Annotated in this window: 41 protein-coding genes, 2 tRNA genes and 1 pseudogene; 18 read left to right on the plus strand and 26 right to left on the minus strand. The window is 54.9% G+C overall.

The genetic code is table 11. From position 1 onward, the window contains the following. A pseudogene (locus ABJK56_RS13545) lies at positions 1-635 on the plus strand (hypothetical protein); the annotation flags it as partial. A gap of 28 nt (positions 636-663) precedes the next feature. Beyond that, a complete protein-coding gene (locus tag ABJK56_RS13550; RefSeq protein ID WP_347245201.1) occupies positions 664-4,434 on the plus strand; it encodes a carbohydrate-binding family 9-like protein in 3,771 nt (1,256 codons plus the stop codon). A 92-nt stretch (positions 4,435-4,526) separates the two neighbouring features. Here the strand turns inward: ABJK56_RS13550 and ABJK56_RS13555 are convergent, their stop codons facing one another. Further along, positions 4,527-5,918: a helix-turn-helix domain-containing protein gene (locus ABJK56_RS13555; protein ID WP_347245202.1), complete on the minus strand. Its 1,392-nt coding sequence runs from the start codon at positions 5,916-5,918 to the stop codon at positions 4,527-4,529. A 258-nt stretch (positions 5,919-6,176) separates the two neighbouring features. On the opposite strand from ABJK56_RS13555, the gene ABJK56_RS13560 reads away from it, so the two are divergent. Beyond that, positions 6,177-6,662: a dTDP-4-dehydrorhamnose 3,5-epimerase family protein gene (locus tag ABJK56_RS13560; protein ID WP_347245203.1), complete on the plus strand. Its 486-nt coding sequence runs from the start codon at positions 6,177-6,179 to the stop codon at positions 6,660-6,662. A gap of 15 nt (positions 6,663-6,677) precedes the next feature. Here the strand turns inward: ABJK56_RS13560 and ABJK56_RS13565 are convergent, their stop codons facing one another. From ABJK56_RS13565 to ABJK56_RS13590, 6 genes are all read right to left on the minus strand, one after another. Beyond that, positions 6,678-7,310, minus strand: coding sequence for a hypothetical protein (locus ABJK56_RS13565; RefSeq protein WP_347245204.1), 633 nt, complete (start codon positions 7,308-7,310; stop codon positions 6,678-6,680). Positions 7,311-7,461: 151 nt separating this feature from the next. After that, positions 7,462-8,733 carry a PQQ-binding-like beta-propeller repeat protein gene (locus ABJK56_RS13570; RefSeq protein ID WP_347245205.1) on the minus strand — a complete coding sequence of 424 codons (1,272 nt, stop codon included), beginning with the start codon at positions 8,731-8,733 and terminating at the stop codon, positions 7,462-7,464. A 129-nt stretch (positions 8,734-8,862) separates the two neighbouring features. Next, on the minus strand, positions 8,863-10,215 hold the full coding sequence (locus tag ABJK56_RS13575) for a hypothetical protein (protein WP_347245206.1): 1,353 nt from the start codon (positions 10,213-10,215) through the stop codon (positions 8,863-8,865). Between the two features lie 570 nt (positions 10,216-10,785). Then, positions 10,786-10,868 (minus strand) — tRNA-Ser (locus ABJK56_RS13580). 84 nt (positions 10,869-10,952) lie between these two features. Next, a tRNA-Gln gene (locus tag ABJK56_RS13585) sits at positions 10,953-11,023 on the minus strand. A 263-nt stretch (positions 11,024-11,286) separates the two neighbouring features. Then, positions 11,287-13,293, minus strand: a complete 2,007-nt coding sequence (locus tag ABJK56_RS13590) for a hypothetical protein (RefSeq protein ID WP_347245207.1) — start codon at positions 13,291-13,293, stop codon at positions 11,287-11,289. Between the two features lie 858 nt (positions 13,294-14,151). Between ABJK56_RS13590 and ABJK56_RS13595 the strand changes: the two genes are divergently transcribed. From ABJK56_RS13595 to ABJK56_RS13605, 3 genes are all read left to right on the plus strand, one after another. Continuing rightward, positions 14,152-14,604, plus strand: coding sequence for a TraR/DksA family transcriptional regulator (locus ABJK56_RS13595; RefSeq protein WP_347245208.1), 453 nt, complete (start codon positions 14,152-14,154; stop codon positions 14,602-14,604). A 357-nt stretch (positions 14,605-14,961) separates the two neighbouring features. After that, positions 14,962-15,174, plus strand: a complete 213-nt coding sequence (locus tag ABJK56_RS13600) for a hypothetical protein (protein ID WP_347245209.1) — start codon at positions 14,962-14,964, stop codon at positions 15,172-15,174. Between the two features lie 60 nt (positions 15,175-15,234). Continuing rightward, a complete protein-coding gene (locus ABJK56_RS13605) occupies positions 15,235-16,020 on the plus strand; it encodes a mannonate dehydratase (RefSeq protein ID WP_347245210.1) in 786 nt (261 codons plus the stop codon). 140 nt (positions 16,021-16,160) lie between these two features. On the opposite strand, the gene ABJK56_RS13610 is transcribed toward ABJK56_RS13605, so the two are convergent. Continuing rightward, a complete protein-coding gene (locus ABJK56_RS13610) occupies positions 16,161-17,630 on the minus strand; it encodes a hypothetical protein (protein ID WP_347245211.1) in 1,470 nt (489 codons plus the stop codon). 454 nt (positions 17,631-18,084) lie between these two features. Between ABJK56_RS13610 and ABJK56_RS13615 the strand changes: the two genes are divergently transcribed. Next, on the plus strand, positions 18,085-19,206 hold the full coding sequence (locus ABJK56_RS13615; RefSeq protein ID WP_347245212.1) for a hypothetical protein: 1,122 nt from the start codon (positions 18,085-18,087) through the stop codon (positions 19,204-19,206). 71 nt (positions 19,207-19,277) lie between these two features. Here the strand turns inward: ABJK56_RS13615 and ABJK56_RS13620 are convergent, their stop codons facing one another. The 4 genes from ABJK56_RS13620 to ABJK56_RS13635 form a co-directional block, all read right to left on the minus strand. Continuing rightward, positions 19,278-22,658, minus strand: a complete 3,381-nt coding sequence (locus ABJK56_RS13620; RefSeq protein ID WP_347245213.1) for a polysaccharide lyase family protein — start codon at positions 22,656-22,658, stop codon at positions 19,278-19,280. Between the two features lie 296 nt (positions 22,659-22,954). Beyond that, positions 22,955-24,160: an 8-amino-7-oxononanoate synthase gene (gene bioF, locus ABJK56_RS13625; protein WP_347245214.1), complete on the minus strand. Its 1,206-nt coding sequence runs from the start codon at positions 24,158-24,160 to the stop codon at positions 22,955-22,957. Positions 24,161-24,224: 64 nt separating this feature from the next. Then, the gene (locus ABJK56_RS13630) at positions 24,225-24,569 is read right to left on the minus strand and encodes a histidine triad nucleotide-binding protein (protein ID WP_347245215.1); all 345 of its coding nucleotides are present in this window, start codon (positions 24,567-24,569) and stop codon (positions 24,225-24,227) included. Positions 24,570-24,656: 87 nt separating this feature from the next. After that, positions 24,657-24,944, minus strand: coding sequence for a hypothetical protein (locus tag ABJK56_RS13635; RefSeq protein ID WP_347245216.1), 288 nt, complete (start codon positions 24,942-24,944; stop codon positions 24,657-24,659). 840 nt (positions 24,945-25,784) lie between these two features. On the opposite strand from ABJK56_RS13635, the gene ABJK56_RS13640 reads away from it, so the two are divergent. The 4 genes from ABJK56_RS13640 to ABJK56_RS13655 all read left to right on the plus strand — a co-directional run bounded on the left by ABJK56_RS13640 (position 25,785) and on the right by ABJK56_RS13655 (position 30,625). Next, positions 25,785-27,122 carry a Gfo/Idh/MocA family oxidoreductase gene (locus tag ABJK56_RS13640; RefSeq protein WP_347245217.1) on the plus strand — a complete coding sequence of 446 codons (1,338 nt, stop codon included), beginning with the start codon at positions 25,785-25,787 and terminating at the stop codon, positions 27,120-27,122. Between the two features lie 530 nt (positions 27,123-27,652). Then, positions 27,653-27,919: a hypothetical protein gene (locus tag ABJK56_RS13645; RefSeq protein ID WP_347245218.1), complete on the plus strand. Its 267-nt coding sequence runs from the start codon at positions 27,653-27,655 to the stop codon at positions 27,917-27,919. After that, the gene (aroB, locus tag ABJK56_RS13650; protein WP_347245219.1) at positions 27,882-29,045 is read left to right on the plus strand and encodes a 3-dehydroquinate synthase; all 1,164 of its coding nucleotides are present in this window, start codon (positions 27,882-27,884) and stop codon (positions 29,043-29,045) included. Before ABJK56_RS13645 ends, aroB begins: the two co-directional genes overlap by 38 nt. 29 nt (positions 29,046-29,074) lie before the next feature. Beyond that, positions 29,075-30,625 (plus strand): TrkH family potassium uptake protein, encoded by a 1,551-nt coding sequence (locus ABJK56_RS13655; protein ID WP_347245220.1) that lies wholly within the window; start codon positions 29,075-29,077, stop codon positions 30,623-30,625. 97 nt (positions 30,626-30,722) lie between these two features. Here ABJK56_RS13655 and hslU read toward each other — a convergent pair whose 3' ends face one another. Then, on the minus strand, positions 30,723-32,063 hold the full coding sequence (hslU, locus tag ABJK56_RS13660; protein ID WP_347245221.1) for an ATP-dependent protease ATPase subunit HslU: 1,341 nt from the start codon (positions 32,061-32,063) through the stop codon (positions 30,723-30,725). Beyond that, on the minus strand, positions 32,051-32,593 hold the full coding sequence (gene hslV, locus ABJK56_RS13665; protein WP_347245222.1) for an ATP-dependent protease subunit HslV: 543 nt from the start codon (positions 32,591-32,593) through the stop codon (positions 32,051-32,053). The genes hslU and hslV overlap by 13 nt, the downstream gene beginning before the upstream one ends. Positions 32,594-32,858: 265 nt before the next feature. On the opposite strand from hslV, the gene floA reads away from it, so the two are divergent. Further along, entirely contained in the window at positions 32,859-33,848 is a 990-nt protein-coding gene (gene floA, locus ABJK56_RS13670; protein ID WP_347245223.1) for a flotillin-like protein FloA, read from the plus strand. A 164-nt stretch (positions 33,849-34,012) separates the two neighbouring features. Here the strand turns inward: floA and ABJK56_RS13675 are convergent, their stop codons facing one another. The 3 genes from ABJK56_RS13675 to ABJK56_RS13685 all read right to left on the minus strand — a co-directional run bounded on the left by ABJK56_RS13675 (position 34,013) and on the right by ABJK56_RS13685 (position 37,867). Then, positions 34,013-35,179, minus strand: coding sequence for a Gfo/Idh/MocA family oxidoreductase (locus ABJK56_RS13675; RefSeq protein ID WP_347245224.1), 1,167 nt, complete (start codon positions 35,177-35,179; stop codon positions 34,013-34,015). A gap of 92 nt (positions 35,180-35,271) precedes the next feature. After that, positions 35,272-36,342: a TIM barrel protein gene (locus ABJK56_RS13680; protein WP_347245225.1), complete on the minus strand. Its 1,071-nt coding sequence runs from the start codon at positions 36,340-36,342 to the stop codon at positions 35,272-35,274. Between the two features lie 169 nt (positions 36,343-36,511). Then, complete coding sequence (locus ABJK56_RS13685) at positions 36,512-37,867, minus strand: Gfo/Idh/MocA family oxidoreductase (RefSeq protein WP_347245226.1); 1,356 nt, start codon at positions 37,865-37,867, stop codon at positions 36,512-36,514. Positions 37,868-38,287: 420 nt separating this feature from the next. Here ABJK56_RS13685 and ABJK56_RS13690 point away from each other — a divergent pair, with 420 nt between their 5' ends. Next, the gene (locus ABJK56_RS13690) at positions 38,288-39,088 is read left to right on the plus strand and encodes a hypothetical protein (RefSeq protein ID WP_347245227.1); all 801 of its coding nucleotides are present in this window, start codon (positions 38,288-38,290) and stop codon (positions 39,086-39,088) included. Between the two features lie 16 nt (positions 39,089-39,104). Here ABJK56_RS13690 and ABJK56_RS13695 read toward each other — a convergent pair whose 3' ends face one another. Continuing rightward, positions 39,105-41,249, minus strand: coding sequence for a thioredoxin family protein (locus tag ABJK56_RS13695; RefSeq protein ID WP_347245228.1), 2,145 nt, complete (start codon positions 41,247-41,249; stop codon positions 39,105-39,107). A gap of 505 nt (positions 41,250-41,754) precedes the next feature. Here ABJK56_RS13695 and ABJK56_RS13700 point away from each other — a divergent pair. The 5 genes from ABJK56_RS13700 to ABJK56_RS13720 all read left to right on the plus strand — a co-directional run bounded on the left by ABJK56_RS13700 (position 41,755) and on the right by ABJK56_RS13720 (position 47,691). After that, positions 41,755-42,102 carry a P-II family nitrogen regulator gene (locus tag ABJK56_RS13700; RefSeq protein ID WP_347245229.1) on the plus strand — a complete coding sequence of 116 codons (348 nt, stop codon included), beginning with the start codon at positions 41,755-41,757 and terminating at the stop codon, positions 42,100-42,102. Positions 42,103-43,013: 911 nt separating this feature from the next. Then, entirely contained in the window at positions 43,014-44,309 is a 1,296-nt protein-coding gene (locus ABJK56_RS13705; RefSeq protein WP_347245230.1) for a diphosphate--fructose-6-phosphate 1-phosphotransferase, read from the plus strand. Positions 44,310-44,374: 65 nt separating this feature from the next. After that, positions 44,375-45,247, plus strand: a complete 873-nt coding sequence (locus ABJK56_RS13710; RefSeq protein ID WP_347245231.1) for an HAD family hydrolase — start codon at positions 44,375-44,377, stop codon at positions 45,245-45,247. Between the two features lie 146 nt (positions 45,248-45,393). Continuing rightward, entirely contained in the window at positions 45,394-46,854 is a 1,461-nt protein-coding gene (gene gnd / locus ABJK56_RS13715; RefSeq protein ID WP_347245232.1) for a decarboxylating NADP(+)-dependent phosphogluconate dehydrogenase, read from the plus strand. 51 nt (positions 46,855-46,905) lie between these two features. Next, positions 46,906-47,691, plus strand: a complete 786-nt coding sequence (locus tag ABJK56_RS13720; RefSeq protein WP_347245233.1) for an SDR family oxidoreductase — start codon at positions 46,906-46,908, stop codon at positions 47,689-47,691. Between the two features lie 157 nt (positions 47,692-47,848). Here ABJK56_RS13720 and ABJK56_RS13725 read toward each other — a convergent pair whose 3' ends face one another. The 8 genes from ABJK56_RS13725 to ABJK56_RS13760 all read right to left on the minus strand — a co-directional run bounded on the left by ABJK56_RS13725 (position 47,849) and on the right by ABJK56_RS13760 (position 57,631). Further along, complete coding sequence (locus ABJK56_RS13725; protein WP_347245234.1) at positions 47,849-49,048, minus strand: type II secretion system F family protein; 1,200 nt, start codon at positions 49,046-49,048, stop codon at positions 47,849-47,851. A 147-nt stretch (positions 49,049-49,195) separates the two neighbouring features. Further along, entirely contained in the window at positions 49,196-50,941 is a 1,746-nt protein-coding gene (locus ABJK56_RS13730) for an ATPase, T2SS/T4P/T4SS family (protein WP_347245235.1), read from the minus strand. Between the two features lie 104 nt (positions 50,942-51,045). Beyond that, positions 51,046-51,393, minus strand: a complete 348-nt coding sequence (locus ABJK56_RS13735) for an STAS domain-containing protein (protein ID WP_347245236.1) — start codon at positions 51,391-51,393, stop codon at positions 51,046-51,048. An 80-nt stretch (positions 51,394-51,473) separates the two neighbouring features. After that, entirely contained in the window at positions 51,474-51,893 is a 420-nt protein-coding gene (locus ABJK56_RS13740; RefSeq protein ID WP_347245237.1) for a response regulator, read from the minus strand. A gap of 19 nt (positions 51,894-51,912) precedes the next feature. After that, positions 51,913-53,406 (minus strand): ATP-binding protein, encoded by a 1,494-nt coding sequence (locus ABJK56_RS13745; protein ID WP_347245238.1) that lies wholly within the window; start codon positions 53,404-53,406, stop codon positions 51,913-51,915. Between the two features lie 654 nt (positions 53,407-54,060). Further along, complete coding sequence (locus ABJK56_RS13750) at positions 54,061-55,986, minus strand: secretin N-terminal domain-containing protein (protein ID WP_347245239.1); 1,926 nt, start codon at positions 55,984-55,986, stop codon at positions 54,061-54,063. Between the two features lie 388 nt (positions 55,987-56,374). Continuing rightward, a complete protein-coding gene (locus ABJK56_RS13755; protein ID WP_347245240.1) occupies positions 56,375-57,013 on the minus strand; it encodes a hypothetical protein in 639 nt (212 codons plus the stop codon). Positions 57,014-57,094: 81 nt separating this feature from the next. After that, a complete protein-coding gene (locus ABJK56_RS13760; RefSeq protein ID WP_347245241.1) occupies positions 57,095-57,631 on the minus strand; it encodes a hypothetical protein in 537 nt (178 codons plus the stop codon). Positions 57,632-57,671: the final 40 nt, after the last annotated feature.

Here is a 57,671-nt window from a genome sequence, read left to right on the forward strand (position 1 = left end):
CGCTGGCAGAAGTGGCGAGCCTTCCCTGGCAGTACGGCTCCCTGGAAGGATGTGTCCACTGGTTCAATCATTTGCTGGTCAATCCAACGGGCGACCGTTTCGTCTTTCTTCACCGATGGAAAAAAAGTGGTGGTAAATCGTGGTCCACGCGGATGCTGTCGGCAAATCTCGACGGCACGGAATTGCGCGTGGTGATCGACTCAGGTTATGTTTCCCATTTCATTTGGCGCGACGCACGCCATATCTTGGCATACTGTCGGCGGACCCCCGATAAAAACTGGGGTTTCTTTCTCTGGGAAGACCATCCACAAGGAACTGTCGAACCGGTAGGAGAAGGAATCATGGGGCCGGGCGACGGTCATTGCAACTATGTACCAGGCGGCGAGTGGATTGTGTGCGATACCTATCCCGATGCGCAGCGTTTTCAACACGTCTATCTCTATCACGGGGCTACCAATAGACGTGTGGAACTGGCCGCGCTCCTCTCCCCGCCCCAGTACACAGGAGAATGGCGTTGCGATGCCCATCCTCGGGTGAGTCGAACCGGCCGATACATGACCGTCGATTCTCCCCACGAGGGCGGGCGGCAAATCTATTTAATTGACATTTCGTCGATCATCGAAAAAGTCTCGTAGGCGAACTCCGTCACTGAGGAGGTGAGCTATGAACGATCCCCGATATGGCGTTGTCCAATGCAGCAAACGACCACGGCCCCTTTTGGTGTGGTGGCCCATTGTGTTTTTCTTCAGCCCGTTAGGACTTCCGGCAACAGGGATGGAACCCTCAGAAAGCGTGCACGTTTTCCAAACGGAGCTCACCATTCCGACCTATCCCTGGGAAGAAGATATCAACCCCAAATTTTGGGCTTTGGAAGGCGGCCCGCGGCTTTCGACAACCGTCCACAGTAGCATCGTGTATCCCTACGTCATGCAGGATCACTTACTCCGCACCAAAGTGGAGCGGACCTATCGGGCTGTGGGGCTGGAAAATGAGTATTTGCGGGTTATTTGTCTTCCGGAACTGGGTGGACGGATTCATTCCGTGTTCGATAAAACAACGGGCCAGGAGATGTTCCACTTGAATGGTGTGATAAAACCCGCCATGATTGCCATGCGCGGAGCGTGGATCTCCGGTGGGATTGAATGGAACTCGGGCCCTCACGGACACACCGTGACGTGTCTTTCGCCCGTCAACGTGGCGGCTCATCAGAATCCGGACGGCTCAGCCACACTGGAAATCTCCAACACAGAACAAATTTTCAGGACCCGCTGGATCGTTCGATTGACACTCCGCCCGGGCAAGGCATACCTGGAAGAGAGTATCTCGCTCTACAACCCAACCGACGGCATGCACCCCTATTATTTCTGGAACTGCACGGCCTTTCCGAACAAAACGGGAACTCGCTTCATCTTCCCTATGAGTTTGGGAACAGATCACAACGCGCGAGAGTTCTTCCGCTGGCCGATTCATGAGGGCAAAGATTTATCGTGGCTGAAAAACTATGAAACATACGCCTCTGTGTTTGCCGTACAGTGCACCCATGACTTTTTTGGGGCCTATGACGTTGACGCCGATCGTGGAGTCGTTCAATGGGCAGATCATCGGGAGCTCAGTGGCAAAAAGGCATGGACCTGGGGCGAATGGGAGTTCGGACGGGTCGCCGAGCAAGATCTCACGGACGAAGATGGCCCCTATATCGAGGTGCAAAGTGGTCCCCTTCCGACGCAATCTGACTATGGCCGCTTGCGTCCTCGCCAAACGGTGGCGTGGGACGAGTGGTGGTATCCTGTCCACGGGTTGGGGGATGGATTCGAATTCGCCACCCGCCATATCGCTGTCAATGTGATGCGTCGTCGAAAAGGTGTGGAACTGCGCGCAATAGCGACAGGTGTTTACAACGGGGCGACGTGTATCATCAGCCAGGAAAATCGGGAAATCGCCCGATATTCGGTTGACCTTTCACCCCAAAAACCTGTTCGCCTTGCCGTACCGGTGGCAGCATCGCAAAGCTTTTCTGTGGAATTCCGCACCAAAGACGGCGACTTGCTGGCCGCGTATCGGTCGCCGTTGGAAATTCCCAAAATTGAACCGCCTGGTCCATCGCGATTCCGGGAAAAACCCGACGCAGAAAAATCTGCCGACGACTTCTATGGCGCCGGCGAAAAAGCTGATCTAGCAACTGATCGACGCGCGGCCCGGGAATTGTATTTGAAAGCTTTGGAAAAAGACCCCACACATGTGCGGTCATTGTGTGCACTGGCCGTGCTCGATTACGAAGCCGGACAATATGAGTCGGCACTCGCCTGGCTGACGCGCGCGTTGAAAAAATCTCCCGACGATCCGTGGTCTCTTTTTTACGCGGCGGTCTGCCATTATCAGCTCCAACACTGGGAGGAGGCAGGGAATTTGGCTGCCCGAGCGGAAAGACATGGCGATACGGCCGCAGTGGCGGCGGACCTTTCAGGACGAATCGCCATGCGGCGCGGCGACTTCAAACAAGCAGAAGGGTGTTTCCGTCGAGTATTGCAAGCAAAACCCGACGATCCTGTCGGCGAGGATCATTTGATTCTGGCCCTGTATGCTCAGGGGAAACGGCAAGAAGCCCTCAACCAGGCTGCATCGCGGGTCAGTCGTGAAACAACCGCCGTCGTTCCCGCATGGATTCTCGCAGTTGCCAAGCCCGAGGATGAACAAGCATTTGTCGACCGCATGCTTGACCGATTGGGGGAATTCGAGTTTGAAATCCTGGAGGCCGTTCACTTTCTCAAGGATGTTGGTCAGGATACTTTGGCCACCCGCCTTGCCGAGACTGTCGCGGCAGATCCGCAGGCCGTGCCCAAACTCTCGGCGATGAGCTACTGGACGCTCGCATGGTTACTGGACGGGCAGGGCAAAACAGAAACGGCCAAGCAGATGCTGACCCAGGCGGTGCAACGCAGAGTGCCTAAACGGTTCGCTTCGCGTGTGGAAGAAATTCCCATCCTGAAGTACGTTGTGGCCGCTAATCCTGCGGACGGTCACGCATGGTTCCAGCTTGGCTGCCTGCTGGCTGCGCTGGGTCGTGTGGACGAAGCGGTGCCTTTTTGGAAAGGGGCCGCGGAACGAGAGCCGTCAAACAGTGTGGCCTGGCGCAATCTGGGACTGGAGGCAGCAGCGCGGGGCGATCTCGCGGCCGCGGAGAGGTATTATCTTCAGGCCATCAAATCAAATCCGCAGGACCAGACACTCTATCGCGATCTTGCCGAACTTCTCGTTGCAGCTGGTCGCCGCAGTGAGGCCATCCAACTTGTGGAAACCATGCCGCTCTCCGGCGTGCGGCGAACCGATCTCACAGTGCTCCTGGCTCAGATGTATTTCGACGCCGAGCAATATGACGACTGCCTGCGGGTGCTGGAAAACGCGCCCTATTTTACCAACTGGGAAGGGCAGGATGTCGTGTGGCGGCTCTTTAATCGTGCCCATATTCGTCGCGGCCAGCAACGAATGGATCGCGGTGATGTTCGTTCCGCGCTGGCGGACTTTGAGGCGGCTCTTACCTACCCGAAGAACCTGCACGTAGGACGATCCAATAAACCGATCGAAGCGCCCGCGCGATACTGGCAGGGGATCGCACTCGCCAAGCTCGGTCGCCTTGAAGAAGCCAAAGAGGCATGGCAGGTGGGAGCCAGCTTGCCTTCCGTCGCCGGAGAGCAAGATGAATACCGCGAAAAGTGCCGCAAAGCCCTTCAAGAGTTACCGGACAGTGTGGGGACGCAGCGGATTTTTCTCTTCGAACCTGTTTACCGTTGCTTCAAAATTGAGCGTGACCTGGAATTGACTGGTGGCCTCGACGATCCGCTTTGGCACGCGGCGCCCGTCGCCGAGCTCAGCGACCCAATTGCAGGAAAGTCTGCGCGTTACAAGACGCGGGTGAGACTCCTCTACAATGACCGGTATCTCTATGTGGGGTTTCAATGTGAGGATGATTTCGTCTGGGGGACGCTCAGGGAACGAGACACTCCCGTTTATGACGAGGAGTGTGTGGAGGTTTTCCTGTGTCCGACGGGGAATCCCCGACTCTACTATGAATTGAATGTGAGTCCGCTCAACACGGTGTTCGACGCATTCATCCTCAATGGGCGACCGGTTGGCGGCGAGCGAGTCCGGTTTATCGGGCTGAAAGACTTCACCTGCGATGGACTCGTGACTAGAGTGGCCGTTGACGGAAAAATCGGCGAGCACGGCGCCACGGGCTGGTGCGCCGAATATGCCATTCCATTCAAGGCCATCGTGGGAGCTCCCACAGAAATTCCGCGGCCCGGCGAACAATGGTTTATCAACCTTTTTCGAATCGACGCCCTCAACCCGCAGGAGCGTGATTACTACTCCTGGGTGCCGACCGGCGCTGTGGATTTTCACCGACCGTGGCGATTCGGAATCCTGAAATTCGACTAAGCGGAATAAATCTCTCGCTGGAAAAGTGGGGAAAAACCGACAGGCGCGAGCTCGGACGGGCCATTTTCACCCAGAGTGTCCCTCTGCACCGATCATTCCTCGTCTGGAGGAATCAGTCCATATTGAACCAGCCGCCTATAGAGGCGCGGACGGGATACGCCAAGCATTTTGGCAGCCAGTGACTTGTTGCCTCGTGCCCGCCGTAGTGCCCGCGCTAGAAGCTCTTTTTCCACCTGGGCGAGAAACGCAGGCAGGGAAATCTTTTCGGGCTCTTTCAAACTTCGCAGTCTTCTCTGAAAAGCCCAGCGGAAGTCCTGGGGCAGATCACCAGTTCCGACAAGCGTTCCTTCTGCGCGATTGTGAGCATGCTGCACAACACTGGCCAGCTCGACATAATTATTCGGCCAATCGTGCTGAACCAGAATATCCAGCACTTCCGACGTAAAGCCCATCACCTGCTTGGATTGTTTCGCATTACAATCTTCCAGCATCGTCTGCGCAATTAAGGGAATGTCTTCCCGACGCTCACGAATCGGTGGAACAAAGATCAAAAAAGTGCTTAGCATTTGGCCAAGGTCTTCGATAAGCTTCCCCTGGGACACCAGCGTCATCAGCTCGAACTGAGTTGTGGCAATGACCCGTATTCCCTGCGCACGGCGAAGGAACTCGTAGAGGACCTGCTGCGTTGGCCATGGGAGTTGATGCAAATCCTCCAGTATGAATGTGTGGGTTAAACCTGGCGGAAGCGGGATCGCTGCAAATGCCTGAAGAGTGTTTCGAAGGATATCCGGGTCGAGCTCCTCACAAGGCAGCGGAACCAGGCATTGCTGCGGATCTGGACATGCTGCGTAGAAGATGGCTTTTGCTAGTTCAGTACCGTGGCCCCCGGGAGGTTCAACGATAACCACATGGCTGGTGAGACTTGCGGCTGCCTCCACCTGTTGCCGCATCCTTTTGGCCACAGCACTAGTTCCCACGAGTAGATGCGCATGGAATCGCGTGGCAACAGCCTGGCGGAATTCTCGGATCTGTTCGTGAAGCGCCAATGCCTGTGATTGCTGCCGAGCGGCGTCAGGTGCGACATCGGTCACCTGCGGCGCAGTATCCGTGCCGTCCCTGTCGGCGACGACCACAAGCAGTGCCGGTCGCCCTTCGCCGTCGTGGACGCGTAGAAACCGAGCCTGCCGTCTGCGAAGCTGGCCGTCGGGAGTAAGACACGCTACGGTCCCCAGGGTTTGCTCGCGCTCAAAAGCGCCTGGAGGGGGACACAGCCCGGCAGCCAGAGCGTCCCCCGGTTCCAGGTCGAAACTGCTGTGGAATGCGCATCGGCGGTCGACGATGTCTTCTTCCCGGCAGGCCAGCCATTCCAGACACGCGCGATTGCAAAACCGGATGCGCCATTGTCCGTCGACGAAGTAAACGGGTTCCCGGAGGAGATTGAGCAGACGGGCAATCTGACTGCGTGAACGCTTTTCCGACATCATTCGTTTTCAGCGCCCTACCGTTTTTTCTGAACGTCATCGAGCTGTGATTCTCTATCGTCCGAGCAACGCTACTCACCGATGATCGACTTTCTGACCTTTTGCTAGGCTAATCCCGCTGCTACGTGTCCCACAAGGGGGACAACCGTAGTTCCCTCAAATCGCTCCCCCAGCGAAAAATTTCAGTTTCCAGCCTCGCAACAATGAAAATACAATAGAAATTTAACGCCGGTTTTGATAGGCCGCGAGGAGTTGCCTGCAATGCCAGAAGTGCAATTTCGTGATGGTAAAATCGAGGGAGTTCAGATCCGTCCCTTGCGACGTTTTTCCGACGCGCGAGGCTGGCTTGTGGAGTTGTTCCGTCACGACGAACTCACCCCGGAGCTCTATCCGGTGATGGCTTACGTGAGCGAGACCCTCCCCGGCGTTGTTCGCGGGCCTCACGAGCATCGTGACCAAACAGATTATTTTGCCTTCATTGGCCCGGGTGATTTCAAGCTTTACCTATGGGACTATCGGAGGGATTCTCCCACCTACCTGGTCGCGCAAAAACTGATTGTGGGCGAGTCGAACGCCGTGTGCGTTACCATTCCGCCTGGAGTGGTCCACGCGTACAAGAATGTTTCGGACAAGCCAGGGTTGGTATTCAATGCACCCAATCGACTGTACGCGGGTTGGGGCAAGAGGGAGAAGGTGGACGAGATTCGCTATGAAGACATCCCCGATTCACCGTTTGTGCTCGACTGAGATAACCAAGTAACGTTACTCAATCTTGTCCAGATCACCCCAGGAGCTGCCGTCAAAAACGTGGTGGATTTGCCCACCGCTAACGTCCACGCGCTGGAGCGACCAGTAATATTCCTGGGGACCGATTAAATCGGCCGGGCGCTCAAAATAACGCGAAAGTTGGGCTAGATCCAATTCCCCAATGCCCCGGTTCGGCTGTTCCGTCAGCGATCTCGGGCGGGCCAGGTTTTTCGAAATAACCAATACCCAGTACTCCCCTGCATTGGGTAATACCACACTGAATTGTCCACCTTCATCGACGGTCGTCCACGCCCCACCGTGTTGCATCAGTTTCTCAAGGTTGCGCTGGCGCTGCGCCGAGTCTCTATCCCAGGGCCGAAGTCCTTCGATGGGCACTAAGGAATCGGGGAGCCGTTCCGCAGGCAGCGCAACCACCACGGCGCCGGCATCTGGATGGCCCATTCCTCCCCCATCCACGTATCGAATCTCACCGCTGAGCAGTACTCGCTCGTTGGAGGCCGACTTCACAGCAGCATCTACCGCTTTCGGCTGCTGAAAGGAGGATGCAGCCAACCAACCGATAGCCAGGCCTCCCAGGGTACAACCCACGAGCACGAAATAGTACCACGACAGCGCCGCGCGTCTCACGAGTACATACTCTGATAGCAGTTGGCCTATGTTCTGGGGCGCAGGGCCTCCCTTCCCTGGTGGCTGAGAGTCCCCGAGCTGGGAACTGGGAGAATGGACATCTCTGTTGTCCGGATAATCCATAAGCGCCCAGGCTTCTTTAAATGCCTGCTTACGATGGGTCTATCGCTCTAACAGCAAATAAGTTACGAAACGCGCGAATAACCAGGATGCCGTCAGCGACCGCCGGCGTGCTGTGGGTGCCCTCGCCCAATTCACTCCTGCCAAGCAGGTGAAACCGGTCACCAGTCGCCATAACAACCACCGTTCCTGAGCGGGAAATACAGTAAATCTTTCCACCCAAAATGACAGGAGAGCTGAAATATTCGCCCGGCAATCGCTGCCGCCAAACGAGCTCACCGCTGGTCAATTCAACACAGCTCATGACCCCCTTGTCATACAAAAGGTACAGCTTTCCCTCATAAACCACAGGAGTGGGCACATAAGGAATATTGCTTTTGACCTCGTACATCACTTCTGGCTTTCCTCTCGAAGCGTCGGAACATCGCACCACAAACATCTCGCGTCCGATGCCCCCTTCGCCTGATGAAGCGACGATAATATCATCGACCACGATGGGAGAAGCCACAGTTCGATTATGGAAAAGATTCAATTCCCATAACGGTTCTCCCGACTGGGGATCGAGGCTCGCGATGCCATGCGACCAGCTCGACAGAATGAGTTGTGGGCCCACCCTGTCTGTTTCCAAGAGGCAAGGCGTGGAATAAGCGGTCTTCTGGGTTCGTCGCGGTGTTTTCCACCGAATTTTTCCCGTTGCTGCGTCGAGTGCCACCACGCTGCTTTCCTGATCCTGTTCATTGGGAAGGATCACCAGATCCTTAAACACAATGGGAGAAGCCCCAAATCCGTGCTGAGACGCAAAGGGACCAAGATCGACCTGCCAGACGACAGCTCCGTCGCCCTGGCTTAAGGCCACCATACGCAACGATTCCGGAACTGCCCAGGCGTAGTACAGCCGTTCTCCATCCAGCGCAGGGGTGGAAGAGGCGAAACTATTAAATTCGTGTTTTGGGGAAATATGGCCGGGTAGACACCGCGACCAGAGCTTTGTTCCGGACAGCAAATCCCATGCTTCTAGGACTTGCTCCCCGGTCTCCTGGTTGGCAGACGCTGTGAACACCCGGCCATTCGCAATGACCGGAGAAGAATGGCCAATTCCCGCCAATCCGGCGGTCCACAAGAATGAATTTGCCGAAAAAATTACAGGGAATTCATGGGTTGTATAAACGCCCGAGCCATTGGGTCCCCGGAACCGAGGCCAGCTTTCATGGGCATCTGATACCAGCGGAGCGCTTATCAACAGACAGAAAACCGTTGCGATGCAATTCTGCGAGTGCCGTGAAACTTTCCCCATCGTTGCCATCCCGAAAGCCAAATCAACTTAGCCGGCTTTGATTCGTCCAAATCTTTTTGCCCCAACCCTGCTTCGTGTTCCAGACGCGTTGCACGTACCCTCATTGTCAACCCGAACTTGGTAAAGTGCCCCGGGCTGCTAACGCCTCCTGGTTGGATTCTGCGTTCCACTCGCCCGGCTTTTTCCCCGCTGACGGTCGAGGAGTTCCTGCATCGCTTCCGCTTTGCGGCGAAGCTCCTCCTGTTGCTGTAACTCATTTTCCGACATCACCGCTCGGTCAGTCTCCGCGGCATCGTGGAGCCCCGGAATCGGCAGGGCCTCTTCCTCGGGCGGCGAGCCGTTCTCAGATTCCTTCGACGGCACTTCTGTTCGTGACAACGGACCGATTCCCGCATCCTCTTCGACGCCGAGTTCCGCTGGCTCCTTGCTCGCTTGCTCCGAACGGTTTAACTTGTCGAGCGCGAGCATAAACACGAAGTCTTCTTTTGTGCCGAGCGCCTGACCGGGCAACGTCATCACGACATGGTCAGTTGATTCGGGAGGGACCGCGAAGGCATAAACGTCCATCGCAACCTCGCCGGGTCCGAGACGCACAGGGGATCGCTGCTGACCTTCTATTTCGTACCCTTGTCTCCAGTAAGGATGCAGTGAGTCGTTATTGCCGAGCCAGGTAAGCGTGGCCGTGGGCGAACTGCTATGCGCCGGGGAATACGTGACAAACCGATCGTCCGTCTGGTTAGCTATCCGGATCCGAACGAGAAGATAAGGTGACCGTGTTCGTAGGGATCTGTCCCCCACGTGGAGGCGGAGCGGTGCGACCTCCAGGCTCTGTACACGGACTTCGACGCCTTCGTGCGCATCCCGGAGCTTGTCTGGACTTCCCCCAAATACCCTGGCGGTCTGAGCAAGCCCCTCGAGTCGACTTTTTGCGACCGCGGCCCCGCGCTCCCCAGAGGCTGCTGAACGACCACCATCCACATCGAGGGGGCCTAAAAGCTCCCCAAGGTCCGCAGAAGCAGCGCTGGCCAGCTTCGACGCTGGATCCTCCATCGTGGAAGGTTGGGAACTGAGCTTGTTTCTCGAGTCATTTCTCAAAATGCCCTGAAATGGTTGCGTAAGAACAACGATAAGCAGAATAAAAAGAAGCCCAATGCTCCCAATGAGGAGATAGGTAAGCTTTTTCGCCCGTTCTCGCGCACGCTGTCGCTGTTTACGAAGGAATTCCGGATCGGCGGCCAGTGGACTTCGCGGGCGATTGCCTGTTGTTGAAACGGAAGCGGGGACTGGAGGTCCCGCTGGTGGCACCGACGCAACCTGCGTTCCCGACCAATCACGCAGCGGCGACCATGGTCCGTTCGGAGAAGGTCCAATGAAATCAGCTCCGCTCAGTCCGCCGCTCTGCAACCACTGAATCACCTGTCCTGCCGGAATCGGACCGACGACCTGCTGGCTGGCGGTTCGGTAGATGTACCACAAGGACCCCTGAGCCACGGGACGCTCCGCCGTTTAGTCTGTAAAACGCAAAAAATCGATCGCTTTTGTTTCCTCCCGACGCTCAGCCGGTTGTAAAGAACAAGCCAATTTTGCGCGTCACAAACTTCTTGCTTTCCGCCCTCGCCCTCATGTTCCACGTCGCTTTAATTGGCCACCTAACAGTCTAACGTGAACAGGGGGAGGTTGCCAGGCCGTGTGGCCTTCGTTGTGGACTCGGCCCATAACGAGCCGTCGAAATGGGGCGGAATGATGTGGAAAACCAGCGGCCAACCGAAAAATGCAATGTCGCATGACCGACTTCGCTGAAATAGCGGTAGAAAATGATTCGAGAAAGGTGCGACACCAGAGAAGAAAAGAAGTATCAACTCGCGTCACGCAACGTCAGCCGGCCAACACACCCGGACGATAAAGCTCACGGAATGAGGCCTCCTCGCCCGAAGGGGGGCCAACCCGTCCGGCAGATCATGGGGCTGACTCGGCTCAGGAGCTCCCTCATATACTGGGAATCCACCAGCCCCAAATCCAAAAATCCACCCCTGCACCCCTCGAATGGGGAATTCATGTGAGCGGAGGGCACGGGACTCGAACCCGCAACCCCTTTCGGGGCACCTGATTTCGAGTCAGGCTGCTCACCAATTCGCATACCCTCCGACTTCCCACTCCACTCTGGGAGCGGATTCTCACTCGCATGAGAATGTGAGCCCCGCAAAGGGCTGAATGAACCAAAAGAAAAGCTGGGGTACTAGGATTCGAACCTAGACTAACTGATCCAGAGTCAGTCGTGCTACCGTTACACCATACCCCAGTGCGAAAAGAATAATTGCAATCCCATAGGTAAGAGTACAGTCCTCCCTTTTTTTCGTCAAGATGTGGGCACATGTTGAAGCGGCGGCTCGGGCTCAGCGGATGGTGCAAAAAACAATCGCTGTTCCGATAGCCAGCCGAACTCCGTTGGGTCAACCAGAAATCGCTCACCGATGTCCCCGACTTAACCCCCACATCGCGACAGAGCGTCCCAACTCATCTGTCAAGAATCCAGCCTATCACCCAACCGCATACGGGGGCACCCTATTTATCCGGTAGAAGCGGCTTTCCGGGTGGCACCAGTTTTCGCATCTCTCTCCCGATTCGCCGCTCCGCAAGCTGGAGTTGGCCGCGCGGATTGACGATCAGTTTTCCAGTAAGTATTGCATACTGAATGCCGTAAACAAGCCCGACGATGATGGAAACAAAGAATGCGATTCTCCCCAACGGACCAATTCCCCAAAGCCAGTCCAAGGCGAAGATGGCCGCGGCGGCTCCAACTGCGGTTAAAACAACGGCGGCCTTGCCACGCTGGGCCCGATGAAGCTTTGCCCTGGCGTACCGATCGATCGCCGCCTGTGAGGCCAAATTCGCCAGCTCCCTCATTGCAGCGAAATTGACCTGTTTCTCCGGAGCCACCGGCCTCTTTCTCGACCCACGCGACCGACTCAAACTGTTCGCTGGGGCAGGTCGACGCGTTTTCGTCGGCAATTTCTCGGGACTGGTCGCCGCTTGCGAGAGCAGTTCTGTCCCTTCCACGTCAGCACTTCCGGTCTCGCCTCTTCCCGAAGCCACACGAAGTCGCGAGAGAAGCTCGCGCATATACTCCCGAACAGCTTGGTCGTGGTCAAACGAATCGGATTGGCTTCCCAAACTGCATGAGCTTTCATCGCTGGAAGCAGGCGCGCCCTGTGGTTCTTTGTTGACCAACAGCCTAGCCTGGTCGGATATAGAGCCGTCCTGATGCACTTGACCGCTTGCTGAAATATCCATCCCATTCTCGCCGGAGTCAGGGCCTCCCGCCGTTTGTTCATCCACGAGATCTTGATCTTGTGATGGACAGACGGCATGCAATTTTACACTGAGGGACGCCGTGTCTCCTTCGCAACCTGGGGGTTCGGCCTGCCCAATCGAGTTTGCTGGGAATGATTCAGGCGCCCCGTCGCCGGCGCCTGCTGAGGATCTTGGCAAATCCTTCCCATGAACCGTCAAGGCTAAATCCGTCGGGCACCGCAGTTCCTCCACAATCGCGGCGTCGGACCCCGCTTCTCCGTCGATCTGAGGCTCCTTAACTGTTCGGTGCTGAACCGCGTCGGTGGATTCGCTAGCTGAGCCCAGTCGCCCGGGCGCAGCTGCACCCGCTTCCTTCACGCCTCTACCCCCAATAGACTGGCTCTGACGCGCGAGGGATTGCAACTCCATCCGCCCCTCCGCCAGTTCGTTGGACTTTTCCGCTAAACGAACCAGGCGATCTTCCAGGAGGTTTAAAGATGAAAGGCTTTGGGCAAACCGGTCGGCCAGCGACTCCAGTCGATCCAACGCGGTCGTGATGGCTGTCAATTTGACAGCTTCCTCAGCACGAGAATCTTCGAGCTCGACCAACGTTAAGTCACTCGGTTCGGGTAGGCAGGAGTACCACTCTGCATACCCGCACGGATTCCAAACCGTTTCGGTGGTAACCTCGGCGAATCCAGTCCCGTTTTGCGAAACGTAACTCGCTGACATCGGCCGATCAGCAGACTCGGCGACCTCATGCGTCCCAATCCGGCTGGCCTCACCGCCCGGGTTATGGACTGTCGGTGCTGCGGAAGCGCGAGATTCGTGTTGGCAACCTGTGTCAAGATGAAAGTCGTGCGATTCTCGATCGGCCTCTTCTGAAATTCGGTGCCCCGGAAAGGAGTCAGGGGACTCTCCACCATTCGGATTTCGGTCGAAATTGAAACGCAATGTCACCGGGCCAATTCCGAGCATGTCGCCGGAAATGAGCACGCCGCTCCCCACCGCTTTACCATTGTGCAGCAGATAGCCGCTTAGGGCTCGGAAAACAGTCTTTTGCCGGCCGCGAATAATCAGACAGTGGTAGGGCGCCACCCCTCGCGCGACGAGGCGCAGCGTACACTGTGGGGACGAACCGACAAGAATTCGGGAGGTTTGCAATTCCACCCGCCTCCCGTGATGGGTGGAGCCATGGATTGTGAAAACAGTCCTCGCGCAATCCTCGCCGTCTCGGATGCCCTTCACTTTTGACGTGGCAATCTCTGCGGTGACCATTTTAGACCTCGTGAAGCGTTTTGCTTCACCTCATGGAGGGGTAAATAATGACACTATTTAGGTATTCACTTTGATTCCGTACAGGGTATTATTGCATGGCTCGAGACGAAACGGCTTGCCCTCCCATGGGTTTGATTTCGCGTTGGCGGTATAATTTGAGAACTTTTCCAGGCGCGTTTTTCCGGCGAACCAAACAGTGTTCAGTTGCGTCCAAGATGACCGATTCGGTTCGGCCGGTCGCACAGTGGGTTCTAGTGTGATCTAGAGTACCGAAAGCGGGCTGTCAAATCGTTCGCCGGCGGGGTGGCTAGAAGTAGGGAAATATCTTGGATATATTTTTTGGTTTTGTCGATTATCCGATAGCGCTTGGCAGACGAGCAGCAGTCAACGAATAAAAGAAAGCCAGCACCGCGGCATTGGCAAATTGGCATGCTATTTGCTTGGCCAAGGATTGGTCGCAGTTTAGGGCGCAACGTGGGCCAATGACCCGGGCCACGCTGGGTGGGAGGCAAACGAATAACCGGCTGCCTGTGGAGCGGTCGCTCCCAAGTTTTATGAATTGTGAACGGATGGCCCCCTGCCTCGTACTATACTTGGTAAGCCTGGCCGCGTCATCGCGTTCTGGCGAAGAACCTTTGGCACACCCAGGGTACGCAAGAGGTCAAAAAACGGCGATGACGGGCAACGAAAGCAATTCGGCCGGAAACAGTATGAGGAGGCTAGCCGAAAGGGTCGCACAACCGCACTGTGGGAAGCCACGTTAAGCACGCGGCACGGACGTCGCTGGCAGACAACTAGGGAGGACGAATGGAAACATACTTATCACAACAAAACGAGGAAGCACGAGGTACAAAAGCTATGAACAGGCGACAGGCAATTCTCAACATGCGACAAATTCTGCTCAAGAGGCGGGATGCTTTGCGTCGGGCTCTCGCCGGCGACCTCAGTTTGCTCCGGGAGCTCCGCACTGAGGCGGGTGGGGATATTGCCGACTTTGCTCTCGATTCGGTGCAAGACGAGATTTCGTCACAGCTAGCGGAAATCGAAAGCCGCGAACTTGCCCGAATCGAAAAGGCCCTCCAGCGGATGGACGAAGGCCTCTACGGCATTTGCGAGTATTGCGGATGCTCCATCCCCATGGCGAGGCTCAAGGTTCTGCCTTATGCAACCTTGTGCGTGAAATGCCAGCGTGAGGCGGAGCTTGAGGGCGAAGCCCAGGAGCGCCGCGAGGTGGACTGGAGCAGGATCCTCGATTCCAACGGCACAGACAACGATATCACGATCAACGATATCGAACTGGACGTACCGTGATGTCGGGATCCCTACCATGCGGTCCGTTCAGGCAAAACCTTGCCGAGGCTCTGCAGTTCCACCCGCCAGCTTGTGGTCCGCGCAAGCATGGAAATCTGCGCCCCAGAAGGTGACGCAATAACCCTCGTCTTGTGGCCTGAAAAGAAGCGCCAAGGTTTGGCGCTTCTTTTTTTTCGCCGGACGGGCGTGACTGCGGCGCCAACCGCTCCGTACGATACCATCTAACTTGCCCATGCATCGCCATCGATATTGTTGGTGGAGATTCGCTTCAGGAAACTGCCTTTGTTGGAAGGGAAACCCTCCCCGACGGCTGATATGACGAGCACCAAGGCTGAATTTGACAAGGAGCAGCCACGCATGAAACTCGGATTCGGGTTGTACCGCCACCAACTTACTACGGAAAACTTTCGTTTCGCCCGCCAATGCGGTGCGGAGTGGCTAGTGGTGCACCTCGTGGACTATTTTCGTGGACGCGGTTCTATTGATAATCAGCCGGTAGGCGACGATGCTTGGGGATGGGCGGGCGATCCCCACGATCCCATCTGGTCAGAAGAGTCGCACGCTCAGTAGCAAGAACAGACTGAAAAAGAAGGGCTGAAGATCTGGGCCATCGAGAATTTCGACCCCAGCATGTGGTACGACATCTTGCTGGATGGTCCCCGTAAAGAGGAGCAAATGCAGCTTCTGCAGGAGGTAATTCGACGGCTGGGGCGGGTGGGAATCGCGGTGATGGGATACAATTTTTCCATCGCTGGAGTGGCGGGGCGCAAAATGGGTCCATTTGCCCGGGGGCAGGCCGAAACCGTGTTCGTCGATGGTCCTGACGAACGCCCCCTTCCCGACGGGATGGTCTGGAATATGTGGTACCGGGAACGCGGGCCCGGTCACATCGCGTTTTTTTCTCATGACGAGCTATGGCGGCGACTGAAATGGTTTCTCGATCGCCTTATTCCGGTAGCCGAACAGGCCGGAGTTCGACTCGCTGCCCATCCCGACGACCCACCGTTTCCTGTACTTCGTCAGACACCACGACTGATTTACGAGCCCTGGATGTTTCAGAAGCTGATAGACCTTCACCCAAGTCCCGCCAACGCTCTCGAATTTTGCGTGGGCACCACTGCGGAAATGCAGGGAGAGGGCGATTTGTATGACATTCTCGATGCATGCAGCCGCCAGGGGCGTATCGCTTATGTTCACCTCCGAAATGTCAAAGGCAAGATTCCCAAGTATCAGGAAACGTTCCTGGACGAGGGGGACGTTGACGTTCGTAAAGTTCTGCAGATTCTCCGGCGTAACAATTTTGATGGTGTGATAATCCCTGATCATACTCCTCTTCTTTCCTGCGCAGCACCATGGCATGGAGGCATGGCGTATGCGATGGGATACATTCGCGCGATGCTGCAATCCCTAGAATGATTGCCGCGACAGCAGGACATAACCCGATCACAGCCTTGATCGCTCATTCGTGCACCGAGGATAAGCTGACCACCATGGAGGTCTCTGCTCGCTGATATTCATCGCTTGGTACGCTCTATGCGGCGTAAAACAATTGCTAATCAAAGAAGATAAGAACGCCTAAGTTCACAAAGGGCTTCCACGACCGGTTTGAAACGACGGGTCAGATCCAGCAATCCCGAATGGGGAAACTCGTGCGGTTGGAAGTCCGCCCAGTTCGCCCACAGAAACCCTCGCACAAACGGTTTCGCAAGAGCCATCAGAAAATAATTCCTCGTCCATTGAGCTTGCTCGTCCGGCGTCCACTCACAGTGAACAGGACGAGTTTTGCCGGTGGCCAGCGGATCAAAAAGCGCTTGACTAGGAGCGGAGAATCGCACATAGATGGGCAATCCCATTTGGCCCCAATACTCGAGCTGGCGATGCCATTCTAGCGCATCCCGCAGGAGAGTGCCACCAGGAACATAGCCCAGATCGACTTCGAGGACCAGTGCGTCCAGCCCTACTCTCGCACGAATCAGGGCGTCCACCACGAACGGCGCTGGATACTGACACTCCCGCATCCTCAGATCCTCAAGCCATGGCTGCCGAATGCTCAGAGCGATCACGGCTCCGGGATCCAGTTCTCGCGCCAGTTGAACGGCCCCGGCCACAAAAGTCGCCAATTTGTCTTCAGGCATGGGAAAAGGCGTTGCCACGTTCAGTGGCCCGGCCACCTCCCAAAAATCCACCCGCCCGCGATAACGCCGCACTGTGGCTTCGATGAACGAGAAAGCACTTCGCTGAATGACAGACCAAGGTTGTTCGAAGTCGATCCACGTTGGCACGCCCTGGGGACGGAGATCAAGAAGCGGCCCCAGCCCACGATACAGTCCCGTCTCTCGACACCACAACAACCACCGATCCGGCCAATCAAATGAGTATTGCTCCCGATCTGGTGCCCCGGCCCGCCATGGGAAAGCCGCAACCGTCGCATTCGAAAACTCTGCGAGCTGCTGCGTTGCCAGTGAGTCGGGAAGAACTTCGGTCAGTGTCACCCCAAGCCAAAACGGTATTCTGCCCCGAGATAAAATCTTTCGAACAGAAATGGCTTGCGCGACGTAGCGTTGACAGAGTGCCGAGGAAGCCTCCAGAGCCAATTGGAGGCCCTCCCAAGCAAGCCTCGGAGCAGCGTGTTCCCTGGATTTTTTGATGATTGCCTGAGCCAGCAACGTTGTGGCCTGATCGACCTGCTCCACCACAGGACCAGGTACATCAAGCCCCAGAAGTTGCCAATCCTCCATCTGATTGCGGAGATGGCCAACCCGTCCTCGAGTGAGCTCCACCAACAGGTCATAGGGAGAGTATCTTTCCGCCAGAGTCGCAGTGGCCAGCGTCAGCCACCCGGTCTGCCGAACCTTTATGGGAATTGTGAGGGAGCCCGACTGTTCCCCATCACGCCATATCCTTAGGATGTTGCCGTCAAGTTCCCCCCGGGTCGGCCAGGGCACACGGTCTAACCCTGCGAAATACGCACACTGCACGACCTCCCCTGATAAACCAAGCACGTCATCGACATGAAATTCTAGCATTCCCATAGAGCGTGTGAGGATTGACTCTGTACGGTGCGTCCTGGCCCGCTCACACCATTATCATATTCTTTAGTGTACCACTTCCTGCTCTCCGGAATCGTTAACTTTTTGTTCGCTCGACCTGCAAAACGTTCGTTTTTACACCTAATTCCCGGAACCCCACAATGCTTCCTCGCTTACAATCGCGTCAGCGAAATATAAGTCGCCCAAGGTAGAAAACCGCCCTGGCCGCCCGGCAAACCGAGGGCAGTTCGGGAAACGACCAGCAGGCTCTCATTCCTGTTCGTACTCTGGCACAAACCACCCCGATCGTGTGTTCGTGGAGATAGCCCCTTGAGTGGCCCTCAGTACCACCCCGGTTGCCCCTCGGCACTCCTGATTCCACAATTCATACTGACGCCTTTCTCGGCTAAACCGTCACGCGTGTTGATCTGAAAAAGCATTACTGTTTGCCGTGAAGCCCCGACCTCTCACCATTTACTGTCCCGGTGGGCATCGATTCCTCGCCCCACATGCCCTGGCGGGAAAGGAAGTGAAATGCCCTTTCTGCGGGCTTACGACCATCGTTCCGCAAGCTAACGAGGCCCCATCGCACGACGCGACTGCGGAGCTCCGAACCCCGTCAGGAGCGTGTTATCCTCCGACAACAGACGAGTTACGACTACCGTCCGAAACTGTCTCGAAAGACTCGACGGTCACCGAACCGAACACCGTCGCCACCAAAATCCGAAAACGAGTAGCCGGTTCGGCCAAACCCGTCCCGAGCCGCTCTGAAGGATTCCAGAACGGCTCCCGACCTCTAGCGTCTCATGCTTTGGGCGTGGAAAGCCCCTCAGATTCGGATGCGAACGTCCAACCGATAGCGCCCTGGTCCGAAGTCTCATCCCCTCCTGAAGGCGCAGCTCCGCCAGTTATCGGTGAGGGAGCTACTCCACATGCTCCGGCGCCCGAGGACCAAACACCTCAAACTGGAACAGCTTCTCATTCTCTTCCCCCAAAGGTGACGCCGGAACTTCTGGCCTGGTGGCAACGGATTGCTCAAACACAGCGGCACGGCCTTTTCTTGGCCGTCGGTTGCGTGCTGGCGCCTTGCATCCTGGCCATCATCGGCGGGATCATCGCCCTGGCAACGGGATTTCGCCTATGGGGTTGGTCCTTCCTTGCGCAGGCTGTTCTCTCTATTGGCACGATTTACATCCTCGTCGCGCTGCCGGATTGGACCACCACAAGGAACTGCGGTCTGTTCTTTGGGTTGATGACCTTTCTTTGCGCGTTGGGCACGGGTCTACTGGCATTTGCGTCTCCACAGCATCTCAGGTCGTGGCATCTGGAAGCTATTCACAACCAGAGTCTTCGATGGATGGCCTCTCTAACCCTTGTCTATTTCACCGTCACATTCGTGCTCCTTCGGGTTTCCGATAGCCAGCGTCGCAAAGCTGATGCGTTTGTGCGCGCCATTCGAAAAGGCCACCACCTTAGCAAAAGAACCGCCCAATCTGCACCACCGACCACCCTGCGCAGAAACCCCGAACCCGCGCCTTCAACTTCTCAATCCAACCCACAACAATTGACGTGAGGCGCCGTCGGAACGCGAACCTCGCCTAATAGACACTCCGCTTTCATGCTCTTTCCGAATGTGGCCCCTCCTCACTCCAATCGGAGGGATACCAATCCGAAGCCCGCCACAGTCACGGGGCCGGTGACCGGAGCGCCAGGCTTTTCGGACAAATCTGTTATCCACGCCTTGGTCAGTTTCTTTTCGTCCAATTTCACCACCGCTTCCTCCCGTGTCTGCCGCGGGTTAAAAAGCCGGAGGATCATTCCTCGACCGTCCCTAGTCATTTTGCACTCCACGGGAAGCACCGACCCCGACTCAACCCTGACCGGCGGCAACAACTCGGGGGGTGTATTGCGGTTCACCACCAGCGCAATCAGAGGCCGCGTCGTCTCAATTCCGAATCGGGTCGCTGCCACAGGATCATATCCTCCCCGATGCGGCAAAATGAAGTACGTAAATACGGTAGGTCCTTCCTGATCGGCTTTGTAATTGGTTTCCCAGTAGTTATTCATGACGTACGACAGAATTGTCTGCGTGGGCTCGATGTGCGTAAGCCAACCCTCAGGGCTAAAGGGCTGAGGGACATCCGTTCGAATTGTTCCCAGCTCAACCAGCGGTGCATCCCAGGAGCCCCATAATACCCCAAATTCTTCATTGCTCACGTCGATCCATCGCTGCACGGTGTAGTAGTTCTTGCACGCACCTGGAAGCTGGTCCGCTTCTGGACGGACAATCGCCCACGCAAGTTCCATTCTCATCTGTCCATCTGGAACATAAAACGGAAAGGCCACGTGAACTCCCTCCGGGGAGCGGACCTTTTCCTTATCCAGAATCATGTCCACCTTGATCTGGTCTTTGACGTCGCTTAACTCGTAGATCCACTTCACACTTCGGCATCCCGGTGCCGGACTTTCCACAGCCCAGCGTTGCACAAGCGGCCCTTCTTCCAACCTTTTCACCGTACAACCCGCAGCAATCCGCTCGACCTTTTCCGGATTCCGACCCGGCACATAAAGGTACTCGGCGAGGCCCCACCCTTTGGCCTTATCGACAAGATCGCGGTTCAACTGTTTGTCCACCAAACGTCGGAGCGCGCCGGTTTGAGGCTCAACTTCCAGCCGGTAACGTTGCGTTTCCATTGTCGTTCCACCTTCGGTTAGCCCTTGGCCGGAACCGCCCGAGGCATCACCCGGCCCCCCGACGACAAGTCTGAAGCGTCGTGCCCCAAACGCTGGCACATCCTTCGCCCAGAACGCAAGCCGACCATCGCTCAGCTTCTGCCACGGCACCGCTGCCCCTGCATCGTCCTGGATAGAGCTCACTGAGCCGACCTGGGCCTCCAGGGTGACCAGATCGCTCCGTACCCAGCCTGTGGGGTTGAGAACCATGACATAGCGATCGGCAGCCTCTGTTCTCTCCTGTGAAACCAATCCCTTCAACGACTGGGTGAGCAGGTCGCGGGATTGGCGATCTGCCTCAAGTGCAAAGCTCTGCTTTATCTGCCATTGGCTCTTGGCGAATTCACTGTCTGGTTCGGTTATGCTGTTGTAGGCCCCCCAGGTGTGTTCATCGTAGAGAACCACGTTTCGCCAGGCCTGGTAAAAAAGTTCGTCGGGATAGTTGTCAGGCTGAAGCATGGCCCAGAGGGTCTCGGCCGAAGACAGCCGGTCGGCAGCTCGCCGGACAAGTCCCGTCTCTCTCGCCGAGGACGCCGCGCCATCTTCCCAATATGGTGTAAAGTCTCCCGTACATTCCGGTAAGTTATCGCCGTAACGTCTTTCAAACTCCCTCATCATTTCTGAGCATGTCGCAATGACCAATCGCGGGTAGGCGTATTTTTCGTTCCAATTCTTCACAAAATCACTGATGCCTACGTCGGGAGCCGCGTTGTCACCTAAGCAATGGCGAAGTTGGACCATCTCGAAAGGATACTGACTCTCCTGCAAGTCACGCAGATAGGCAAACAGTTCGCTCTTTCCTCGGAAGCCCCGCCAGTATCCCAGGCGGGGAATCCAGCACAACACGCGTTCCTGGCCGCTGGGCGATCGCCACCAGAACGCCTTGTCCCCCCAAACTCGCAGGGTATGTCCAATGCGGTGTCCGCCATTCGGACCGATGGAAAAGTACCGCACACCCGCCTGGGCGAGCGCCGTGACAATACCCCACGTGTATCCCGGCACGTCGCTGATCATGGCGGAATCAATCGGCACACCGATTTGCTCCTTCAGTCGCTGCGCATAATCGAGAAGGCGAAGCAATTCCTCAGGACGGCAGAGCGCTGTCAGTTCGTTGCCGTAAAGGGCTTGAAGCCCAATGACTCCTTTTCTCACCGCCTCTAAAAACGCTGCCCTTTTCTCGGGCGACGATGTCCGCAGATAACTGTCCACAGCCCAGAGGACTTCCACATTCCATTTAAACTGCGCTTCGGGAGGATAATCGGCGGTTTTTGCAGCCGTTTCCAAGGCCTGTTCATAAAAGCGCCAGTGATTCTGTTCGATCTTCGTTTGAATATCCGTATACCCGATATCGACATGGGAATGAGGCAATAGATAAACAACCCATTCCCGCACCGGGGCCAGGGGCACTTTCGTTTCGAGAATCACCTTATCGGAGGCACGAGCAACAAGGTTCACCTCTTTTCGCTCGACTACTCGCGGTACCGGCACGATAATTTCTTGCGTTCCGTTGCTAAGGTTTCCTGACCAGCATGGTCTCCCTTCGCATGACACCTCTAGCGAAATCGGGCCTCCCGCTCGGATGATCTCCAGCTCTACGACCTGCCGCAGTTCTCCGTCTGATTTAACCAGCGCGGGCACAGCCTGAACCGATCTAACCGCGGTCACATCGCTGAGGGGCACCATTTTAACACCCTTCCCAGCCAGAAACGCCACGGCGTCGTAAAGCATCCAGCTTCCTTCCTGCGTGGTTATTGAAATAACGTTGGTGCCCGCTCGCAGCACACCGGCAGGAACAGTAATTTGCAGTTCGCAGGGTTTCGCTTCCGCCAGGTCTCCCATGATCGTTGCATCGGGCCCGCCGGCGGGAAGGATTGTCTGAAAAATGACCTTACCATTTCCATTGATAACAACCCTGGGAGGTGAACGGTAATGGGTATTTGCCAAACACAAGACAAGTTCACAGTCTTCAGATGGCGGAGCCTCCAAGCCAAATAGAATCGTGGCCGTGTGAGGTCGTCCGCCTGCCCATGCGTCGGCCGGTCCTGGTTGGACATATGGCCAGTCCCGTGCTGGGTCGGATACACCTACCAGAAAAATGGGATCTTTTTGATACTGACTAAAACCGTTCGGGGCCAGTGCAAATCCTTCGGTCTTGCCATCCTTTTGACCGATTTGCCAGAGAACCGTGTGATCGTCACCGTTCTCAAGAACAAAACCCCTCGCATACCGACTGAGTGCCGGACTTACCAAAGCACAACCCACAAAAGCCAGCACGATGATATGGGGTCGCATCGATCACCTCCCGGAGGATTCCTCGGTAAACTTAAGTCAGCCTTCTCGCCGTGACCGAGCCGACTTACATAGCATTACACAGCACGACGTACCAAGCCCGCCACCGATTCCACTTTCAGAGGCTGGTCTGTCCACGATAATTGACTGGGGTTCCAAATAACCACCGATGGCAACGTTCTAGGCCAGAAAACCCATCGTCACAACTCTCAGGCTATATGGCCCTCGCACAGGTGAGGGCCAGCTATCAGGCGTAAACGCGTCTCCGGGAGGGAAGGTACACCAGTCCAACGCTCAAGTCAAGTATCACCGAGTCCCAACCTCCGTCTTGCCTCTCCGAGCGTCTCCACGAGCCGCTGCAGGTCGCTGGTTTGATGGTGAAAAGTCACACTTATCCGAAGGCACGCCTCATTGTCAGGTACAGCCGGAGGCCGAATTGCTGGCACAAAGAACCCCCGACTCTCGAGAAATCGACTCAATAAAAGTGCTGTTTCCGGCTGGTGGACAATTACTGGGATGATTTGACTGGTCGAGCGTCCGACATCCCATGCCTCACGCCTGAGGACCTCCCGCAAGAATTCCGCTCTTTCTAGGACGACTTCACGCCGATGCGGTTCCCGTTCAATGATCTCCAGGGCTGCCATCGCCGCGTAGCACGCAGCCCCGGGAAGAGCGGTGGAAAACATGTAAGGCCGGGCCTTCTGCACCAACCACTCCACCAGGTGTGTGCTTCCCACCACAAACCCACCCACCGAGCCCATGGCCTTGCTGAGGGTTCCCACGCGTACGGGTACTCTGTCTTCAACACCATAAAATTCCACAACCCCCCGGCCCCTCTTGCCAAAAACGCCCGTGGCGTGAGCCTCATCGACCATGAGAATGACGCCGTGGCGCTCGCACACTTCCACAAGCTGAGCAATAGGGGCTAAATCGCCATCCATGCTGAAAAGCGTATCGGTAACCACTAGGCGTCGCCGATGCCGGTGCGGTTTGGCCAGCAGGTGGTCCAAAGTGTCCACGTCTGCGTGCGGAAACACACGCAAATCCGCGCGGCTCAGCTTGCAGCCATCAATGATGCTGGCGTGGTTTTTCCGATCGCAGTAGACCGCATCGCCAGGCCCAACGAGGGCCGCGATTGTCCCCACATTGGCTGCAAATCCCGTGGGGAAGAGAAGCGCCGCCTCACACCCTTCGAACTTCGCTAGCGCCTCCTCCAGAGCCGCATGGGCTGAGGATCTACCACACACAAGCGCGCTGGCACCACTCCCCCACCCCTCTTTCTCCAGGCTGTTCCGTACTGCCGTGATGAGCCGCGGATCACTCGCCAACCCCAGGTAATCATTCGAACCAAAGTTCAAAAGCTCACGTCCGTCGAGCCAAATCGTACGCCCTTGGGAACTCGTCCGACATCGCCGTGTCCGCCGGAGGGATTGGCGATCTAATTCCTCTAGGCTTTCGGTCAGCCATCCGAGTACGTCCACCTTCCACTGCGGTCGACCTTCCATGTGCTGGCAAAAACGAGAGGAAACAGTGAATTGCGGTGTCAGTGCCGATGTACGCCGTCAGATATCAACCGGGCGGCCAGCCGAATTGCCTCCCGGCCAGCATATGAAAGTGTAAATGCATCACTTCCTGGCCCGCATCTTTCCCGTTATTGAGCACCACTCGGTACCCCTGAGCTAACCCCAACTGGGCAGCAATCGTTTGCATAGCCAGGAAGCATCGGCCAATCAGATCGGCATCTTCTTCCTGAAGCCCCTCGATGTTGGGAATCTCTTTTTTGGGAATGACGATAATATGAACGGGTGCCTGTGGGTTGATGTCCTTAAAAGCGATACAATCCCCATCCTCGTAGACAATGTCGGCCGGGATCTCCCTGTCGATGATCTTTTTGAAAACCGTTTTCGGAGACATCGTGACACCCTCGTTAACAAAATCTTGCAATCCCGAGTGAATCGAGTCGTTTCCCACGCGTTGGAAAATCCATATGCTCTTCGTCGGTTAACGTGAGCCATCCGCTTTGGAAAGCTGATTGACGAACTGACTGACGCAAATGCCTTCGTCAATCAGGAGCGTCGGCATGCCATCCCAAACGGGATAGGCAATCTCATTGTCTTCGCGAACCAACAACGTTTCCACAGGCTGCTCGAGCTTTCGTGACGCACGATTGACAATTTCCCCGCGCTCGATTGCGGCATTCACCGCATCTACCAAAACTTGCGATGCGACTCGAAGGCTCTGTTTGGTTTCCGGACAGGCCAAAAGACTGACAAATGTTGCGTCCAGCATTGATGCTTCCAACGAAGGCTTCCTAAGAAATTGGCTTTCCATCCCACGTGCATTAAACATTGTACTGAATTTACCCACTTCCAGGAAATCGATCGCGCCCATCACTCATCCGCACGTTTGTAAAAACCGATGAGATACCGCGGCGCGCCGTGTTGCAGGGACAATTCATAAATTGCCCCTACCGTTTGACCAGTAACGGAACCGAGCGCTTTCAGCCAAGTCGATGGACTGGACGATCCAAACGTTGGACTGTGGACCTCGCAACCACGTCCGTCTCAGAAATCCTTCACAGGGGTGCGCTTGTCCTACCCGCCGATGTGAAACGGATGGTCGAACGTTCAGAAGTGGACCTCCCAAACAGGTCCTGCCGGTTGAATCTCGCTCCCACGCAAACCTGTGTTGGATATCCGTGTCTCCATCGCCAAAGGAAAAGTGGGGCGTATCAGAAGATCTCACGGATTGACGTCCGACCGCTTTATGATTTACGATTTTTGTTGGGGATTGGTGCCCGCTCGCCTCCCAGAAGCGGGCAACTCCAGATGCGAGCCCTGGTGCCTCGGTAACCGGGCATCCCTTTGCCGGTTGTTGCAAAATCACGGATTGCCTTAGCAAGTGGGAGGACAACCTCACCGAGCGAACGTGTGTCGTAGCTTTAGCTATCCACGGAGTCAGCCTACCTCCGGCTTTTTGGTCTTTCCGGTCGTGTGTTTGTCAGTTGCCTCCGTTCGTATAAAGGCGGTCGGGAACTTGCCAAAGGTACGATAAGTCATTATTGTGGCGCGTATTCGGCAGTGTGCCTGGATTGAGTTTTCGTTTCACATCTGTGTAGGAGGATCTGCCATGGCGTTTCGCTCAAGTCGTCGGGAATTTTTGCAGACGTCCGCCGTGATCGGTATCGGTTACTGGGTAGCCGGCGGAGTCCGCGCCGAGGAGAGCAAGTCCCCCAATGAAAAAATTCAGTTTGCATGCATTGGCGTGGGCGGAAAAGGTCAGAGCGACTCCGCCGATGCGGGAAACGCCGGAGTGGTCGTGGCAATCTGCGACGTTGACGATAGGACGCTCGACGCCGCCGCCAAACGATTTACAAGCGCGAAAAAGTATAATGACTTCCGCAAGCTCTTCGACGAAATGGCTGACAAGATCGACGCCGTCACTGTCAGCACACCCGACCACACTCACGCCGCGGCTTCTCTGCTGGCGATGCGTTTGGGCAAGCACTGCTTCTGCCAAAAGCCTCTCACGCGCACCATCTATGAAGCCCGACTGATGGGCCAGGTAGCGAGGGAGAAAAAAGTGCAGACCCAGATGGGTAACCAGGGTACAGCCAATCCGGCCCTCCGTCGTGCGGCTGCGCTGCTTAAGAAAAATATTCTCGGCACGGTGAAGGAAGTCCATGTGTGGACAAACCGCCCGATCTGGCCGCAAGGCGGCACCCGCGCACCCGAGCAACCGGTTCCTCCGTACCTTCACTGGGAAGAATGGATCGGCCCGGCCAAGTTCCGTCCCTATGCCCCCGGCTACCACCCGTTCTCCTGGCGCGGCTGGTGGGACTTTGGCACCGGAGCTCTCGGCGATATGGCCTGTCACACTCTTAACATGCCCTACGCAGGGCTGGATTTGCGAGATCCGGTTTCCGTCCAGGCTGAAACGTCCGGCCATAACCGGGATAGTTTCCCCAAATGGTCAATCATCACGTACGAGTTTGCCGCCAACGATTGGCGACCGGGCCTGATCCTCAAGTGGTACGATGGCGGAAAATTACCTCCCAAGGAGCTATTTAAGGAATTTGATGATCCCTCTGCCCCCACGGCTAGCGGCGCACTGATCATCGGTGACAAGGGGAAGATGTACGCTCCAGGCGACTACTGCGACCGCTTTGTGATCGTTCCCAAAGATTTGTCGGTGCCTGAGGTCGAATTCGAACGGTCACCGGGCCACTTTGAGGAGTGGGTCCTGGCAATCAAGACCGGCAAGCCAGCTATGTCCAACTTCCCGAATTATGCTAGCCCACTTACCGAAACGGTTCTTCTCGGCAACCTCGCGGTTTGGGTGGCCAATGAACCCGGAGTTGGCCCCAAGGTGGAGTGGGATGCTGCCAATTTGAAGGCAAAGAATATTTCCGGTCTCGAAGAATTGATCAAGCCGGTGTATCGGCCGGGATATACGCTTGACGCTTGATGGCCTCTGGATGGTTTTCCCGCTTCAGAGGGCCGGGAAAGCAGTGTGCTACCTCCCCGGTAGGGTTTAATTCCCGCGGGTGCAGGAAAAATAATGGGTTAGTCACCGATTACTCGTTGCGGGGACCGTTTTCCTGAACGGTCCCCGCAGTTCTCACGCACGTTTATACCGAGAGGGATACGAGTGAATAATGACCTGCGCGCGTGCTGTGGCAAACAAAAAACCGAGGCTGGCATGGACAAGCGATGAGTTTGGCCGAATTGCTGTGGAGCTTCGTTTTATCGCGAAGATTGTTCGAAGTAATAGAACATCGTTATCGAACACCTGTGAGTTGAGGATGTTAGTATAGTTTACAAATTCAGTAAAAGTATGGACGTTTCTATTGGTAGTTCTTGAATGGTTGGCGCGCGACGGCAACTTCCACAGATCTATTCGCAGCCCGTTGATAGGACGTTTTCGCATCTTTAGAATTCGCATGTTCAGACATCGAGCAGGGTATTTCCGAGTTGGTGCAAAGCGAGGTGAATTCTATGGCCAATGAGTATGATCCTTATCGAGAAGCCTTGGTGGTGGAGAAAATCTTCCTTTGGCCCAAAGAATTCGACCATCAACCGCAGGATATTCGTAACCGCGTGGAGCACGAACTTGACGCTCATCCACAGCGTGCCGAGCAACTTGCCTACGTACGATTGCCAGTGGGATTTCGACGCGAAATTACAATAACGGCAAGTGACATCGAGCGGGTCCTAGGCGCGTCCCATGAGACGAGTGAAGCAGCACGGGCACCAGCTAACTGAAGTTGCTCGATTCCGACTGAAACCAGCCATGACTGCTACCCGCATTGACGTCAATTTGGGTTCCCGATCTTATCCGATCTTCGTTGGCGACCAGATTCTCACCAAAGTCGGTGAGCTGATCACGTCGGCGATGGACGCGACTCATGCCGTTGTCATCACCGACAGCAATGTCGGTCCTCTCTATTTGGAGATCTGCCAGCGTGTCCTCGAAGATCAGGGCATGCGCGTTAACGCCGTCACTGTTCCCGCAGGTGAAACTACGAAAAGTCTTCCCTATGCGGAACAGCTTTGGAACGCGCTGGTCGACTTTCATGCAGATCGGAAAACCGTGGTTGTCGCGCTTGGGGGAGGTGTCGTCGGCGATCTTGCAGGATTCATTGCGGCCACGTTTGCCCGGGGATTGCGGCTGGTTCAGATTCCCACGAGCCTCCTCGCTCAAGTGGACAGCTCAGTGGGTGGCAAAGTGGGCATAAATCTCGAAAAAGCCAAAAACATGGTGGGAGCTTTTCACCAACCTTCTCTCGTGGTGATTGATGTCGGGACGTTGCGGTCCCTTCCCCAGCGGGAGTATATTTCGGGTCTGGCTGAAGTCGTCAAGTATGGCGTGATTCTCGATGCACAGTTCTTCGAGTTTCTAGAACACAACGTGCCAGCGATACTTAACGTCGATCCTGCAATCCTCACATCCATCATTGCGCGGTGCTGCCGCCTGAAGGCCGACGTGGTCGAAGCAGACGAAAGGGAAGAGACCGGTTACCGCGCCATTCTGAATTATGGCCATACTTTCGCCCATGCCTTCGAAACTCTAACCAATTATACTTCGCTCTTGCACGGCGAGGCGGTCGCTATCGGAATGACCTGTGCTGCCAGGTTAGCCGCTTCAAGAAACATGTTCTCGAGCGACGAATGCAAGCGGCAGACGGACCTCCTCAGAGTTCTGGGCTTGCCCACAGAGCCACCTAATCTTTCGCCCCACGATGTCCTTGCCTGTATGCGACACGACAAGAAGGTCCAGCACGGGCAATTGCGTCTTATTTTGCCCAAACGACTGGGGCAGGTCGAATTGGTTGCCGACGTGGATCCTGGTGAAATCACTGCAGTCCTCGCACCTTTGCAAACGAACTAGCCTGCTGCTGTGATGCGACGGCGAACGCGATGAACTTCAAACTGATTGCCTACATCCTGGGAATCATCTCATTGATTGTGGGCGGTTTTATGACCGCCAGTCTACCCTGGTCGCATCCACTTTTCGGGCAGGTTGATGCTTTCGATTGGCGTGGCTTCGCAGGCACACTTGGTGCCGTCCTGGTCAGTATTTTGGTGGGTAGTTTACTTCTGTTCGTCGGCCGGGACGCTCGTCGTGACCGCCTCCTGAGGCGCGAGGCTCTGGCCGCAGTCGCTCTCGCATGGTTGCTTGCAACAATTCTCGGAGCCCTACCCTTTTTGTTTTCAGGCACTGCACGGGCTCGTCAAAATGGCCGCATCGTGCGAATGAGTATCTTCGACGCACTTTTTGAATCTGCGTCGGGGTACAGTGGGACCGGCGCGTCCGTGTTATCGGATCTTGAGGACCCCAATCTTGTTCCGCGATCTGTCCTCTTCTGGCGATCAGAAACGCATTTTCTGGGCGGACTGGGAATTGTCGTGCTCTTCGTCGCCGTGCTCGGAATGGGATCGGCCGGCAAACAATTAATGCGGGCCGAGGTGGCCGCCCCTTCGCAAACATCCACCCACGAGCAAACCCGAAGGGCAGCCATTGCTTTCGGTAGCGTGTTTGTCACTCTTAATGCCATTTTGACGGGGCTACTTCTTCTCCAGGGGCTATCAGTGTTCGATGCACTATGCCACGCTTTCGGAACAGTCGCTACCGGTGGCTTCAGCACCTATAACGACAGCATCGCACACTTCAAAAGCCCCGCTATCGAGCTGACCATTACCATTTTCATGTTTCTCGGCTGTACCAATTTTGCCCTCCTCTATTTTGCCGCCAAGGGAAACCTGCATCGCCTCCTCTATGACGTTGAATTCCGCGTCTATGCAGCGATTATCCTGATAGCAACCCTCTTGACGGCAGCCTGCCTTTTCTTTGAATATCCTGAGTACAAATACAATCCGCTGATGGCCCTACGATATTCGTTATTTCAATGCGTGTCCATGCAGACGAACACAGGATTTGCTACCACTGATTTCGATAAATGGCCACCCTTTGCAAAAGGTGTTTTATTAGTCCTCATGTATATCGGCGGGTGTGCGGGAAGCACAAGCTGCAGTGTCAAAGTGATTCGCTATATCTTTCTTTTTAAAATACTCGCGCTCGAACTGGAGCAAATTTACCGTCCCAATGTCGTGCGTGTCGTTCGCATTGGACAACATCCTGTTACCGACACCGACCTGCTCAAGAGCATTCTCGTATACTTTGCAATGATCCTTCTTGTCTCCGTTGTCAGTTGGCTCGCTTTACTCGCATTCGAACCGCTCTCCACTTGGAACGAAATCTCCGGAAACAAATTGATCGATTGTCTTTCTGCGGTAGCGGCAACGCTCAACGGCGTGGGACCTGGTCTGGGGCTCGTCGGCCCGGCGGCGAATTACGGCGCCCTCCATGCGCCGGCCAAGTGTGTTCTGACCACTCTGATGCTGCTCGGCCGACTGGAGCTCTTTCCACTCCTGGTAATCTTAAATCCGAGATTCTGGCGAGGTCGCTAACCCGTTTCCGGACTGCCGACGCTTTTCGGCTCACGCTTGCTTTAAATCTGGGAATAGCTGCCCTTAAAACCTATTTGCCCTAGCTGTTGCTCCGGTCTCACAAGATAAACCGGCTGAGATCTTCGTCCTTAACAATATCGCTTAACTTACTGCGGACATAGTCGCTGGTGATCACAAATTCACCGCGAACATTATCCGGAGCATTAAAACTGACTTCCTCCAGCAGTTTTTCCATCACTGTATACAGGCGACGTGCTCCAATATTTTGTGTGGTCTGGTTAACGCGATAGGCAAACTCTGCGATCAGGCCAATGGCATCCTGCTCAAAGATCAGCTCTACGTTTTCAGTCTTGAGCAGCGCTTGATACTGCTTGACCAAGGCATTCTCTGGTTCCGTGAGAATTCGAACGAAGTCCTCCTTGGTCAGGTCTGTCAGCTCGACGCGAATTGGAAAACGGCCCTGAAGCTCTGGCATAAGGTCACTGGGCTTCGAGCGATGGAACGCCCCGGCAGCAATAAACAAGATATGGTCCGTACGGACGTACCCGTAACGGGTCTTGACAGTCGTTCCCTCTACGATTGGCAGAAGATCCCGCTGTACGCCTTCCCGCGAGACGTCGGGGCCATGGACCGTTCCCGTGGACGCGATCTTATCAATCTCATCAATAAAAATAATTCCGGAGTTTTCCGTTAATTCAATGGCTTTTGCTTCAATTTCGTCTTTGTCGACGAGCGACTCGACTTCTTCATCAACGAATAGACGGCGCGCCTCGGCAACCGTCATTTCGCGGCGCCGCGCGCGCTTACTGGCAAAAAACCTTTCTGCCCAAGACTGGAAATCAAGATCGATTTGCTCCAGCCCCGTCCCACTTACAAAAAATGGAAGTTCTTTTTTTTCCACAGTCACTTCGACATCCCGATCGTCAAGCACACCCGACCGAAGCAATTGCCGCACACGTGCGCGGACCCTGTCCTTCCGACTTTGCTCTTCCGAATCTGAGCTTGATGCTGACTCCCAGTTACCTGACTTGAGCAGAAGATCAACGAGGCGGTTCTCGGCCCGTTTTTCCGCTTCCTCTTTCACTTTTTCTCGATATTCTGAATATACGATCGAGACCGCATTATCGACCAAATCGCGGACCATGCTCTCCACATCACGGCCCACATATCCCACTTCTGTGTACTTAGTGGCTTCCACTTTGACAAAGGGTGCCCCAGTCAATCGGGCAAGTCGGCGGGCGATTTCCGTCTTCCCCACGCCCGTGGGACCGATCATAAGGATGTTTTTCGGACCAATCTCCGCGCGGATTTCCGGCGGGAGTTGCTGGCGACGCCAGCGATTCCGGAGTGCCACGGCAACTGCCCGCTTGGCAGACTCCTGTCCCACAATGTACTTATCGAGTTCTGCCACGATTTGGCTGGGTGTTAACTGCTGCACGCGATCTCCTCCACCACAATATTCTCGTTGGTATACACATCCAGTTCGGCGGCAACGCGCAGGGCTTCGCGAACAATTTCAACTGCCGACAAATTGGTATGCCGAAGCAGCGCCCGGGCTGCCGCAACGGCATAAGGTCCGCCTGAGCCAATCCCCAAAATCCCATCTGAGGGCTGCAAGACGTCACCTCTCCCCGAGAGCAGCAACGTGTGCTCAGCATCAACGGCAATGAGCATCGCCTCCAGGCGGCGGAGTGCCCGGTCAGTCCTCCACTCTTTAGCCAGCTCTGTAGCTGCCCGAGGTAAATTACGGGGAAACTCTTTTAACTTGGCTTCAAAACGCTCGAACAAAGCGATGGCATCGGCAGTACTCCCCGCAAAACCCGTTAGCACTTTTCCATCCGCCAAACGCCTCAATTTCACTGCATCAGACTTCAGCACGGTAGAGCCAAGACTGACTTGTCCATCCGCCCCGATGGCTACCGAGCCACCTCGGCGCACCGTAACTACTGTCGTGCCTCGCATTTGCATGGGACCTGCTTCCCGTTCCACAAGAAAACAAGCCGGCACTGCCGGCGTGACGTCTGTCGTCCGATAACAGACCAAGCGATGAAACTTAAATTAGTACCAAGGCACCCTGTCGGTCAAGCGGTCACAGTTCGGGCTCCAGGTATCAATCGATATCAAAGCGCGTTACCCGACCTTTCTTGGTGACCTTATGACCGTGGGGATTAGTACAAATCGGGTGTCTATGGTATAATTTGGACCGTGAATTGTGCGTTGAAGAAGGAGGTGCATGATGCATGCTAACATCAGTCACGTTGTTCTAGCCCAGGTTCCGATCTGGTATCTTTGGATTGCACTGGGTGCCATCGGATTACTTTTCCTTCTCTTTCTAGTGATCGTTGTGCTCATGTACGGGGCGCTGTGGTTTCAGGCATACATGTCCAGCGCCGGGGTGAGTATCTGGAGCCTGATCGGCATGAGCTTCCGTCAGGTCAACGCCCGGCTGATCGTCCAGGCCAAAATCATGGCCGTTCAGGCGGGACTGACTGACGAGCGCTACGGCATAACGACACGGCGCCTCGAAGCACACTATTTGGCGGGTGGCAATGTCATGAAAGTCATCCACGCTCTTATTGCGGCCAACCGCGCGCAGATGCCGCTGACGTTCGACCAGGCAGCCGCCATCGACCTGGCCGGCCGGGACGTGCTGGATGCTGTTCGCACAAGCATTTACCCCAAAGTCATCGATTGTCCGGACCCCCGGAGTGGGCGGACCATGCTGAGCGCCATCGCCAAAAACGGGGTTGAATTGAAAGTTAGGGCCAGGGTAACCGTCCGAACCAAGATGGAAACCCTCATCGGTGGAGCCACCGAAGAAACCGTTATCGCTCGCGTCGGTGAAGGCATCATTACCGCGATCGGCTCGTCAGAGACGCACCTCGAAGTGCTAGAACATCCGGACCGTATTTCTAAGGCCGTTCTGGAGCGCGGACTGGATCAACAGACCGCTTTTCAGATCGTCTCCATCGACATTGCGGATATTGTCGTCGGCCAGAATATTGGGGCGAGACTCCAATACGACCAGGCAGAGGCCGATACCCGGGTGGCGCGTGCGAAGGCAGAGGAACGCCGAGCACTCGCCATGGCCCGCAGCCAGGAAATGAAAGCTCAGGTTGCATACAACCGTGCCCAGGTCATCCTCGCTGAGGCACAAGTCCCGCTGGCAATGGCCCGTGCCATCCGCGAGGGCCGTTTCGAAGTCCTTGCGTCGCGGCCGTGAGAAAATTGTGCACGGTGCAGTTCAATTGGCGCTCTCAGCCGCACTGCGATCGGCCTTATTATAAAGCTTTCTTTCTCATCAAACGAAGGCGAAGTAAAAAACGGGGCACTAGCCTCCAGCCAGTGCCCCGAGGTGTCTCGATCCTCGGTTAGCGCAGTGAGCTGTTAGCCCTCAATCTCCACCCAGCGTCCTTCGCGAGCACTCTGGAGAATCGCGTCACACACCCGTTGCGTCCGGAGCCCAGATCGCATATCGGGCTGGAACTTGGGGCCACCTTCCAGGGAAGCCAAAAAGTCTGCAAACGTGTTGATGAAGGTGTGCTCGTAGCCGATCGTGCAGCCCGGCACCCACCAGTGTTTCATGTAAGGATGCTCGCTGGCTGTCACATGAATCTTCTGCCAGCCGGTGAGATGGTCTTCAATCTTCTTGCCGGTTTGTGGATCAGCATAACGGAAGAACTGCAAGAGGTGCGGATCCTCCAGATCAAAAAATACTGAGCCCAGCTCACCGTTGAGCTCGAATGTGTTGTAGTTCTTTCGGCCACGGGCATAACGGGTGCTCTCGAAAGTTCCCAGCGAGCCATTTTCAAAGACGGCCAGGAACATGCAGGCATCGTCGATCTCTACTTTTTCTACCCGTCCCGTTTCTGCGTGGACGCGCTCTTTCACAAACGTTTCCGTGTACGCGACCACTTTCTTGATCCGACCATTGAGCCACTCGGCCGTATCGATCGAATGTGCGAGAAGATCGCCGGTCACGCCCGATCCTGCCACACGAGCATCCAGTCTCCATAGAGCCAGCCCGCCTTGAGGCACCTTCTGAGAAATCGTGTAATCCTGATTGTAGGTCGCCCTATAATGGAATGGCCGCCCGATCCGCCCTTCGTCGATAATCTGCTTGGCGAGTGCGATCGCGGGGACACGCCGATAATTGAAACAGACCATATTGGGCACACCGGCCTTTTCCACGGCGGCCACCATCTCCTCAGCCTCACGAGCATTCATCGCCAGGGGTTTCTCGCAAACTACGATCTTGCCGGCTTCAGCCGCAGCAATCACACAGTCGTGGTGCATGTTATTGGGCACACACACATCGATCAGATCGACATCGTCCCGCTCGATCAGTTTCCGCCAGTCCGTCTCGATCGACTCGTACCCCCATCGTTTCGCAAACGCCTCTAACTTGTCCTTATCTTCCGGCCGGGCATAGACGGCCTTCAGGACCGGCTTGTGCTCCCGATCAAAAAAGTGAGGGACCTGCAACCAGGCGTTGGAATGTGCCTTTCCCATAAACCCGCAACCCAGCATGCCGATCCTCAGTTCCTTTGCCATAGTTTCTCCTCCTTTTGGCAAATGCTCAGTAAAGCTGACACGTTCTTCGGTTTTTCGCCGTTACCGCTGCAAATCCATTCTGGTGGACAAGCTCACTCTTCTTCGTACCAGCCGTGAAGATCTCGCACTTGAATCATCACCCGCAAAATATCGTTCCACGTTTGCGGATTCATCATGACGGCATTGGGAAACATGCAGCCATCCCAGCAAATATGCCGCATTCTCTTGGTGAGCTGTCCGTTTTCGTCGCGCAACCAATATCCGGCCGCTTTCGGGATATCCAGCTTTCCGTTGGGATCAGTCGCCAGACAGTGCCGCCCCGTTTTGTCGTGAGAGCCAGACCCATGAACGGTGGCATCATTCTGTGCAATATGGAGATCTATCGTCCATGGACGCAAAGCATCTGTAAGTTGTTTATAGGCGGCGTAAAACCGATCCTTGTCCTTCCAGTCAAAGTCCTCGGGGAGCAACGCATCCTCCGGAGCGTTGTAGCCGAGAAGATACAGCAGCGTGTGCGCCATGTCAGCCTGGAATCCCAGCACATCCGGGCGATCTACCATTTCCAGAAGCTGGATCATTCGCCGCCAACTGTGCATGCCGCCCCAACAGATTTCCCCTTCGGCCGCCAGCTTCTCCCCGTGATCCGCCGCAATGTCGCAGGCTTGGCGGAATGTCTCGGCTATCCGACGCTGATTCCCTTCCGGATCTCTCAGCCACTCGGTGACGCTGCATGCGGAATCAATGCGCACTACTCCATACGGGCGCACACCAATTTCCCGCAGCACCATCGCTACCCGACAGCCCTTGCGGACCTGCTCCAAAAACTTCTTCCGCTCGGTCTCGTCTCCCATCGCGGAACCGCCTCCCGTGGGAGGCCATATCGGGGCGACTACCGTCCCAATTTTCAAATTCCGTCGGGCAGCTTTCTCTGCAAGCTCCTTGATGGCGTCATCGCTCTTAACCGTGGAATCAATATCAATATGGGGGAGGTACAGGAAAAGATCGAAACCGTCAAATTTGATTCCGTCCACTTCAGCCGCCGCAGTCAAGTCGAGCATAGTATCAAGGTCGATCGGCGGCTCCCCACCATCGCCCTTTCCAACGACTCCCGGCCAGGCCGCATTGTGAAGCTTAGGAAAATTATGACGCTGTCCCGAAGCCATGATCCCTCCTTTGTACAGGAAAAGTAACAACCGGACGCCATACAGCATGGCCAGTCACCGCACAAGATGAACAGGCCACCAGCACGCCGCTAAACGGCGTGATTGATTCTAAAAATCCCCTGCCAAAACCGCAAGCCACCAGCACACGGATTTTCAGCGTTCCAGCTTATCAGATCTCTTGGCTTGAGCCAGGCAAAGCTGGAGCATAGCGTCCTTCTTTGTCCGCCCGTATAGGCGGCTCGGATTCGAACGTCAACTTGTCGATATCCGAGACGTACTGGAAATTGGAGTTCCAGGCCTGCTCCCAGGTCACATACTGACCGGTATGCGCGGCCATGCGTCCCATGAGCGTCGCCAAATTGGCCTCGGCTGCCCGTCTCGCCTCGTTATGGGGTTGATCCTGCCTGATGGCATCGAGCAGCACCTGCCATTCGGCATGGTATGGGTTTATGTCAGGCTCAGGATACCGCCATATCTCTTCGCTGGCCACCATTTTTTGGCTCTTATAAAGCTTGGGTTTAGGGTCTGATAAATCTGTCATAATCACTGCAGATCCCTTTGTGCCGTGCGCATAGTCCGAGTAAGTGGACCAGCAATTCGGCATGTGACGAGAAAACGCAAAAAGTTTCGTGCCGTCGGCAAACGTGTACTCCACCGTGTAATGATCAAAAAGATTGCCAGCGTCTGGATAGCACCGCCCCCCCATGGCCTGCGCCTCTACAGGCCATGCTCCCTTGACCCAACACGCGACATCCACATTGTGGCAGTGCCAATCTACAAAGAATCCGCCACTAACCCAGTTGAAACACACTGCATGCCGAATTTGAAACTCGATCTCGTTGGCACCGGGCGGAAGTCGTGGCGTGAACACCGGACCGTGCACACGATAAATCCGCAATGTGTGAATCTCCCCGATAACACCGTCGTGAATTCGCTTAATGACCTCCTGCCGGGCTTTGGAATGCCGCCACATAAAGCCAACGCCAACCTTGAGGTTTTTCTTCTCGGATTCTTCCGCAGCTTTCATAAGCCGGCGAGTGGCTGGAGCGTCCACGCCAAACGACTTTTCCATGAAGACATTGACCCCTTTTTGCACCGCGTATTCAAAGTGAACCGGCCGAAAGGCCGCGTGTGTCGTGAGAATTACAACATCACCTGGCCCAAGGCAATCAATAGCATGCCGATACGCGTCGAATCCAAGAAACCGGCGCTCCGGAGGAACATCCACCTTATCCGGGAATTTACTTTGGAGGTTTTGGAGACTTCCTTCCAAACGATCTGCGAACAGATCCGCCATCGCCACCAGTTTTACCGGGCCTCCTGTCGTCGAGAAAGCATCGGCCACCGCTCCGGTCCCACGACCGCCGCAACCTACCAGGGCCAGTTGAATCGTGTTGTCCTCACCCACATGGTGCCCATAGATAAGGCCCCCTTTTACCAGTGAAACTGCCGACAGCAGTGCGCCGGTTTGGGCGAGAAACTCTCGGCGAGACTTTGTCATCTTCCCATGGCGAGCAGCAGACATGATTCCCTCCCTTCCTGAAGGTGGACCAACCAGCTTTTCCAGCATCCCACACTTTAACGCCGCCGCCAATTTACCACGCATCCCTAGTACTCACAAGCGCCGGGGAAATAACCGGCGGCGCGCCGAAACAGGAGCGATACATCCGTTAAGCTCTATTCGTCAATCCCCTCCTACCTAACCCGCATCCCGCCCACTGCAACGTACCGGCCGTACTGCACCGGTTTCCTTTTTTCCGACGCTCAGATTGTCTGTGACGGCGGAGTCTATCAGAATGGACGAGATCAATCACAGCACTTCGGATTGAACTGCAAGTGCACCCTCGCGAAGAACCTCTGAATAACCCTCGGGCATCAGGGGCCCTGCGCGGTCAAACTTGATAGCAAAAGTTCACCCGGTTTCGTAAGGAGCCGCTTCGATCCCATGATGTACGGTGCACCTCTCCTTCTACTACTCTGCTGCGGCGTGGACGTTGGGTGGCAACCCTCCGGGGACGGAGGCATCGAGTACATTATTCAAATATCACCCGAAGAACTGCAGAACCTTCGCCCCGGCGATATCCTTGCTGCCAGCGACGTGCCACCGAATTTGCCTCCCATTACGACCTACCGGGTCGTTGTAGGCAGCGGCCCTCTCCCCCGCAAACTTCCCGAAGCAGCATTTTCAAACTCCCAGGAACTACCCTCGGCGGCCCACGCGGGTCGGCCGCCAAGTGCAAGCCCTGGTCTGAGAGCCACCCCGCCGGGCTCACCCCCAGGGCCGATTGCCACCGCACAATCTGCTGTGGCTCTCATCCCGACCGAGAATGAAAGTCCGAACAGCGGAAATAGACAAGTAGATGAGAGCTCTCATCCGAGTAGCGGGCCCGCTAAAAGCCAGGCGATAGATGGGTCTGGTCCCTCCCCGCCGGACGAACCCGGGGAACAGTCCACTCAATCCATCTCACCGCAAGAAAACGGGGCTGACACGGCGGCAAGTCAAAGGGCGAGGGCAACTTTTTCTGCCCCGATCGACGCCCGCTGGCCGTTTCTTCTCGTTGCCGCAACGGCAATAACGACTGCCGGAATGTGCTTCGCTTCCTGGATCGCCTGGGACTACCGGAAAAAATATCTTTCTTTACTCCAACAATGTCACCCCGAACAGGCAGACGTCCCTGGCGAGTTGGCTTCAACCTCGAAGTTGCCTGAGAACCTGAAATCGCATCCCTCAGCCCAAACCGAGTAAGACCCGCGGCCGACCATCAACCGGCAAGTCCTCCACCAGGCAACAAAGTGTTGCGGGAGGGCCCGGCCTCCTGAAGCGCCCGGAGGATGTCTCCCTGCGTGTACCAGCCGGTGAAGATGATCGGTTCGTTCGGCCGATCAGCCGGAAAAATCGCGATTACTGGCACCTGCTGAAAGCCCAGCCACTTGAGGAACTGAGTCACCTCCGGAGCTTCGTGAGTCCAATCCGCCTTGAGCAAGACCACCCGGTTCTCGCGGAGAGCCTCGCGGACCGGTCGGGAATTAAGGACCGTCGCTTCCAGCGTTTTACAGGTTAAACACCAGTCCGCGGTGCAATCAACGAGCACCGTGAATCCACCGCTTTTTCCCGGGCTGTTACCTTCCACTTGATTGGCCATTAACGAACTCTGCAATTGGGGCCCCGATTCCCGCAGCGCAAGCTCTTGGACTCTCTCTCGAAAACGCTCCTCCATAACTCGGAGCAACCCACCAATTCTCTGCTCTTGGACCGGAATTCCAGGAAATAGCAGCAACCAAGCCAAAACAACAAACCCTACCGCGCCCACCCAGGCCCGGACTTTTCGCAGAGTGATACCCGTCATGGCTGCCCGTTCAACCCACCAACACGCGGCCCAAATCGCAAACAGAAGGCCCACAGTGGGCACGATATAAGGCCAGTCCAAAAAGGTCAGGATGAACAAAACGGTTCCCAAGAGCACAAACCCCATGACGCGCTCGAAGACTTCCATCCACGGACCGGGCTTCGGCAGAAAGCGGATGAGCTCTGGAAACAAGCCCACCACCAGATAGGGACTCGCCATGCCAAGGCCCACGCTCATGAAGACGAGAAAGACGGTCAGCGGTGGTTGGGTGAAGGCCCACGCCAGCGCCGACCCCATAAAGGGCCCCGTACATGGCGTTGCCAAAAAAGTCGTGAACACACCCTTGAAAAATGCCCCCAACACCCCCTCTTTTTCGGCAAGCTCCGCTGCTCGCCCCGAGCCAACGAAGCCAGGAATCGGAATCGTCCAAATCCCCAGAAAAGCGAGCGCCATGGCAAAGACCACTGCCGCCATGACGACGTTGAAGCCCGCCAACCGGAACAGATGGCCCCATCCAAACTGAAGAGTAATCGCCAGGGCTGCCAAGAGGGCGAACACGCTCAATAAACCGATGCTGTACCAAACATTGAGCCAAAATGCCTTCCAGCGACTTTCCCCGGCCTGCTGCATGAAGGCAAACAGCTTGAGGCCGATAACAGGCAGCACGCACGGCATGACGTTGAGCAAGATTCCCCCCACAAAACCGGCTGCCATCTGCAAAACCAGGTACCAGATGGAGGACGATTGGTTAAAAAGTGTGATCCTGAGCTGATCGGGATTGAACTCGGGCCCAACGAACTGCTTGAATCGCTCAAGAGAAAACGGCTGCCATGGCAACAATTGCTCTCCTCTCGGAGTTCCCATCTCCTTTTGGCCCTGCGACTCAGTCGCCTCTTTTGCCGGCCCACGACCGCCTGGCGTGCCTTTCTCTGTGCCGCCTAGGGTTGCCGCCTGAAGTCTTTTTGCCAGCTCTTTGAGAATACGTTCCTCGATCGGCGGACTCTCCGTGTACTTCGCCGAGAATCGTTGGCTCCGCGGCGGCAGACACGAGTTGGCGTCGCACGGCTGTGCGAGAAAACTCCCTTCGACAACGAGATTTTTTAAATCTCCCGGCGCATGACTGACCTCCAGCTCCCCGGCCCAATGAACAGATCCCTCGTGGCTTTCCACCAGGATATCGGGGAAAGCCGCTTCCCGATGAGTCTCGGGATCTGGAAACACCACCATACGACCTGCCAGTTTTATCCCCTCTGGTCCCAACACCGAGATTTTTGTCGGAACTGGCCCCCCCGGACCCTGCGTCAGAGAGTAGATGTGCCATCCTGGCTCAACCGAAGCCTTGACCACAAGCACTGGCTTGTCCACTCCAGGCAGCCGGGTAACGTAAGCCTCCACTTTTACCTTTTGGCTAGCGCCACTCCCCGCGTAAAGACCGCCAGAGAATCCGTCTTCAGCACCTGCGGGCACGAATCCCGACCCCAGCATCATGGGGAGGACAACAAGAAGAACGCCCCAACCCCGCCATTTCAACCGTTGCCATCGGTGGCCCACGTTAACCATCTTTTTCCCATAAACACGCCCCTCCTTCTGCCGAAATAACCCGTTCCGTCGGATACTTTTCGAATCATGAAATCCCGTTGAAAGGCTGTCGCGGCGCTGGAGGCTCATTTTCCCGTGTTCTAAATGCCTGATTTCGCAAAAAGCGCGGTCCGTGCACCAAATCATTGAATTCCCTCGAACACAAATCATCCGAAGTGACTTTTCGGTCATCCGAGTACAGTGTATTTTACCGCTGTCACAGTTGTCACATAGCTCTCGTCGGTGACCTGATAGCGTTAGACGCGCGAGCATCGGGCTTGGTTACCCTCGCTCTTTCTTCCCACATAACCCAACTTCGCCTGCTAATCCAGTTTTCCAACCGCTGCCTGATCCTACTCCCTCGGCCGATTTTCCCGCCCCGATAGTGTGCTTGATGGTTGACGCGTTCCACCCATGGCTCTAGGATACAGAAGCGACCTGAGAGTAGTGTGTCAGCGGGTCTGGTAACCGCGTAAGGAGAATTCATGTGAAGCTCGTTTTAGCAGTTCTCCAGCCTCCGAAGCTCGAGTCGGTTCGGGGAGCACTCGAGAGAATCGAAGTGACGCGCCTGACCGTGTGTGATGCGCAGGGGTATGGTCGCCAGCGAGGACACACGGATACTTACCGGGGCCATGAATACAAAGCGAAACTGTTGCGAAAAATTGCCCTCGAGATAGTGGTGAATGACGATTTTCTCGAACGAACCGTCAATACAATTGCGCAGGTCGCGCGAACTGGCCAGGAAGGCGCTATCGGGGATGGAAAAATTTTTGTTCTGCCCGTAGAAGAGGCGATTCAAATTGAAGACGGACTCCGCGGGCCGGGTGCCGTGTGACATCCTCCTGACAGGGCAAACTCTTTGTTGCCAAACCCAACGTAAGACGGAAAATGCCAGGCTAGTGGGCAAGCGTCGACAATAGGCGGCGGTGCCGACTGTGGCTATTATCCAATTCGGAGGCACTGTCTCTGGTAAGTTAGCGGACTTTTCGAACGGTCCGGCCTATGGACGAACGGAACACCCCCGAGCCGGGAAAGCTACTTGATCTGTCCAGCGAGCCTAGCACTGGCCAGAGGATCAACCACTCTCCCGGTCGCTCTTTTCTCGGCATCCATTTTCGCTGCTGCGGGATTTACGCCCGTATTTACCTCAACCGTCACGGCACCGCGTATGAAGGGCGGTGTCCCCGTTGTCTGCGTCCGGTTAGGATCGAAATCTCCCCAGACGGCGTAGATTCCCGATTTTTTACGGCTTTTTGATCCGCGGGCGTCATTAAGTTGTAGCGGCCCCTGTTACTGGAGCTCGTCTGCCTGGTCAGGCCCCTCTCAACCTGCCGTACCCACGTGGAAGCGATTCCATGATCGGCAAGTACCCTTTGTCCCGTCGCGCCCAGTGGGGTGCTCTCAGACTGGACGGATGAATGGCGGTGATCCTCCTATGAGCGGGAACCACATCGCGGTCGCGGATCCGCCCCAACCCCCTGTTGTGGGAGTCAAACGTGGCCAATAGAATTGGGAGTTTGCGGAGTGGGCGACGAAAAATGCCAGGCTAGCGTCAAAAGCGTATTGCCAGAGGACAGAGCCTCTTTAAAGTGGATCGCCCGCCGCAAAGGTTCGACGGAAGGGACGGGTCATATCCCATCTGCAGTGCGCGATCTCGAAGCTGCGTGTGTCTCTGGGAGCGGACAGCGTTTCCTATTTGAGCCATCAGTGATTCTGTTAGGCAACCACCAGTGAGGGACAGTCGGCATGGCCAAAAAGAACCTCGTCGTGGCCCAAAGCGGCGGACCAACACCGGTCATCAATAACAGTCTGCGTGGAATCATCGAGGCCGCCCGCGATCTCGACGCTATCGGAACAGTTTACGGGGCGCGGCATGGTATTGAAGGCGTGCTCAAAGAAGAGCTCATCAATTTGTCCTCCCAACCTGCGGAAGAAATCGCTCTTCTACGCTATACCCCCGTGGCCGGGTCGATCGGCACCTGCCGATACAAATTGAAACCCGAACAAACCGAAGATTTCCAACGGGTGATCGACGTTTTTCGAGCTCACAACGTTGGGTACTTTCTGTACATCGGCGGTAACGACTCGATGGATACCGCCCAGAAAATTGCCGATTTGGCTCAATCGAAAGGGCTGGATTTAGTCGCAGTGGGCGTTCCGAAAACCATCGACAATGACGTGGGCGACAGCGAGTTCCAACTTGTCGACCACACCCCAGGATACGGGTCCACAGCAAAGTATTGGACCCACATGGTCCAGTATGCCAACGAAGAAAACGCAGGCTCTTGTCCAGCCGACCCGGTCCTCGTCATGCAGGCGATGGGGCGAAAAATTGGCTTCATCCCTGCAGCCGCGCGGTTGGCAGACCCTCACCGGGAAATGCCCCTTCTGATTTATCTCGCAGAATGTTCGTGCCCCCTCGAAAAAATCGCAGATGAAGTCAACGATATGCTCAAAAAACGGGGCCGATGCATGATCGTTATTAGCGAGGGGTTCGAGGTGGGTAACCTCGGTGAGATAAAGGACGCCTTCGGCCACACCTCGTACAGTTCCAGCAAGTTGACGGTCTGCCAAATCCTAGTCAACTATTTGAACGAAAAAGGTCTCCCCACCAAAGGGGCCGCCCGTGGCAACGTGCCGGGCACCGACCAGCGGCATTCGATGGCCTACGCTTCCACCGTGGACTTGGAAGAAGCGTACAAAGTCGGCCAACAAGCAGCACTCTTGGCAGCGCGGGGAGAATCCGGGTTCATGGCTACCATCCTTCGAAATCCAGGTCCCATTTACACAGTCCGCTACGACAAAGTTCCGCTGAAGGTGGTGGCCAACAGCGAGCGCAAATTCCCCAAACAATGGATCGCCCCCGGCGGAAATGATGTCACCGATGACTTTATTCGTTATGCCCGACCACTTATTGGCGACGATATGCTCACTCTCCCCATGATCGATGGCAGGCAGCGACTCACGCGTCTGCAACCTATTTTCGCTGAGAAGAAATTGCCGTCTTACATCCCTCAGGCCGACCGGACGCGAAAAAGTTGAGGCTCTTGCAGAGTAAAGGACAAAGTCAGACCAAGGGTCATCATCTTTGAGCAGCAGGGAGTGACATGACTTCCTTCACACGACAGAAAGATTTTCTCGTTGGTATCGATTCAGATGGGTGCGCATTCGACACGATGGAATTGAAACACAAGGAGTGTTTCATTCCAAACATCATTTACTATTACAATCTTCAGGGCGTAAGCAAGTACGCCCGCGAAGTTGCTGAATTCGTCAATCTGTATTCAAAAAGTCGAGGAATAAATCGTTTCCCAGCACTCATAGAGACGCTGGAACGCCTCCGGCGCAGACCAGAAGTGAAAGCACGTCGGGTTCAGATTCGAGTGCCGGAATCGCTGAAGAGCTGGATAAAAAACGAGAAAAAACTCGGCAACCCGGCACTCGAGGAAGCCGTCAATTCCACTGGCGATGCGGACCTAAAACACGCTCTCGAATGGTCACGAGCTGTAAATCGAACCGTTGAGTGGATGGTCAAGGGCGTACCGCCGTTCCCTTATGTTCGAGAAAGTCTCGAACGACTGTGCGAGGTCGCTGATATCATCGTGGTGTCCGCTACTCCCGAAGAAGCCCTCAGACGAGAGTGGGCGGAGCACGGATTAGACCAATACGTCCGGGCCATTCTTGGTCAGGAAAGCGGAACCAAGAAAGACTTTCTCGCACTCGGAAGTCAGTATCCACCAGGACATACTCTCATGGTGGGAGACGCTCCTGGGGACCAGAAAGCAGCAGAGGCCAACTCAGCCCTCTTTTTCCCAATCAACCCCGGCCAGGAAGAGCAGAGCTGGGAAGAATTCTTCAAACGAGGAATTGAGCATTTCATAAACGGATCCTTCAGCGGCGAGTATCAATCTCAACTGATCGCGGAATTCGATCGCGCTTTGCCGGCGGATCCCCCTTGGGTTGAAGAACCGGATGCCTGAGACGTGAAACGAGAGAGCATTCAGCTTCCTACGGCTTTATCCTGGTAATTACACCACAAAAGGTTGTCAGTAATCAGCAAATAAGGGACAATTGATTCTTGTTGGTCTTTAGCACGATCCGTCACAATCAGCACGAGGACGCGAAGATGAGCGATTTATGTGACATCGCGGTAATTGGGCTGGAAGTCATGGGCCGGAATTTGGCCCTCAATATCGAAAGTCGCGGCTATAAAGTGGCGGTGTACAACCGCACGACTGAAAAGATGGAAAAATTTATTGAGGGCCCCGCGAAGGGCAAACGCATTGTGGGTTGTCGGACACTCGAAGAACTAGTCAAATCTCTGGCCCGGCCCCGCAAGGTCATGATGATGGTCAAAGCCGGCCCCGCCGTCGATGATCTGATTGAGCACCTCATTCCTCTTCTGGAACCCGGCGATATCCTCATTGATGGCGGAAACACTCATTTCGCCGACACCGAGCGCCGCACCCAGTATGTCGAATCCAAAGGCCTTCTCTACATTGGAACTGGCGTCTCGGGTGGCGAAGAAGGTGCCCTCAAAGGGCCCAGCCTCATGCCGGGCGGAAGCGAGAAAGCCTGGCCTTTCGTCAAGCCAATCTTTCAGGCAATAGCCGCCAAAGTCGGCCCAAACAAAGATATTCCGTGCTGCGATTGGGTCGGGCCCCGCGGCGCTGGCCACTATGTCAAAATGGTCCATAATGGCATCGAATACGGCGACATGCAATTGATCGCCGAAGCCTATTGGCTCCTCAAACACGCCCTTGGAGCCTCCAACGATGAATTGTACGACATTTTCGATCAATGGAATCAGGGAGAACTTAACTCGTATCTTATCGAAATTACTCGCGATATTTTTAGCGTTATTGACAAAGAGACTGGTCAATATCTCGTAGACCTGATTCTCGATAAAGCGGGAGCCAAGGGTACCGGTAAATGGATGAGTCAGGACGCCCTTGACCTCGGTATTCCCAGCACTTTGGTCACAGAAGCGGTCCATGCGCGAAATCTTTCCGCACTGAAGGCCGAACGTGTTCGCGCTGCCGAAATCTTACACGGCCCAAGGGGTGGGCGGTACGACGGCGATAGAAAGGCCTTTATCGAAGAGATCCGGCAGGCGCTCTACGCCTCCAAAATTGTCAGCTATGCGCAGGGATTTGTTCAACTCCGCGAGGCAGCCAAGGAATACAATTGGCCACTGAACTTCGGCAGTATTGCCATGTTGTGGCGAGGCGGTTGCATTATCCGGGCCGTATTCCTCGAACGCATCAAAGAAGCCTTTGACGAGAATCCACAACTGGAAAACCTCCTTCTGGCACCCTATTTCCGTCAAGCGGTCGAGAAAGCCCAACCGGCGTGGCGGCACGTCGTAACAGTCGCCGTGCAATTAGGGATCCCGATTCCAGCCTTTGCAGCCGCCCTCACCTATTACGATGGCTATCGGTCGGCCGTTGTGCCTGCCAATCTGATCCAGGCTCAAAGAGACTATTTTGGCGCGCATACCTACGAGCGTATTGATAAGCCCGGTCAGGGCCCCTTCCATACCGACTGGCTCTCTGAACGGAAAACACCCAAGGAAACCGCGATGTAGTCTCCGCTCACATGTTCACACTATTGAACATAAAAAAGCAGGAGTAATCCAATGACCACTGCCGAATATCTGGAAGACCTCTTTGGACTTCACGGCCAAGTTGCCGTCGTCATCGGCGGCGCCGGCGAGCTGGGTGGAGCCCTCTGCGAGGGCATCATGCGTGCAGGCGCGCATGTCGTCGTGGCTGATCTGTCTGAGGAGGCTTGTCAGAAACGCGTTGAAAAGCTCAAACAATTCGGAGAGCGTGTCAGCTACTGTTTGGTCGATGTAACCAATCGGCGTTCGATTGAAGCGCTCTTGGACTTCGCGTTAAAAATCAAGGGACGCGTGGAAATCCTGGTAAATTGCGCTGGCATCAATGCTGGAAGTTCATTTCTGGATGCCAGCCCCGAAATGTGGGACAAAATCATGGCCGTTAATTTGAAAGGTGTGTTCGAAGCCTGCCAGGTTTTTATTCGACACATGCTCTCGGCGGGTGGCGGTTCGATTTTGAACATCGGGTCGGTTACATCGTTCCTCCCTTTGTCCAAAGTTTTCGCCTACGCAGCGTCTAAAGCTGGCGTAGTCAATCTGACTAAGAACATAGCCAACGAATTCGGTGATAAGGGAATCCGTGTCAACGCCATTTGTCCCGGATTCTTTCCCGCCGAGCAAAACCGCAAACTTCTCGACGAAGAGCGCGTGCGAAATATCATTAGCGGTACGCCGATGCATCGCTTCGGTGAGCCGCATGAACTTATCGGAGCTGCCCTGCTTCTACTTTCGCCTAAGGCGGGAAGTTACATTACTGGCGCCGCATTCTACGTGGATGGCGGGTTCACCGCTGCATGGTTCTAAATCGCCTCATGAACCCTTGCCGCCGAGAATACCACTAAGCCAGCCTCGAGACATATTATCGTTGCTTCCAAACAGCGCAGGCAAAATCTGTGCTGTTGTTTTATTTGATGACGGCTGACCGAATAACTTTCTTCCTCCAAACCGGCGACTTGCGATACTAAGCCGGACGGCTCAGGCTGAAGATTGGCAACAGCAGTGACAACCCGATCGTGCCCACCACCACCCCCATCACAATAATCATAGCGGGTTCGATCAAACTGGTTACGGTTTTAATCGTTGTTTCCAGTTCCCGTTCATAGAATTCTGCCGTTCTTTCCAGTACGGCATCGAGATTCCCTGTTTCTTCTCCTGCTGCGACCATTTGAACAAGTGACCGAGGAAATATCGCATGCTGTTTCATGCAATCGCAAATTCGTCTTCCCTCGATCAGTCCATCTTTGATACTCAGCCAGGCCTTTCGCACTACAGCGTTCTCCGCAATTTCGGCAGCCAGCTCGAGCGCTTCAAGGACGGATATTCCCGAACCTAAGAGCGTGCCCAACGTCCGTACACTTCGCGACAGTGCAACCTTTCTTGCCACATTCCCCAGTAAAGGAACCCGTAATTTGAACGCGTCTAACCATTCGCGACCTCTCTTTGTTTTTCGAAAAACGTAACCCGCCGTTGCCAAACTCCCGGCAACGCATATGAGAACCGGACCATATTTCACCGCAAAACCTGAAAGCGCCAGCATCGCAACGGTGATACTGGGAAGCTTCGCATGACGCGATTCAAAGACGGGAACAAATTTGGGAAGGACAAATGTCAGCAGGAATGTTGTCACCGCAATCGACATAACCAGCATAATGGCCGGATAAATCATTGCTGATCGGATTTTGCTTCGCGTCTCGTATTCCGCCTGCATATAGCCAGCAGCCCGGCGTAACATACTCCCCAGCGCTCCGGTTTTCTCGCCAGCTTTCGCAAGCGCGACAAACGTCGCGTTGAACACCCGAGGGAACTGCGCAATACTGCCCGAAAAATCCTGCCCTGCCTCGACGCACTCTTTGACCTTTCGTAACACGGCGCGCATTGCCGGGTTTCTTTCCTCCTCAATCGCAGCGGCTAACGCGGGCGCTAGCGTCACGCCGGATTCCACTAGGATGGCCAACTGCTCGGTTGTGGAAATGAGGTCACGAGGCCGCACCCTAATCAGCGGCGAAACGTCGTCTTCGTCATCATCTTCCACCGGTCCAACTTGCCCGATTGGCGTGCTGCTTTCTTTCAGGCGTTGGACAACGTTTTTTATGGCATTCGCCTGACTGGGGCTTTTCGAGGTCGTTTGCGATGCAATGATTGAATTAGGCTGCAGTCTCATATATCGTGACTTTCGCCAAATTATCTTCTAAAAAGCACCACCCACTTGCATAACAACCGCCCGCACAGTCCTCGCCTATTCCCTTTAGTCTTCAGTTGTTATTCCATATTTACTTAGTCGATGGCCCTATGGAGTGATTTGTCATTTCTACCCACCGGCTCCTGCCTCAGCCAGCTCGACGATATCTCCCACAGCGTGCAACACCTCTTCGATAGTGGTGAGCCCCTCCTGCACTTTCCGAAATCCGTCCTGGCGGATGTTTACCATCCCATTTGCCTCTGCCGCCTTGCGAATCTGATGGGCGCTCGCACCCGCGACAATCATGTCGCGAATATCGTCTGTGATGATCAATAGTTCATGTATTCCGATTCTCCCTTTGTAACCCGTGTTACGACAATTCTTACAACCAACTCCTTTATAAAACACCTCGCACTGGCATCCCATTCGCTCAAGGGCACGCCTCAACGGCCTTGGTGGCTCATAGGGGTGGCGACACTTCGTGCAAATACGCCGTAATAGCCGTTGAGCCAATACAGCATTGAGGGCTGCCGAAATCAGATAACTCTCAATTCCCATATTGGCAAGACGCGTGATGGCAGACGCTGCATCATTGGTGTGAAGCGTACTGAACACAAGATGGCCGGTCAACGCCGCTTGGATTGCCGTTCGGGCGGTCTCTTCATCACGGATCTCCCCTACCATGATCACGTCCGGATCTTGCCGGAGCAGCGTCCGCAGTGCCTTGGAAAATGTGAGCCCAATTTTTTCCTGAACTTGAAATTGATTCACTAACGGGAGATGATATTCTATAGGGTCCTCAACGGTGCAAATATTGTTTTCCATCGACGAAATAGCGTTCAAGCAGGCATACAGTGTGGTGGATTTGCCGCTTCCTGTGGGGCCGGTCGCAAGAATAATCCCGTTGGGAGCGCGTATCGCGACTTTCAACTGATTGAGAATGTCTTCCGAGAATCCCAGATCCTCCAGATTTAGGGAAACACCTCGAGTATCCAGAATTCGTATGACTGTCTTCTCACCTCTCTGTCCCGGAAATGTATTCACCCGCAGGTCGATCTTCCGGCCTTCTAACATTACGTTGACGCGGCCATCCTGAGGAAGGCGCCGTTCGCTGATGTCCATGCCTGCCATGATCTTAATACGGCTGCTAATGGGGGCAGCCAAATGCGCGGGAAGTTCCAGAGCTTTTTGCAAGCGTCCATCAACCCGATAGCGCACTCTTACACAGCGTTCAGCAGGCTCAATATGAATATCGCTTGCGCCTTCCTTTACTGCATTAAATATGATATAGTTCACAAGCCGGATCACTGGCGACTGACCAGCAATCTCGGCAAGATTTCCGATATCTTCTATTGCCTCCTCAATGAGAGTGACGTCCGCGGATTCCGCATCATCGATGATATCGTCAATAACCAGAACGCTTGCGTTGGGAAGCGAAGCTATCATCCGTCGGATGTCGCGCTGAGTCGCTACGACCGGATTCACCCGAAGTCCGGTCAAATACTCAATTTCCTGTAGCAGGAAAAGGTTTGACGGCTCGTGAACCGCTACTGTCAACTCGTCCCTGATGCGAAAAAGAGGCAATATGCAATTGTTCTCGATGTAATCGCGCGGGAATAGATCAACAACCTTTGGGTCGAAATACCGAAGCTCCAGCCGAACAAACGGCAGGCCATGTTCCTCCGCCAGGCATTCTGCGATTTGTTCCTCGGTGCAATAACCAAGACTCAAAAGGATTTCGCCCAGAAGCCGTGATCGCCCCGTGAGACGCTGCTGCTCGAGCGCCTCTTCCAACTGAGCCGGCTGGAGATATCCTTTTTCGATCAGAATGTCCCCGAGCCGTTTATGTCGCCTTTTGCCGACGATATCTGTCATATCCCGTCGCTGTCTCTGCTCTCCATCTCCATGTACTCTCCCCACCTGCTTTCCGGTCGCGGAATATTAAAAAGTGGCCGAGCGTATTTACCGTTTAGTATCCGTCAACCGTTTTCTTGTGTACTCCACCGAAAGCTCTTCACCGCATCCACCAGGGAGTCGAAAACCTGGATTCTTTGATCAATTTTGGTTAGACGCAGTATTTGCCGGTTAATTGCGTTACTTGTGGCCAACTTCAGACCGCCACCTTTTGCCACGAGTGAGTCATCAAGGTCAAGCAGGGCTGTCAAAGCAGCGCTGTCCATAACCTCCGTACTATCGAGTTCCAGAACAATATGCGCAAATCCAAGTCGGTCGCAGGTCTCCATGAGCGCGGGCACTTGTCCCTCAGTCAGTTCGTCCGGCGCATGAACGACAGCCACGTTGCCGAATATTTCATGTGAGAAGTTCATTTCTATCTGACCCTATCACATTTTGAACACCAAGGACGACACAGTACCGGCAAGTCTCGCAGACGTACTAAGCGTCCATTTCAACCAGTTTCGCCGCACGGTTTCGCTGCTGACTCGCTGTTATACTGAGCACCTTGCAAAATCTCTGTTGCTTGTTCTACCAGTTCCCTGGGACTAAACGGCTTAGACAAAACGCGAGTGATACCCAATCGCGCCCTCAGCTCTTCCTGGTCGAGTTCAAATCCTTTACCAGTCAGCAGAATAAATGGTATGTGCTGGGTCGTTGGATTCTCACGCACTCGCTTCGCAAGCCCGAGCCCGTCTAATATGGGCATTTGATAATCGCTAACAATCAGGTCCGGAAGGGACTCTCGAATAACAGCCCACGCTGCCTCCCCGTTTTGCGCCACCATTACAGAAAACCCAACTTTTTTAAGTTTGAATTCCACTGCCCGCAAAATAGGCAGTTCGTCATCGCACAATAATATCCGTTTTGTCACGCCTAGTTCCTCCTGTCTTTTATCGGCTCCCCACGCTCATCGTCCGGTTGAAGGAACCGCCCATTGCCACGGCACGTGGTATTTCGACCACGAAGGTTGATCCCCTGCCAATCTCGCTGCGGACAGCGATTCGCCCGCCGTGGACGTCTTCAACGATATGCTTGGTTAACGGCAATCCAAGCCCCGTGCCCGGAGCCATATTTTTATGCGACTCGACGCGATAGAATCGCTCAAACACCCGTTGACAGTCTTCGGGACTTAATCCCACCCCGGTGTCCTCCACCTCAAATACAGCATATTCTTCTTCCATCCGGCTTCTGAGAATGACTCTTCCACCATCTGGAGTGTATTTAATCGCGTTGGATAACAAATTGATGGCAGCTTGCAGCAGGAGATCTCGATCTGCAACCACGCTTAAATAAAGGGGACTCAATTCGCACTGAAAGTCGATGTGCTTTTGCTCGGCATGGGGACGCATCACCCGAGCTGCATCTTCAAGGATCTCATTAAGCGAATAATTCTGCTTTTTGACTTTCATAATTCCGGCCTCAATCCGGGCCAGATTGAGAAGGTTTTCGATCAACCGTTGGAGTCTTTCTATCTGTGATTCGATAGTCGCTACGAATTCGTCGCGCGTGGTTTCATCCACATCTTCGTCTGCCAAAAGTTCCACATACGCCCTGATCCCCGCGAGCGGTGCTTTCATCTCGTGGCTGACAGCGGACACAAATTCGGCGTGACGTTTGCGCAGATTGGCCAGTGGACTGGTGTCTTCTAAAACAATGGTCAGACCTGAGATTGCCGATGTTTCTGGTCTGTCTAGTGGCCATTCCCGCACGAGCACTCGAAAGTGAAAATGCCGTCCATCGCCGTAGTCTCCTTCCCAATCAAAATGGGCATCGCGGACTCTCTGCCTCCGGATGCGATCCATCAGCTCCCGGAATAGCTCGTTTCCTTGGCACGAGCCCCCTTCGTCCTTCGCGCAGTTTGTCAGCCCAAGCGACTCGCGCGCTGCGTCATTCGCTATTTCCACACGCTCAAATTCGTTAACGACCAGAACGGGGTCCGGAAGAACGTTGAGAACCGAAGTAAGTCGCTGGCCGAGTTCCGTGGCCTTGCGCGCTCGTATTTCTGCCGCTGTCTGAGCCTGTGTGAGCCCGCCCACAAATTCACTCACGCATTGCAATCGACGGGCGAACTCTTCCCCTATGTCTTTGATACTTTTAGGTGCCTCCGGAACCATCTTTGGCTCTGCGACCCCGTTTCCCACGAGTACAGCCTCCACATGCCTTGTTAATTCCTCAAGCCATTCGCGCGTCGCTTCGCGTTCCCTCGCATAGAGGGCTGACTTTTGTGCGGCGGCCATGCCGAGAATCAACACTCCGGCTATTCCGACCCATACTTGCCACCCGACCGTACCAACGCCAAGGAGCAATGCAGTAATCACCAGGGCGGATATTGCCCCCCAGCAGCACAGATGTTTGCACAGACTGGCAAAGTGTTGTCGCATCATGTTGTTAGCCGATCCTCACTACTGGCGCAGACGGCCAGTATCCCGGGGTTTGGACTATTCTCGCCACCCAGCCTCTTGGTGCACCTCCACCCAAAAAACCATAGATTGCACCTTTTGAGATGTCCAATCACAGTGGCAATGAATACGAAAGCGACAGATGCTCAGAGGTTCGCAAGCATGCAAGGAACGGGCAACTTTTTACACACACTGAGATTAGCTATTACAATCGGAATATTTCATATATTTGGAGCACACGACGAGTTCACTACATGTGTTGCATTTCGAATATTCAGAAAACTGACTTCATCTATCCGTTGCGGTGCCGGTGTCGGGGTCGCCAGTGGATAACACAGTAGGAGAATTATAAAAGAGTGCTCGCGCCCATGCGGTCTTGGCCTCGATGTCCTGCGCGACCATCTCCCGACGATTCCTGCGCTGTTCCGTCAGCGTCCTTGACACTGTTTCGTTGGGCCCTGCATCCGGAGGTAGGCTGTTTCGGCTAGCCCAAAATTCGGTTCGGCATCCCAAAGCCGTCAATGCGATCACCAAAAGGACGGTAAGCATCGCCCACCAACGGCGCCTGCATCCTGACTCTCTTCCCGACCGGAGTCTGTTCATTATCTCAGCCACCCTGATGGACCGTGTTAGTTCTGCTCACCGCGTTCGGGAAGCCCCCGTCCTCGACTGCAGCCCACTATTCCCGGCGGCGAGCTGGTCCCGCAGTGCTATGGCCTCCACATTGTTCGGGTCAAATCTTACTGCCAGTTCCGCCAGCTTTCGAGCCCTCGCGTAGTCTCCCTGTGCACACGCAACCCTAGCCTGGTCCACCCACCTCTGCGACGCGCTATGATTTCCCAGGGGATTCATATTGTCTGCCACCACTCGCTGCCGTCGTCGCCACATTTCACTCGCGCTTTGTCCTTCTGATGCAACTTCATAGTCACCAACAATATGCGGAGTTATGAGCACAATAATTTCCTGCTTTGTGGTTGTTTCTATCTTATTCCGGAACGCCGCCCCGATGACGGGAAGGTTACCCAAAAAGGGAATTTGGGATGATGTCGTTTGAAGGTCCTCCCTCATTAGGCCCCCGATGATTACCGTTGCTCCATCGGGAACGAGAATATTGGTAGTCACCTGAGTGGTATCCTTGTTGGGTACCGTGAAGTTGTTCGTAATTTGAACCGCGCCAGTGGACACCTCGGGGTGCACTTCCATCCGAATAAGTCCATCATTGGAGATAAAGGGTCGTATCACAAGTTGCGCCCCCACTTTGAGAAAATCTACAGTCTGAGAAGCCGAAGTTTCCGTTATAGTTGTACTTACATAGCCAAGCTCTTTACCAATAAGTATTTCCGCTCTATGTTTATTGAGAACGAGTAGCCGTGGTGTGGCAATAACGTTTGTGTCTCCAAGCGATTCCAACGCGTTAATAAATGCTCCAAGGCTCGCGTCCAGATAGGCCAACTTCAGGCCGCTATTATCGAATTTGACATCTGACAGATTTTCCGGTAAAAATCCCCAACCAAACTTGATGTATCCTTTATTCCGAAGAAGTTCGAAGCTAATTCCGAACTGGTCTTTGTCGTCAAGATTCACACTCAAAATCATCGCCTCGATGGCTACCTGCCGTGGGCGCACGTCGACCTCGGCCACGATTCGGTCAATCTCTTGAAGGACTTTTTCATAGTCACGCACAATAACCACGTCCGATCCAGCATAGCTATCTCCACCAGCGTCCGCTGGATTGGGCGCGATGCCTTTCTCCGCCGCACTGGAAACTGTGACAAGACCAACATCCGTGCTGACCAGCGGTTTAATCAGCGATTCCAACTCCTTGGCTGAAACATAATTCGGCCTGTAAATTCGCGTTGAAATTTGGTCACTTAATTGTTCAAGGAGTTTTATTTCCTGTGATGTTCCCACATAGATCACTCTCTTGTCTTCATACCAGACATATCCCGCTGCCTTAAGAACCGCCAAAAGAGCCTCCCGTGGCGTTAGATCATTCAGGGAGAGACTGAGCTTTCCCTGAACACTGTTAGAGACAAGCACGTTTATGCCCGCTTCTTTTGCCAGGGTGTGAATTGCATCGCGAATATCTGCTTCCCGCAACTCGATTTGTGTTTTGTCTTCGCTCCCAAGCGCGGGGCCTTTGTCATTCTTGGCTGTGGAGGGTTCAAGAATCGGCGGAGGTGGCGCGATGACCTCCAGCTCCCCCGGTCTTCCACCAACGGGAGCACTCTCTTGATCCGTGACCAGCAGAGCGGGAGAACGGGGCGAACTCGTGTCCTTTTCATTTGCCTCTTTGATCCGCGGCACAATCGATAATTGCTCTACTGAGTAGTCTCGCGTTTCGGCAGGAATCTGACGTACTCGTACCTCTCCCCGCTCTGAGTGCTCCTCGGAATTCGGTGTCGACCAGGAGGCGAGAACAACTCCTTCCTCTGAGGCCGGCGTTTCTGCGACGTCTTCGGATACCGGTCCTTTCAATGAAGCCGTGCGGTTTGGCGAGGGATCGGCCGCTGGAATTCCACACACCGAAGATGGTTCCGCACGCTCGAGGGTGTCGAACGACACTAAGGAGCGCTCCATGTTCCCGCGGGGTGATTTTTGCGTTCCACCGGAGGATGAAGACGGGGCCCCGACGCACCCGCTTGCTGGCGGCTGCCTGGTCGCTGGACGAGACGGCCATAACCCCTTCTCGTTCGAGGTTTCTGGCTGTGGCGCGATCTGTCTCTTGAGGCTAATCGACGAGCGAATTGCCCGGGGTGTGGATCTAAAGTGCGATACCAGCAGGGCAGCAAACCATACACCGAGGGCACAGACAACCAAAATTTCCAGGATTCGGCGAAGGAACTTCATGAATCATCCGTGATCCTAAAGATTGCAGAAAGAGCTTTTACACTCTACTACTGCTTCTCTGCTAGCTGCGTTGGCATTACCTCCTGTAATGACCTCGAGTTCTTTACAACTGCGATCGGTCTGGTACTATACCCAATTTTGTGATGTTATATTCGAGAGTTCTGCCATTGATCTCAAAAATAACTTTATCCGCATACACCTTCACGACGTGTATCCGACATTCACTCCCTTTGTGACGAAGCGTCAACTCACTGCCCTCTTCCAAACTTTTGTTATCAAGGATAACCCAGCGGCGCTTTGGAGTAATGACCACTCCCGTGCAATGAATCATCGATTGTATCACCGCGAGCGAACTCTCCGCAGTCACGACACCCTTTGCCTGGGCGGTACCACTTTCCATGGTCACCGCGGAGAACGGATCCCGCAGGTCGGAGGGAAGGGCGAGCGCGGCCAAGTTAGCCCTTCGCCATTTTGCAACTTCTCTCCATTTTTCGCCATTAACGGATTCAACACTCAACTGTGCATTCTGTCCTTCCTCGCCTGTTTGCTTTGTCATTAAGATGGAGGTCGCCAATATCGAGGCGGATGGCGCGAAAGTGCCCCCATTCTCTGTGGCGGGTCGGCGCCCCAGCATTTTAGGTCCCCACAGAAAGAACGCCACCACGCACAGCACACCCAGCAGTACCGCTTTGGCGGGATGCTTTCTGAATTCCTTCTTAATCCGTTTTACCAATACGCTCATTTTGACACCCTAAAACCCGCTCGGGCGCGCTCAGCGGCTGGTCATTCATATCGGAAATTCGGCCTATTTTCCCTAAATCAATCAACCGGATTTTTCGGAATAGATGCTAAACTCTAAAATGCAACGCACCTCGTCGTTTCCCTCGCCTAGCTTGGTCAACTCGCAAGACTTAACGACTACCGGATATCCTTTCCGCGAAAACTCCCCGAGCCACGCTACAATGGCTACCGAACTGCCCACCAACTCGAACCGCATGTCACACCATTGGAGCCAACCAAGGGACACCCATTCTTTAGGAGAGTACTTAACCAGTCTGAGATGGCGCCGCTGGAGCGATTCTCCCAAAAAGGACACCAGTTGCGGAATGTCAGTCGGACGAACTTGGCCCGCCTCCCATTCTTTAAGGAACTCTTCCACCTCCGCCAGTGACCGCTCACTCACGCTGCCTGATGACTGAACCGATAACTCCTGGGCCCGATGTTCCAGCATTTGTATCTCCGCTTTGACAGTTTGTGTCGTCCTCACCAGAAGAAGGAGAGAGAGCACCAGCCCAACACCCAGCAGAATCGCGGAGCCGGGAAGGATCGACTCTCGAAAGTTGAGTTTTAATCTCACCATGGATTCGCGCCTCGTGGTTAGTGCATCTCGGCGGCAACCC

Origin of the sequence: Thermogutta sp. (assembly GCF_039793925.1) — a bacterium.
In the GTDB taxonomy this organism is placed as follows: domain Bacteria; phylum Planctomycetota; class Planctomycetia; order Pirellulales; family Thermoguttaceae; genus Thermogutta.

What these genes read in the sequence shown, in the direction of transcription:
- ABJK56_RS13680 (WP_347245225.1), bottom strand. Translation starts at nt 36,342, where the DNA reads ATGGCTTCGGGACAGCGTCATAATTTTCCTAAGCTTCACAATGCGGCC.
- ABJK56_RS13640 (WP_347245217.1), top strand. Translation starts at nt 25,785, where the DNA reads ATGGCGTTTCGCTCAAGTCGTCGGGAATTTTTGCAGACGTCCGCCGTG.
- aroB (WP_347245219.1), top strand. Translation starts at nt 27,882, where the DNA reads ATGAGACGAGTGAAGCAGCACGGGCACCAGCTAACTGAAGTTGCTCGA.
- ABJK56_RS13655 (WP_347245220.1), top strand. Translation starts at nt 29,075, where the DNA reads ATGAACTTCAAACTGATTGCCTACATCCTGGGAATCATCTCATTGATT.
- ABJK56_RS13635 (WP_347245216.1), bottom strand. Translation starts at nt 24,944, where the DNA reads ATGCTGGACGCAACATTTGTCAGTCTTTTGGCCTGTCCGGAAACCAAA.
- ABJK56_RS13550 (WP_347245201.1), top strand. Translation starts at nt 664, where the DNA reads ATGAACGATCCCCGATATGGCGTTGTCCAATGCAGCAAACGACCACGG.
- ABJK56_RS13675 (WP_347245224.1), bottom strand. Translation starts at nt 35,179, where the DNA reads ATGGCAAAGGAACTGAGGATCGGCATGCTGGGTTGCGGGTTTATGGGA.
- gnd (WP_347245232.1), top strand. Translation starts at nt 45,394, where the DNA reads ATGAGCGATTTATGTGACATCGCGGTAATTGGGCTGGAAGTCATGGGC.
- ABJK56_RS13630 (WP_347245215.1), bottom strand. Translation starts at nt 24,569, where the DNA reads ATGTCTCCGAAAACGGTTTTCAAAAAGATCATCGACAGGGAGATCCCG.
- ABJK56_RS13605 (WP_347245210.1), top strand. Translation starts at nt 15,235, where the DNA reads ATGTGGTACGACATCTTGCTGGATGGTCCCCGTAAAGAGGAGCAAATG.
- ABJK56_RS13755 (WP_347245240.1), bottom strand. Translation starts at nt 57,013, where the DNA reads ATGAGCGTATTGGTAAAACGGATTAAGAAGGAATTCAGAAAGCATCCC.
- ABJK56_RS13710 (WP_347245231.1), top strand. Translation starts at nt 44,375, where the DNA reads ATGACTTCCTTCACACGACAGAAAGATTTTCTCGTTGGTATCGATTCA.
- ABJK56_RS13695 (WP_347245228.1), bottom strand. Translation starts at nt 41,249, where the DNA reads ATGGTTAACGTGGGCCACCGATGGCAACGGTTGAAATGGCGGGGTTGG.
- hslV (WP_347245222.1), bottom strand. Translation starts at nt 32,593, where the DNA reads ATGCAAATGCGAGGCACGACAGTAGTTACGGTGCGCCGAGGTGGCTCG.
- ABJK56_RS13735 (WP_347245236.1), bottom strand. Translation starts at nt 51,393, where the DNA reads ATGAACTTCTCACATGAAATATTCGGCAACGTGGCTGTCGTTCATGCG.
- floA (WP_347245223.1), top strand. Translation starts at nt 32,859, where the DNA reads ATGATGCATGCTAACATCAGTCACGTTGTTCTAGCCCAGGTTCCGATC.
- ABJK56_RS13560 (WP_347245203.1), top strand. Translation starts at nt 6,177, where the DNA reads ATGCCAGAAGTGCAATTTCGTGATGGTAAAATCGAGGGAGTTCAGATC.
- ABJK56_RS13570 (WP_347245205.1), bottom strand. Translation starts at nt 8,733, where the DNA reads ATGGCAACGATGGGGAAAGTTTCACGGCACTCGCAGAATTGCATCGCA.
- ABJK56_RS13600 (WP_347245209.1), top strand. Translation starts at nt 14,962, where the DNA reads ATGAAACTCGGATTCGGGTTGTACCGCCACCAACTTACTACGGAAAAC.
- ABJK56_RS13595 (WP_347245208.1), top strand. Translation starts at nt 14,152, where the DNA reads ATGAACAGGCGACAGGCAATTCTCAACATGCGACAAATTCTGCTCAAG.
- ABJK56_RS13690 (WP_347245227.1), top strand. Translation starts at nt 38,288, where the DNA reads ATGATGTACGGTGCACCTCTCCTTCTACTACTCTGCTGCGGCGTGGAC.
- ABJK56_RS13620 (WP_347245213.1), bottom strand. Translation starts at nt 22,658, where the DNA reads ATGCGACCCCATATCATCGTGCTGGCTTTTGTGGGTTGTGCTTTGGTA.
- bioF (WP_347245214.1), bottom strand. Translation starts at nt 24,160, where the DNA reads ATGGAAGGTCGACCGCAGTGGAAGGTGGACGTACTCGGATGGCTGACC.
- ABJK56_RS13555 (WP_347245202.1), bottom strand. Translation starts at nt 5,918, where the DNA reads ATGATGTCGGAAAAGCGTTCACGCAGTCAGATTGCCCGTCTGCTCAAT.
- ABJK56_RS13610 (WP_347245211.1), bottom strand. Translation starts at nt 17,630, where the DNA reads ATGCTAGAATTTCATGTCGATGACGTGCTTGGTTTATCAGGGGAGGTC.
- ABJK56_RS13725 (WP_347245234.1), bottom strand. Translation starts at nt 49,048, where the DNA reads ATGAGACTGCAGCCTAATTCAATCATTGCATCGCAAACGACCTCGAAA.
- ABJK56_RS13705 (WP_347245230.1), top strand. Translation starts at nt 43,014, where the DNA reads ATGGCCAAAAAGAACCTCGTCGTGGCCCAAAGCGGCGGACCAACACCG.
- ABJK56_RS13685 (WP_347245226.1), bottom strand. Translation starts at nt 37,867, where the DNA reads ATGTCTGCTGCTCGCCATGGGAAGATGACAAAGTCTCGCCGAGAGTTT.
- ABJK56_RS13720 (WP_347245233.1), top strand. Translation starts at nt 46,906, where the DNA reads ATGACCACTGCCGAATATCTGGAAGACCTCTTTGGACTTCACGGCCAA.
- ABJK56_RS13760 (WP_347245241.1), bottom strand. Translation starts at nt 57,631, where the DNA reads ATGGTGAGATTAAAACTCAACTTTCGAGAGTCGATCCTTCCCGGCTCC.
- ABJK56_RS13745 (WP_347245238.1), bottom strand. Translation starts at nt 53,406, where the DNA reads ATGATGCGACAACACTTTGCCAGTCTGTGCAAACATCTGTGCTGCTGG.
- ABJK56_RS13645 (WP_347245218.1), top strand. Translation starts at nt 27,653, where the DNA reads ATGGCCAATGAGTATGATCCTTATCGAGAAGCCTTGGTGGTGGAGAAA.
- ABJK56_RS13730 (WP_347245235.1), bottom strand. Translation starts at nt 50,941, where the DNA reads ATGACAGATATCGTCGGCAAAAGGCGACATAAACGGCTCGGGGACATT.
- ABJK56_RS13590 (WP_347245207.1), bottom strand. Translation starts at nt 13,293, where the DNA reads ATGGTCACCGCAGAGATTGCCACGTCAAAAGTGAAGGGCATCCGAGAC.